At 71.2% G+C, this 55198-nt stretch carries 53 protein-coding genes and 2 pseudogenes (1 of these 55 cut by a window edge); 21 read left to right on the forward strand and 34 right to left on the reverse strand.

Annotated elements, in window-relative coordinates:
- The 3 genes and pseudogenes from ACWGO0_RS18905 to ACWGO0_RS18915 form a co-directional block, all read right to left on the reverse strand.
- Positions 1–173: pseudogene (locus tag ACWGO0_RS18905) on the reverse strand (ABC transporter permease); the annotation flags it as partial.
- Positions 170–1150 (reverse strand): ATP-binding cassette domain-containing protein, encoded by a 981-nt coding sequence (locus tag ACWGO0_RS18910; RefSeq protein WP_453535753.1) that lies wholly within the window; start codon positions 1148–1150, stop codon positions 170–172. The pseudogene ACWGO0_RS18905 and the gene ACWGO0_RS18910, both read right to left, overlap by 4 nt.
- 30 nt (positions 1151–1180) lie before the next feature.
- Positions 1181–1849, reverse strand: coding sequence for a DUF4097 family beta strand repeat-containing protein (locus ACWGO0_RS18915; RefSeq protein WP_453535756.1), 669 nt, complete (start codon positions 1847–1849; stop codon positions 1181–1183).
- A gap of 246 nt (positions 1850–2095) precedes the next feature.
- On the opposite strand from ACWGO0_RS18915, the gene ACWGO0_RS18920 reads away from it, so the two are divergent.
- A complete protein-coding gene (locus ACWGO0_RS18920) occupies positions 2096–2851 on the forward strand; it encodes a helix-turn-helix domain-containing protein (RefSeq protein ID WP_453536063.1) in 756 nt (251 codons plus the stop codon).
- A gap of 71 nt (positions 2852–2922) precedes the next feature.
- On the opposite strand, the gene ACWGO0_RS18925 is transcribed toward ACWGO0_RS18920, so the two are convergent.
- Positions 2923–5205: a heavy metal translocating P-type ATPase gene (locus tag ACWGO0_RS18925; protein WP_453535757.1), complete on the reverse strand. Its 2283-nt coding sequence runs from the start codon at positions 5203–5205 to the stop codon at positions 2923–2925.
- 221 nt (positions 5206–5426) lie between these two features.
- Between ACWGO0_RS18925 and ACWGO0_RS18930 the strand changes: the two genes are divergently transcribed.
- Positions 5427–6116, forward strand: coding sequence for a copper homeostasis protein CutC (locus ACWGO0_RS18930; protein WP_453535760.1), 690 nt, complete (start codon positions 5427–5429; stop codon positions 6114–6116).
- A gap of 92 nt (positions 6117–6208) precedes the next feature.
- Here the strand turns inward: ACWGO0_RS18930 and ACWGO0_RS18935 are convergent, their stop codons facing one another.
- The 3 genes from ACWGO0_RS18935 to ACWGO0_RS18945 form a co-directional block, all read right to left on the reverse strand.
- Entirely contained in the window at positions 6209–6601 is a 393-nt protein-coding gene (locus tag ACWGO0_RS18935; protein WP_453535763.1) for a type II toxin-antitoxin system VapC family toxin, read from the reverse strand.
- Positions 6598–6765 (reverse strand): hypothetical protein, encoded by a 168-nt coding sequence (locus tag ACWGO0_RS18940; protein WP_453535766.1) that lies wholly within the window; start codon positions 6763–6765, stop codon positions 6598–6600. The genes ACWGO0_RS18935 and ACWGO0_RS18940 overlap by 4 nt, the downstream gene beginning before the upstream one ends.
- Positions 6766–6971: 206 nt before the next feature.
- Positions 6972–9074 carry a HelD family protein gene (locus tag ACWGO0_RS18945; RefSeq protein WP_453535769.1) on the reverse strand — a complete coding sequence of 701 codons (2103 nt, stop codon included), beginning with the start codon at positions 9072–9074 and terminating at the stop codon, positions 6972–6974.
- 275 nt (positions 9075–9349) lie between these two features.
- Between ACWGO0_RS18945 and ACWGO0_RS18950 the strand changes: the two genes are divergently transcribed.
- On the forward strand, positions 9350–9538 hold the full coding sequence (locus ACWGO0_RS18950) for a hypothetical protein (RefSeq protein WP_453535772.1): 189 nt from the start codon (positions 9350–9352) through the stop codon (positions 9536–9538).
- Positions 9539–9570: 32 nt separating this feature from the next.
- Here ACWGO0_RS18950 and ACWGO0_RS18955 read toward each other — a convergent pair whose 3' ends face one another.
- The 3 genes from ACWGO0_RS18955 to ACWGO0_RS18965 all read right to left on the reverse strand — a co-directional run bounded on the left by ACWGO0_RS18955 (position 9571) and on the right by ACWGO0_RS18965 (position 14748).
- A complete protein-coding gene (locus ACWGO0_RS18955) occupies positions 9571–11214 on the reverse strand; it encodes a DNA repair helicase XPB (RefSeq protein ID WP_453535774.1) in 1644 nt (547 codons plus the stop codon).
- 145 nt (positions 11215–11359) lie between these two features.
- On the reverse strand, positions 11360–12136 hold the full coding sequence (locus ACWGO0_RS18960; protein WP_453535777.1) for a hypothetical protein: 777 nt from the start codon (positions 12134–12136) through the stop codon (positions 11360–11362).
- Between the two features lie 65 nt (positions 12137–12201).
- Complete coding sequence (locus tag ACWGO0_RS18965; RefSeq protein ID WP_453535780.1) at positions 12202–14748, reverse strand: helicase C-terminal domain-containing protein; 2547 nt, start codon at positions 14746–14748, stop codon at positions 12202–12204.
- Positions 14749–14811: 63 nt separating this feature from the next.
- Between ACWGO0_RS18965 and ACWGO0_RS18970 the strand changes: the two genes are divergently transcribed.
- Positions 14812–15885: a hypothetical protein gene (locus ACWGO0_RS18970; RefSeq protein ID WP_453535783.1), complete on the forward strand. Its 1074-nt coding sequence runs from the start codon at positions 14812–14814 to the stop codon at positions 15883–15885.
- 27 nt (positions 15886–15912) lie between these two features.
- Here ACWGO0_RS18970 and ACWGO0_RS18975 read toward each other — a convergent pair whose 3' ends face one another.
- The 3 genes from ACWGO0_RS18975 to ACWGO0_RS18985 are packed head-to-tail and all read right to left on the reverse strand — an operon-like array spanning position 15913 to position 18862.
- Positions 15913–16764, reverse strand: coding sequence for an ABC transporter ATP-binding protein (locus ACWGO0_RS18975; RefSeq protein WP_453535786.1), 852 nt, complete (start codon positions 16762–16764; stop codon positions 15913–15915).
- A complete protein-coding gene (locus ACWGO0_RS18980) occupies positions 16761–17855 on the reverse strand; it encodes a FecCD family ABC transporter permease (protein WP_453535789.1) in 1095 nt (364 codons plus the stop codon). The genes ACWGO0_RS18975 and ACWGO0_RS18980 overlap by 4 nt, the downstream gene beginning before the upstream one ends.
- Complete coding sequence (locus ACWGO0_RS18985; RefSeq protein ID WP_453535792.1) at positions 17852–18862, reverse strand: FecCD family ABC transporter permease; 1011 nt, start codon at positions 18860–18862, stop codon at positions 17852–17854. Before ACWGO0_RS18985 ends, ACWGO0_RS18980 begins: the two co-directional genes overlap by 4 nt.
- Before the next feature lie 131 nt (positions 18863–18993).
- Between ACWGO0_RS18985 and ACWGO0_RS18990 the strand changes: the two genes are divergently transcribed.
- Positions 18994–19659, forward strand: coding sequence for an HAD family hydrolase (locus ACWGO0_RS18990; protein WP_453535794.1), 666 nt, complete (start codon positions 18994–18996; stop codon positions 19657–19659).
- Here ACWGO0_RS18990 and ACWGO0_RS18995 read toward each other — a convergent pair.
- The gene (locus ACWGO0_RS18995; protein ID WP_453535797.1) at positions 19639–19872 is read right to left on the reverse strand and encodes a hypothetical protein; all 234 of its coding nucleotides are present in this window, start codon (positions 19870–19872) and stop codon (positions 19639–19641) included. The two genes, ACWGO0_RS18990 and ACWGO0_RS18995, sit on opposite strands and share 21 nt — an antisense overlap.
- A 166-nt stretch (positions 19873–20038) precedes the next feature.
- Between ACWGO0_RS18995 and ACWGO0_RS19000 the strand changes: the two genes are divergently transcribed.
- Complete coding sequence (locus ACWGO0_RS19000; protein ID WP_453535800.1) at positions 20039–20422, forward strand: cold-shock protein; 384 nt, start codon at positions 20039–20041, stop codon at positions 20420–20422.
- A 14-nt stretch (positions 20423–20436) separates the two neighbouring features.
- Here the strand turns inward: ACWGO0_RS19000 and ACWGO0_RS19005 are convergent, their stop codons facing one another.
- Genes ACWGO0_RS19005 through ACWGO0_RS19020 form a run of 4 tightly spaced genes read right to left on the reverse strand, consistent with a single transcriptional unit; the run spans position 20437 to position 23979 of the window.
- A complete protein-coding gene (locus ACWGO0_RS19005) occupies positions 20437–21315 on the reverse strand; it encodes a 1,4-dihydroxy-6-naphthoate synthase (RefSeq protein WP_453535803.1) in 879 nt (292 codons plus the stop codon).
- Positions 21293–22015 carry a futalosine hydrolase gene (locus ACWGO0_RS19010; RefSeq protein ID WP_453535806.1) on the reverse strand — a complete coding sequence of 241 codons (723 nt, stop codon included), beginning with the start codon at positions 22013–22015 and terminating at the stop codon, positions 21293–21295. The genes ACWGO0_RS19005 and ACWGO0_RS19010 overlap by 23 nt, the downstream gene beginning before the upstream one ends.
- A gap of 2 nt (positions 22016–22017) precedes the next feature.
- Positions 22018–22500: a DUF2771 domain-containing protein gene (locus ACWGO0_RS19015; protein WP_453535808.1), complete on the reverse strand. Its 483-nt coding sequence runs from the start codon at positions 22498–22500 to the stop codon at positions 22018–22020.
- Positions 22501–22527: 27 nt separating this feature from the next.
- Positions 22528–23979, reverse strand: coding sequence for an MFS transporter (locus ACWGO0_RS19020; protein WP_453535811.1), 1452 nt, complete (start codon positions 23977–23979; stop codon positions 22528–22530).
- A 444-nt stretch (positions 23980–24423) separates the two neighbouring features.
- Here ACWGO0_RS19020 and ACWGO0_RS19025 point away from each other — a divergent pair, with 444 nt between their 5' ends.
- From ACWGO0_RS19025 to ACWGO0_RS19035, 3 genes are all read left to right on the forward strand, one after another.
- Positions 24424–25368, forward strand: a complete 945-nt coding sequence (locus ACWGO0_RS19025) for a DUF3027 domain-containing protein (RefSeq protein WP_453535814.1) — start codon at positions 24424–24426, stop codon at positions 25366–25368.
- Between the two features lie 169 nt (positions 25369–25537).
- Entirely contained in the window at positions 25538–28750 is a 3213-nt protein-coding gene (locus tag ACWGO0_RS19030; RefSeq protein ID WP_453535817.1) for a sacsin N-terminal ATP-binding-like domain-containing protein, read from the forward strand.
- 150 nt (positions 28751–28900) lie between these two features.
- Positions 28901–29758, forward strand: coding sequence for a calcium-binding protein (locus ACWGO0_RS19035; RefSeq protein WP_453535820.1), 858 nt, complete (start codon positions 28901–28903; stop codon positions 29756–29758).
- An 11-nt stretch (positions 29759–29769) separates the two neighbouring features.
- Here the strand turns inward: ACWGO0_RS19035 and ACWGO0_RS19040 are convergent, their stop codons facing one another.
- Together ACWGO0_RS19040 and ACWGO0_RS19045 are read right to left on the reverse strand one after the other, a co-directional pair.
- Positions 29770–32205: an HAD-IC family P-type ATPase gene (locus ACWGO0_RS19040; protein WP_453535823.1), complete on the reverse strand. Its 2436-nt coding sequence runs from the start codon at positions 32203–32205 to the stop codon at positions 29770–29772.
- Between the two features lie 30 nt (positions 32206–32235).
- Positions 32236–32514, reverse strand: a complete 279-nt coding sequence (locus ACWGO0_RS19045; protein ID WP_453535826.1) for a DUF2530 domain-containing protein — start codon at positions 32512–32514, stop codon at positions 32236–32238.
- A gap of 187 nt (positions 32515–32701) precedes the next feature.
- Between ACWGO0_RS19045 and ACWGO0_RS19050 the strand changes: the two genes are divergently transcribed.
- Positions 32702–34114: an NCS2 family permease gene (locus tag ACWGO0_RS19050; RefSeq protein WP_453535829.1), complete on the forward strand. Its 1413-nt coding sequence runs from the start codon at positions 32702–32704 to the stop codon at positions 34112–34114.
- A 59-nt stretch (positions 34115–34173) separates the two neighbouring features.
- Here ACWGO0_RS19050 and ACWGO0_RS19055 read toward each other — a convergent pair whose 3' ends face one another.
- Positions 34174–34389, reverse strand: coding sequence for a hypothetical protein (locus tag ACWGO0_RS19055; protein ID WP_453535832.1), 216 nt, complete (start codon positions 34387–34389; stop codon positions 34174–34176).
- A gap of 134 nt (positions 34390–34523) precedes the next feature.
- On the opposite strand from ACWGO0_RS19055, the gene ACWGO0_RS19060 reads away from it, so the two are divergent.
- The 3 genes from ACWGO0_RS19060 (at position 34524) to thpR (ending at position 37004) form a co-directional block, all read left to right on the forward strand.
- A complete protein-coding gene (locus ACWGO0_RS19060; protein WP_328905129.1) occupies positions 34524–34964 on the forward strand; it encodes a MarR family winged helix-turn-helix transcriptional regulator in 441 nt (146 codons plus the stop codon).
- Between the two features lie 91 nt (positions 34965–35055).
- On the forward strand, positions 35056–36390 hold the full coding sequence (locus ACWGO0_RS19065) for an MFS transporter (RefSeq protein WP_453535837.1): 1335 nt from the start codon (positions 35056–35058) through the stop codon (positions 36388–36390).
- A 50-nt stretch (positions 36391–36440) separates the two neighbouring features.
- Positions 36441–37004 (forward strand): RNA 2',3'-cyclic phosphodiesterase, encoded by a 564-nt coding sequence (thpR, locus tag ACWGO0_RS19070; RefSeq protein ID WP_453535840.1) that lies wholly within the window; start codon positions 36441–36443, stop codon positions 37002–37004.
- Positions 37005–37146: 142 nt separating this feature from the next.
- Here the strand turns inward: thpR and ACWGO0_RS19075 are convergent, their stop codons facing one another.
- Genes ACWGO0_RS19075 through ACWGO0_RS19085 form a run of 3 tightly spaced genes read right to left on the reverse strand, consistent with a single transcriptional unit; the run spans position 37147 to position 39962 of the window.
- On the reverse strand, positions 37147–38142 hold the full coding sequence (locus ACWGO0_RS19075) for an aldo/keto reductase (protein WP_453535842.1): 996 nt from the start codon (positions 38140–38142) through the stop codon (positions 37147–37149).
- Between the two features lie 60 nt (positions 38143–38202).
- Complete coding sequence (gene pip / locus ACWGO0_RS19080) at positions 38203–39195, reverse strand: prolyl aminopeptidase (RefSeq protein ID WP_453535845.1); 993 nt, start codon at positions 39193–39195, stop codon at positions 38203–38205.
- Positions 39192–39962: an SDR family oxidoreductase gene (locus ACWGO0_RS19085; protein ID WP_453535848.1), complete on the reverse strand. Its 771-nt coding sequence runs from the start codon at positions 39960–39962 to the stop codon at positions 39192–39194. Before ACWGO0_RS19085 ends, pip begins: the two co-directional genes overlap by 4 nt.
- Positions 39963–40033: 71 nt before the next feature.
- Between ACWGO0_RS19085 and ACWGO0_RS19090 the strand changes: the two genes are divergently transcribed.
- Positions 40034–40522 (forward strand): hypothetical protein, encoded by a 489-nt coding sequence (locus ACWGO0_RS19090; RefSeq protein ID WP_453535851.1) that lies wholly within the window; start codon positions 40034–40036, stop codon positions 40520–40522.
- Between the two features lie 29 nt (positions 40523–40551).
- Here the strand turns inward: ACWGO0_RS19090 and ACWGO0_RS19095 are convergent, their stop codons facing one another.
- Positions 40552–40971 carry an SSI family serine proteinase inhibitor gene (locus ACWGO0_RS19095; RefSeq protein ID WP_453535854.1) on the reverse strand — a complete coding sequence of 140 codons (420 nt, stop codon included), beginning with the start codon at positions 40969–40971 and terminating at the stop codon, positions 40552–40554.
- Between the two features lie 69 nt (positions 40972–41040).
- Here ACWGO0_RS19095 and ACWGO0_RS19100 point away from each other — a divergent pair, with 69 nt between their 5' ends.
- Positions 41041–41397, forward strand: a complete 357-nt coding sequence (locus ACWGO0_RS19100) for a hypothetical protein (RefSeq protein WP_453535857.1) — start codon at positions 41041–41043, stop codon at positions 41395–41397.
- Positions 41398–41540: 143 nt separating this feature from the next.
- Positions 41541–42173, forward strand: coding sequence for a TetR/AcrR family transcriptional regulator (locus ACWGO0_RS19105; RefSeq protein ID WP_453535860.1), 633 nt, complete (start codon positions 41541–41543; stop codon positions 42171–42173).
- Positions 42174–42182: 9 nt separating this feature from the next.
- Here the strand turns inward: ACWGO0_RS19105 and ACWGO0_RS19110 are convergent, their stop codons facing one another.
- The 3 genes from ACWGO0_RS19110 to ACWGO0_RS19120 all read right to left on the reverse strand — a co-directional run bounded on the left by ACWGO0_RS19110 (position 42183) and on the right by ACWGO0_RS19120 (position 45623).
- Positions 42183–44357: a tetratricopeptide repeat protein gene (locus ACWGO0_RS19110; RefSeq protein WP_453535863.1), complete on the reverse strand. Its 2175-nt coding sequence runs from the start codon at positions 44355–44357 to the stop codon at positions 42183–42185.
- A 14-nt stretch (positions 44358–44371) separates the two neighbouring features.
- A complete protein-coding gene (locus tag ACWGO0_RS19115; RefSeq protein WP_453535866.1) occupies positions 44372–44827 on the reverse strand; it encodes a hypothetical protein in 456 nt (151 codons plus the stop codon).
- Positions 44828–44939: 112 nt separating this feature from the next.
- Positions 44940–45623 (reverse strand): GDSL-type esterase/lipase family protein, encoded by a 684-nt coding sequence (locus ACWGO0_RS19120; RefSeq protein WP_453535869.1) that lies wholly within the window; start codon positions 45621–45623, stop codon positions 44940–44942.
- A 58-nt stretch (positions 45624–45681) separates the two neighbouring features.
- On the opposite strand from ACWGO0_RS19120, the gene ACWGO0_RS19125 reads away from it, so the two are divergent.
- Positions 45682–46686, forward strand: coding sequence for a WD40 repeat domain-containing protein (locus ACWGO0_RS19125; protein WP_453535872.1), 1005 nt, complete (start codon positions 45682–45684; stop codon positions 46684–46686).
- Here ACWGO0_RS19125 and ACWGO0_RS19130 read toward each other — a convergent pair.
- Positions 46683–47471, reverse strand: coding sequence for a TetR/AcrR family transcriptional regulator (locus tag ACWGO0_RS19130; RefSeq protein WP_453535875.1), 789 nt, complete (start codon positions 47469–47471; stop codon positions 46683–46685). The two genes, ACWGO0_RS19125 and ACWGO0_RS19130, sit on opposite strands and share 4 nt — an antisense overlap.
- Before the next feature lie 102 nt (positions 47472–47573).
- On the opposite strand from ACWGO0_RS19130, the gene ACWGO0_RS19135 reads away from it, so the two are divergent.
- The 4 genes from ACWGO0_RS19135 to ACWGO0_RS19150 are packed head-to-tail and all read left to right on the forward strand — an operon-like array spanning position 47574 to position 50634.
- Positions 47574–48569 (forward strand): ATP-binding cassette domain-containing protein, encoded by a 996-nt coding sequence (locus tag ACWGO0_RS19135; protein WP_453535878.1) that lies wholly within the window; start codon positions 47574–47576, stop codon positions 48567–48569.
- The gene (locus ACWGO0_RS19140) at positions 48566–49402 is read left to right on the forward strand and encodes an ABC transporter permease (RefSeq protein ID WP_453535881.1); all 837 of its coding nucleotides are present in this window, start codon (positions 48566–48568) and stop codon (positions 49400–49402) included. Before ACWGO0_RS19135 ends, ACWGO0_RS19140 begins: the two co-directional genes overlap by 4 nt.
- A 39-nt stretch (positions 49403–49441) precedes the next feature.
- On the forward strand, positions 49442–49957 hold the full coding sequence (locus tag ACWGO0_RS19145; RefSeq protein ID WP_453535884.1) for a GNAT family N-acetyltransferase: 516 nt from the start codon (positions 49442–49444) through the stop codon (positions 49955–49957).
- Positions 49958–49968: 11 nt separating this feature from the next.
- The gene (locus ACWGO0_RS19150; RefSeq protein ID WP_453535887.1) at positions 49969–50634 is read left to right on the forward strand and encodes a class I SAM-dependent DNA methyltransferase; all 666 of its coding nucleotides are present in this window, start codon (positions 49969–49971) and stop codon (positions 50632–50634) included.
- Between the two features lie 19 nt (positions 50635–50653).
- On the opposite strand, the pseudogene ACWGO0_RS19155 reads toward ACWGO0_RS19150, so the two are convergent.
- The 5 genes and pseudogenes from ACWGO0_RS19155 to ACWGO0_RS19175 all read right to left on the reverse strand — a co-directional run.
- Positions 50654–50908: pseudogene (locus ACWGO0_RS19155) on the reverse strand (Uma2 family endonuclease); the annotation flags it as partial.
- Between the two features lie 72 nt (positions 50909–50980).
- The gene (gene serC / locus ACWGO0_RS19160) at positions 50981–52099 is read right to left on the reverse strand and encodes a phosphoserine transaminase (protein ID WP_453535890.1); all 1119 of its coding nucleotides are present in this window, start codon (positions 52097–52099) and stop codon (positions 50981–50983) included.
- A gap of 87 nt (positions 52100–52186) precedes the next feature.
- Positions 52187–53395, reverse strand: coding sequence for a cytochrome P450 family protein (locus tag ACWGO0_RS19165; protein ID WP_453535893.1), 1209 nt, complete (start codon positions 53393–53395; stop codon positions 52187–52189).
- Positions 53392–54639: a cytochrome P450 gene (locus ACWGO0_RS19170; protein WP_453535896.1), complete on the reverse strand. Its 1248-nt coding sequence runs from the start codon at positions 54637–54639 to the stop codon at positions 53392–53394. Before ACWGO0_RS19170 ends, ACWGO0_RS19165 begins: the two co-directional genes overlap by 4 nt.
- Positions 54636–55198: the 3' portion of a GTP-binding protein gene (locus tag ACWGO0_RS19175; RefSeq protein ID WP_453535899.1), read on the reverse strand. The gene runs 70 nt beyond the window's last position; the window shows 563 of its 633 coding nt (coding positions 71–633); its start codon lies off the right edge, out of view — the gene reads right to left on this strand; its stop codon occupies positions 54636–54638. Before ACWGO0_RS19175 ends, ACWGO0_RS19170 begins: the two co-directional genes overlap by 4 nt.

Raw genomic sequence — 55198 nt, forward strand, 5'->3', positions numbered from 1 at the left:
GCGCCGCCGATGCCCGCGCTCATGACGTCGCCGAAGATATAGACGAACAGCAGCAGCAGCATGATCGGTGTGAGCAGCAGGTTCAGGGTCAGGGAGGGGTAGCGGCGGGCGTGCAGCAGGTTGCGGCGCAGCATGGTGGAGGAGTCGCGGACGGCGAGGGAGAGGGTGCTCATCGGACGTTCTCCTTGGGCTCGTTGGGCTGGGCGGGCTGGGCGGGGATGTTCGTGCTGCTGGTGAGGGCGAAGAACACGTCGTCGAGGTCGGGGGTGTGCACGGTCAGCTCGTCCGCCTCGATGCCGGCCGAGTCCAGCCAGTCGAGGATCGAGCGCAGCTCGCGCTGGCTGCCGCCGCTGGGGATCTGCAGCGACAAAGCCTCGTCGTCGCGGGTGACTTCGCGCAGTGCGGTGGCGGCTGCCTGGTAGGCGTCCGGGTCGGAGAAGCGGAGGCGGATGTGTCCGCCGGGGATGAGCCGCTTCAGTTCTTCCGCGATGCCTTCGGCGGCGATCTTCCCGTCGTTGAGCACCGCGATACGGTCGGCGAGCTGGTCGGCCTCCTCCAGGTACTGGGTGGTGAGGAAGACGGTCACCCCGTCCGTGACGAGCTCCCGGATGATCTGCCACATGTTGTGGCGGGAGCGGGGGTCGAGGCCGGTGGTGGGTTCGTCGAGGAAGATGATCCGCGGGTTGCCGACCAGCGTCATCGCGATGTCCAGGCGGCGCTTCATGCCGCCGGAGTAGGTGGAGGCGGGCTTCTTCGCCGCCTCCGTCAGGTCGAAGCGCTCCAGGAGTTCGGCCGCTACCCGCCGGCCCTCCTGCTTGGGCAGGTGGTGCAGGTCCGCCATCAGGAGCATGTTCTCCTCGCCGGTGATCAGACCGTCCACGGCGGAGAACTGGCCGGTGACACCGATCGCGGCACGCACCTTCTGCGGGTCGGTGGCCAGGTTGTGGCCACCGACGTGGATCTCGCCGGAGGCGGGGTCCGCGGTGACGAGCGTGGAGAGGATCTTGACCGCGGTGGTCTTGCCCGCGCCGTTCGGGCCGAGCAGGGAGAAGATCGTTCCTTCGGGGACCGTCAGGTCGATGCCGTCGAGTACGACCTTGTCGCCGTACGACTTGTGCAGCCCGTTCGCCGCGATGGCCAGGTTGGTCATGAGGTGTGCTCCTTCAGAGGCTGTGAGCGGTCAGAGGCTGCGGGCGGTGATGTCGCCGTAGGAGGTGGTCGCGTGGATGTTCAGGGCGGCGTCGCCGTCGGAGTTCTTGAGCGCGTTGTTGATCCGGCCGTAGCCGGTACCGGCGTCCAGGGAGGCGGAGACTCCGCGGGCGGCGCCGACCGACACCTCGCCCTTCTCGGTGCGCAGGACGACCGTGCCGCCCACGGCCTCGGCGATGTTGATGTCGCCCTTCTGGATGCTGATCTCCGCGGGGCCGCCCAGGCGGCCGACCGAGATGTCACCGGCGAGGAGGGTGAGGCGGGCGCTCGCGGTCTCGTCGAGCTTGACCGAGCCCTGCGCGCCCTCGAAGGCGACGTCGCCGAGCCGTCCGACGCCCCGGAACTCTGCGGCGGCTGCCTTCGCCTCGATACGGGAACCTGCGGGCAGCTGGACCGTCACCTCGACGGATCCGGAGGCGCCGAGGATCCGGTTCTTCGCCGGTGCGGCCTCGATCCGCAGGACACCGTCGACGTATTCGACCGTGGTCTGCTCCGCCGCCTTCACGTCGCGGCTGTCGGCGGCGTTGGCGGGCAGGACCTCGACCGCGGTGTCGGCCCGGTCGGCGGCGATGAGCTGGATGCGGCCCGCGGGGATGTCGAGGACGGCGGTGACCGGGGTGGAGGTGGCGAACTTCTGCATGATGCTCTCCCTTGTCTTCGGTGCGGGCCGGCTTGTCGGCCCGCTGTTTCCGATGAAGGAAAAGCTACGTTGCGTTTATAGATCTGGCAACGGAGTCGTTGCTCAAAAGTCCCGTAATTGCAGGTCGCAGCAGCATAATCGTTGCAATGGTTTCTAGCCTAATGCAACGACGTTCACCCCGTTCGTTGCAATGAAATGAAGGTGAACGCTATGCTGGACGCATCGCAGACCATGAAGGAGGCCGTAATGCCGGGAGGCAGGCTCACTCAGCAGGAACGCCGGCAGATCGCCCTGGGGCTGGCCGACGGCCTCGCCTACGCGGAGATCGGCAGGAGCCTCGACCGCCCCACCTCGACGATCACGCGCGAGGTGATGCGCAACGGCGGCCCCACCGCCTACCGCGCCGAACTCGCCCACCGCGCCACCGAACACCGCGCCCACCGCAAGCAGGCCGCGCCCCGGGATACCCAGACGCCCCCGCAGCCCTACGGGCGCGACGCCGAGGCGGTGCGGGAGTTCGAGGAGTTGCTGACCGACGTCTTCGCGCAATCGGGCATGTCCAGGATGACGGCCCGGGTGATGGCCTCCCTCTGCACCAGCGACACGGGCAGCCTCACCGCGTCCGAACTCGTCCAGCGCCTCCAGGTCAGCCCGGCGTCCATCTCCAAAGCGATCACCTTCCTCGACAGTCAGGACCTCATCCGCCGGGAACGCGACGAACGCCGCCGCGAGCGCTACGTGGTCGACAACGACGTCTGGTACCAGTCGATGATGTCCAGCGCCCGGGCCTCCATCCAGATCGTCGAGACCGCACGGCAGGGCGTCAGCATCCTCGGTCCCGGTACTCCGGCCGGCGTCCGCCTGGAGAACATCGCGCGCTTCCTCGACTACGTCAGCGAGAGCACCGCCCGCGCCGCGGACCAGGCCCGCGAGATACTCCACATCAAGCCGGAAACGGAGCCGGAAGCGGAGTCCGCAACCCCGTCGGACAGCACTGCCTGAGCCACGGACGCATGCGTCGAACGCCGGTGGGGCTGCGTTCAGCCCCACCGGCGTTCGAGGTACGTAAAGCCCTACGCGCCGGCCTTGAACCCCCGCAGCCGCAGCGAGTTGCCGACGACGAAGACCGAGGAGAAGGCCATCGCGGCCCCCGCGATCATCGGGTTGAGCAGTCCGGCCGCGGCGAGCGGCAGTGCGCCCACGTTGTAGGCGAAGGCCCAGAACAGGTTCGTACGGATCGTGCCGAGCGTCCGGCGCGACAGCCGGATGGCGTCCGCGGCGGCCCGCAGGTCTCCGCGTACGAGGGTCAGGTCACCGGCCTCGATCGCGGCGTCCGTCCCCGTGCCCATGGCCAGGCCCAGGTCGGCCTGGGCGAGGGCGGCGGCGTCGTTGACCCCGTCGCCGACCATGGCGACCGAACGGCCCTGTGCCTGGAGGCGCTTGACGACGTCGACCTTGTCCTCCGGCATGACCTCCGCGTACACCTCGTCGATCCCGACCTCGGCCGCGACCGATTCCGCGACGGCCTTGTTGTCGCCGGTGAGCAGGATCGGGGTCAGCCCCAGGGCCCGCAGCCGGCGGATCGCCTCGGCGCTGGTGTCCTTCACCGCGTCGGCGACTTCGAGCACCGCCCGTGCCTCGCCGTCCCAGGCGACCGCGATCGCCGTACGGCCCGCGGCCTCCGCCTCGGCCTTCCTGCGGGCCAGTTCCGCCGGCAGGTGGATCTCCCACTCGGCGAGCAGCTGCTCACGGCCGACGAGGACGGCGTGGCCCTCGACGATGCCCTGGACGCCGAGGCCCGCGATGTTGGCGAAGTCCTCGGGAGTGGGGAGGGTGCCCACCTTCGCGGTGGCGCCCGCCGCGACGGCCTGGGCGATGGGGTGTTCGGATGAGTGCTCCAGGGCGCCCGCGATCCGCAGCACCTCGTGCTCGTCCGTACCGTCGGCGGTGTGGACGTCCAGCAGGGTCATCCGGCCCGTGGTCACCGTCCCCGTCTTGTCGAGGACGATCGTGTCGACGCGGCGGGTGGTCTCCAGGACCTCCGGTCCCTTGATCAGGATGCCGAGCTGGGCGCCCCGCCCCGTACCGACCATGAGGGCGGTGGGAGTGGCGAGGCCGAGGGCGCAGGGGCAGGCGATGATCAGTACGGCGACCGCTGCGGTGAACGCGGCCGTGAGGCCGGCGCCGTTGCCGAGCCAGAAGCCGAGCGTGCCGAGCGCGAGGGCGATCACGATGGGCACGAAGACCGCGGAGATCTTGTCGGCGAGGCGCTGGGCCGCGGCCTTGCCGTTCTGGGCGTCCTCGACGAGCTTGGCCATCCGGGCGAGCTGGGTGTCGGCGCCGACGCGGGTGGCTTCGACGACGAGCCGGCCGCCCGCGTTGAGGGTGGCCCCGGTGACGGAGTCGCCCGTACCGACCTCGACGGGGACGGACTCGCCGGTGAGCATCGAGGCGTCGACCGCCGATGAGCCCTCGACGACGGTGCCGTCGGTGGCGATCTTCTCGCCGGGGCGGACCAGGAAGCGGTCCCCGACCCGGAGGTCGGCGGTCGCGACGGTCACTTCGCCGCCGTCGCGCAGGACGGTGACCTCCTTGGCGCCGAGCTCCAGGAGCGCCTTGAGCGCGGCGCCCGCCTTGCGCTTGGAGCGGGCCTCGAAGTAGCGCCCGGCCAGGATGAACGCGGTGACTCCGGCGGCGGCTTCGAGGTAGATGTTCCCCGCGCCGTCGCTGCGGCCGATGGTCAGCTCGAAGGGGTGTGTCATGCCGACCATGCCGGCGGTGCCGAAGAAGAGTGCCCACACCGACCAGAGGAACGCGGCCGATGTGCCGACCGAGATGAGCGTGTCCATCGTCGCGGCGCCGTGCTTGGCGTTGGTCCAGGCCGCGCGGTGGAAGGGCCAGGCGGCGTAGGTGACGACCGGGGCGGTGAGGGTCAGCGAGAGCCACTGCCAGTAGTCGAACTGGAGCGCCGGGATCATCGCCATCGCGATGACGGGCACGGCGAGCGCGACGGCGGTCAGCAGCCGCTGCCGCAGGGGCCGCAGCTCGTCGTCCGCCGCCTCGTCGGCGGACGCGTCCCCTGCGCGAGCGGCTGCCGGGGGAGCGGGCTCCTGCGCGGTGTACCCGGTGGCTTCGACGGTGGCGATCAGGTCCTGTACGGAGATGTCCTCGCCGCGGTAGCTGACCTTGGCCTTCTCGGTGGCGTAGTTGACGGTGGCCTCGACCCCGTCCATCCGGTTCAGCTTCTTCTCGATCCGGGCCGCGCACGAGGCGCAGGTCATGCCACCGATGGCGAGCTCGACCTCGGCGGCGGTGCCGGCTGCGGTGGCTTCGGGTGTGGTGGTGTGCGCGGACACGGGGTTCCTCCCTGGCGTCAGATACCCCCCTGGGGTATCTCTTCCTCATATGTATACCCCCCACCCCTATGAAACGCAAGGGATGATCCACCTTGCGGCGGTGCCGTCTCGCGCATCTCCTCCCCCGCACGTTTACATGGGGAGCTGCGCCTTCCGTCGCGCGACCCGTAGGCTGGCCATTGGACTAGACCTATAGCTGTTATCTGGAGGAATGGGGACCCATGAGCAACCGTGCAGTCCTGGAGGTGATCGCTCTCGACGCAGAGGACGCGGTCGCTGCCCAGGCGGGTGGTGCGGACCGCCTCGAACTGGTCGCCGACATGGCCGCGGACGGCCTGACGCCGTCCCGCGAGACGTTCGCGGAGATCCGGGCCGCCGTGGACATTCCCCTGCGCGTCATGCTCAGGGTCGCGGACGGATTCGCCGCCGGTGACATCGGCGTACTGGTGGAGAAGGCGCACGAGATGCGGTCCGCGGGCGCCGAGGAGTTCGTGCTCGGCTTCCTCGACGAGGAGGGGCACCCCGACCTGGTCGCCGTGGAACGGCTCGTCGCCGAGCTGGACGGCTGCCGGTGGACCTTCCACCGGGCGATCGACCGGGCCCCCGACCGCGACGGCCTGCGCAAGGCCCTCGCCGACCTGCCCGGCCTGGACACCTACCTCACGGCGGGCGCGGCCACAGGCGTCGACGACGGCATCCCGACCCTGCTGGCGGAAGCGGCCCGCGCGGGCTCACCGGGCTACGAGCCCCAGCTGCTGGTGGGCGGCGGCCTCCGCCTCGACCACCTCCCGCGACTGCTCGCCGCCGGGATCGACGCCGTCCACATCGGCGGAGCGGCCCGCCCGCGCGGCTGGTCGTCACCGGTGGACGCGGCGGCGGTACGGGAGTGGCGGGCGGCCCTGGACGGGTGAGGGTTCGTTCGTCCTCCATCGCCGGACGGGCTTGATCCCGGCTCGTCCGGCGATGGGTTCGGCGATGCTCCAGCTCGCCCCGGGTTCTGCCGTCAGATCTTGATCACGCCGACGCCGGGGCCGCACAGCATCAGGAGATCCTCGGGGTCCGAGGTCAGGACGGTGACGGGTGCGGGCGAAGCCAGCGCGGTGGCGGCCACGATGGCATCGAGCGCGTACTTGTGGCCGTGCAGCCCTGCCGCGGCCAGAAGTCTGCTTGCGTGGCGGGCGATGGTTTCCGTGGGCGGGATGACGTTCACGCGCGAGACGGCGTAGTCGAACCGGGCCTGGTTGACCTTGGGGTCGCGTGCTTCGGCAAGCGTGACGGAGCTGGTGACCACGCGCATGTCCTCTGCCTCGGCGGCGGTCAGCCACTCGGTGAGTTCGGGGGAGTGTTGTACCAGCTTGGACAGTCCCTCGCAGTCCAGGACGAGAGTCCCGCTCACGCGGCGTCCGCCGAGCCGTCGGCGTGGCCGCGCAGGAGCGCTCGCTTCGCCTCGACCGCCGCTTGGTCGACTGGCCCGTGCTCGGCCTCCGCGGTCTCGATCAGCTCGCGCAGCCGGTCCCTCTCCAGCTGTCGCTGGATGAGAGCTTCGACGTACGCGGACATGCCACGCTTTCCGGTGCGCTCCCTGAGTGCCGTGATCGTGCCTTCGTGGAGGGAGACGGAAACCGGTCGGACCGGGCCTTCGCCAGGGGCAGGATGATTCGCCATGCCCCAGTTTAACAAGTCGATTGTTATTTGGTGCGCTCGGACGCAAAGGACCACTGCCCCGGGACCGAGTCTGACCCGCGTCCCGGGGCCACCTGCGGCCTCTACGTCGACGGCCCCGCCAGCGCCCCCGGCAACGGCGCCGCGTGCAGCACCACCAGCCCCGACACCGCTCGCGTCAGCGCCACGTACAGGCGGCGCAGACCGGTGCGTTCGTCGGGTTCGCCGTCGACCACGGCCGCCGGGTCGTCCAGAACCACGTAGTCGTACTCCAGGCCCTTCGCCAGCGAGGCCGGGACCAGGGTCAGCCGGGATGCGGCGGTCGTCTCCTCGCCGGGGGAGAGGTAGGTGTGGCCTGCCGCCGTGAGGGCCTGGGCCAGGTCCGGGACGCGGGCGTCGGCCGCGATCAGGCCGATCGAGCCCTCGTGGGTCAGCGACTCCTCGCAGGCCGCGAGCACCGCCGCGTCCAGCTCGGCCGGGTCCGCCACCGCCCGTACCGCCATCGAGCCCGGCGACTCACGCACCGACTCCACCGGGGCCAGGCCCGGCGAGATCGCGGGCAGCAGCCGCGAGGCGTACGCGATCACCTCGCGCGGTACGCGGAAGCCCGCCGTCAGCTCCTCGACCAGCGCGTCCGGCTTGCCCAGGTGGAAGAGCGCCTGCTCCCAGCTCGCCGTCGACCACGGCGTCGTCCCCTGCGCCAGGTCGCCGAGCACCGTCGCCGAACCCGTGGAGCAGCGGCGGCCCACCGCGCGGTACTGCATCGGCGACAGGTCCTGCGCCTCGTCGATGACGACATGGCCGAGCGAGTGCGTACGGGCGACGAGGTCGCTCGCCTCGTCGATCAGCACCGCGTCCGCGAGCGACCACTTGGCCGACTTCGCACTGCGAGGGGGCTTCGTCCACAGGATCGTCTTCTGCTCGTCCTCGCTGAGGATGCCGTCCGCGTGCGCGGCCAGGAACTCCGGGTCGGAGAGGAGCCGCAGCACCAGCTTCGCCGGGTCGACCGCGGGCCAGGCCGCCTTCACGGCCGCCTTCACCGCGGGCGTGCGGGCCACCGCGTTCTGCACCCGGTCGTCGGGGGCCTCGCCCGCCTCCTCCATCCGGGTCAGGACACAGTGCGCGATGCGCTGGGGCAGCGCCTCGTGGGCGGCGCCGTACCGGATGTCGCGGGCCAGCAGCTCCCTGACGATCTCCTCCAGTTCGTACACCGGTACCCGCCAGCGGCGTGAGCCGCGTACCACCATGACGGGTTCCGTCGGCAGCGTGACGTGCGAGCGGATCGCACGCCGCAGGATCTCCGCCATCCTTGCGTCGCCCTTGACCACGGCGGCGGCTGCCTCGTCCGTGCCGCGGACCTCGACCTGCTTCGTCACCAGGTCGTCGACCGTGGCCTGCTTCACCTCCAGCTCGCCGAGCGCCGGCAGCACCTGCTCGATGTAGTGGAGGAAGGAGCGGTTCGGCCCGATCACCAGCGTCCCGGTGCGGGCCAGGCGCTCGCGGTGCGCGTACAGCAGGTACGCGACACGGTGCAGGCCCACGGCCGTCTTGCCGGTGCCGGGGCCTCCCTGCACGCACACCGTCCCGCCGAGCCCGCTTCGTACGATCTCGTCCTGCTCGGGCTGGATCGTCGCCACGATGTCGCGCATCGGGCCGACGCGCGGGCGCTCGATCTCCGCCTGGAGGAGCTTGCTGGTCTGTGCCGCCTCGGTCGGATCGGTGAGGTGCTCGTCCTCGTACGCGGTCAGCTCGCCGCCCGTGTAACCGAAGCGGCGCCGCTGGCCGACGTCCTGCGGGTCCTTCCTGGACGCCCGGTAGAACGGCTGGGAGACCGGCGCGCGCCAGTCGATGACCATCGGGTCGCCGTCGGCGTCATGGACGTGGCGCCGCCCGATGTAGAACTGTTCGCCCTCGGCGCCCTCCGCCTGCTCCGCGCCGACCCGGTGCAGATAGTCGAGGCGGCCGAAGAACAGCGGGGTGTGGGAGAGGTCGGCGAGTGCCTTGATGCGGTCGTCCATCTGGGCCTGGAGGACGACGGCGTTGACCCAGTTCGCGGTGACATCACGGATGTCGAGGGCCTGCACGTCCTCGCGCATCGCGCGCAGCGCGGCGCGGGAAGCGGAGAGATGGGCGCGCTCGCGCGCCAGGGGGTCCAGGTGGTCGTGAGGCTCGGTGGTGGTGTCGCTCTCTGCTTCGTGCGCGGGCACGGTGTTGCCTCCGACTTTCAACGCAGGACGGCGGACCACGGCTCCCCGGTACGACAGTGCGACGGGAGACGACGTGATCCGCTCAGGGATGTACGCGTAGGTGTCGGCCGGTTTCCGTCCGGCCGGCGGCGCTCCCCCGGCTGCCGGCGGAGGCCGGTACCACGGTGCGGGAGGCGGGCAGACCGGCGATTGTATCCAGTGCCGCCCGCCGGGTCGACCGAATTGAACCCCGCAGGCCGACGCCCCGCCGGGGCCGGGCGGAGCACCATGGATACATGAGCACCGTCCAGCTGAACCCCCGCAGAACCGGCCCCGCGCACGGCGCGACCGCGGTCACCGGTCAGCACCCCGGTCACCGCGTCGGCGACGCGGTCCGCGCCGTCACCGTCTTCGTGCGCACCGCGTTCCGCGTGGCCGTCCTCGGCGAGTACGCGGAAGAGGCCCGCGTCCGCCGCCCCCGCTGACCCGAAAGAGCGACGAAGCGCGTCGAAGAGCCTCAGCTCCCCGCGAGCAGCTCGTCCGCGTCCATGATCCGGTACGCGTACCCCTGCTCGGCCAGGAACCGCTGGCGGTGCGCCGCGAAGTCCTGGTCGATCGTGTCGCGCGCCACCACCGAGTAGAACCGGGCCTCGTGCCCGTCGGCCTTCGGCCGCAGCACGCGTCCGAGCCGCTGCGCCTCCTCCTGGCGCGAGCCGAACGTCCCCGACACCTGGATGGCGACCGTCGCCTCCGGCAGGTCGATCGAGAAGTTCGCGACCTTCGACACGACGAGCACGTTGATCTCGCCCTGCCGGAACGCCTCGAAGAGGATCTCGCGCTGGGCATTGCTCGTCTCGCCCTTGATCACCGGGGCGTTCAGATGTTCACCGAGCTCGTCGAGCTGGTCGATGTACTGGCCGATCACCAGGGTCTGCTCGCCCTTGTGCTTGGCGACCAGCGCCTCCGTGACCTTCCGCTTCGTCGCCGTCGTGGCGCAGAACCGGTACTTCTCCTCGGCCTCCGCCGTCGCGTACGCCAGCCGCTCCGAGTCCGTCAGATTGACCCGTACCTCGACACAGTCGGCGGGCGCGATGTACCCCTGCGCCTCGATCTCCTTCCACGGCGCGTCGAACCGCTTGGGCCCGATGAGCGAGAAGACGTCCGACTCGCGCCCGTCCTCCCGGACGAGGGTCGCCGTGAGGCCGAGCCGCCGCCGGGCCTGGAGGTCGGCGGTGAACTTGAAGACGGGGGCGGGCAGCAGATGCACCTCGTCGTAGATCACCAGGCCCCAGTCCCGGGAGTCGAACAGCTCCAGGTGCGGGTAGATGCCCTTGCGGCGGGTCGTCAGCACCTGGTACGTGGCGATGGTGACCGGCCGGATCTCCTTGCGCGTACCGCTGTACTCGCCGATCTCGTCCTCGGTCAGCGAGGTGCGCTTCACCAGCTCGTGCTTCCACTGCCTGGCCGAGACCGTATTGGTGACCAGGATCAGCGTGGTCGCCTTGGCCTCCGCCATCGCTCCCGCCCCGACCAGCGTCTTTCCCGCACCACAGGGCAGGACGACGACACCGGAGCCGCCGTGCCAGAAGCCTTCGACGGCCTGCTTCTGGTACGGGCGCAGCGACCAGCCGTCCTCGGCGAGCTCGATGGGGTGGGCCTCCCCGTCGACGTAACCCGCGAGGTCCTCGGCGGGCCAGCCGAGCCTGAGCAGCGTCTGCTTGATCTGCCCGCGCTCGGAGGGGTGCACCGCGACGGTGTCCGGGTCGATGCGCTCGCCGACCAGGGGCGCGACCTTCTTCGACCGGAGGATCTCCTCCAGGACGGGGCGGTCGGTGGTGGTCAGGACCAGACCGTGCACCGGGTGCTTGGAGAGGGTGAGGCGGCCGTACCGCGCCATCGTCTCGGCGATGTCGACCAGGAGCGCGTGCGGCACGGGGTAGCGGGAGAACTCCACCAGTGCGTCGACGACCTGCTCGGCGTCGTGTCCTGCGGCGCGGGCGTTCCACAGGCCGAGGGGGGTCACCCGGTAGGTGTGGATGTGCTCGGGCGCACGCTCCAGCTCCGCGAAGGGGGCGATCACACGACGGCAGGCGTCCGCCAGCTCGTGGTCGACTTCGAGGAGCAGCGTCTTGTCGCTCTGGACGATGAGGGGTCCGGTCACGCGCTTCGGCCCTTTCTGCGGGGTGCGGCCACGGATGCGGCCAAACGTCCAGTGTGCCGCATGCGGGGCGATCGGTGTCGGGTGTGTGACGGAGGCGTCCGTACCCCGGCCTCGTCCCCGCCCGCTCAGGCCCGCTCAGGCCCGCTCAAACCCGTGAGACGTCCGGTTCGAGGGACACCGCGACGAGCCGGTCGCTCAGCCCGGCGGGGGGCTCCCCGGTCGTCACCGCGCGGTAGGCGCGGATCGCCGGGTCGGTGAAGGTGACGGTCAGTACCGGGCAGTCCGCCGCGTCGTTGGTGAGCTCCGGTGTGCACTGGCCGACGTCGGTGACGTCGTAGCCGGGGCACACGGCTCCGGCCGGCAGGTCCACGTCCAGGAGCAGGGTCTCGCCGGGATCGACGCGGAAGCTGCCGGACTTCGGGGGCCGGACGGCCTTCCCCTCCAGGCTCTCGTCCACGACGGTGGCCGAGAGCCCCCGTGCCGAGGCGCGGCGGCCCTCCCCATGAGGGCCGAACACGTCGAGGGTGACGCTGCCGGCGCGCAGAGGTGCGGCCAGCAGCAGTGGCAGTCGGTCGGTACCTATGGCGAGGTGGGCGGTGAAGCGCGGCTTGCCCGGCATCTTGGGACCCGGGCTGGTGAAGCCCCAGCCGCCGAACGCCAGCTGCGGATCGTCGCGGCGCTCGCCCTCACCCCGGGCCACGGGCCGGGGCCAGTCGTCCACCCCGCACTTCGAGAGCTGTGCCGTGGGGCCGCCCCTGCCGGGGAGAGCGGTGTCCTTCAGCGGCTCGGACGGGAGCTTGAGCCGGGAGGGCGCGGGCTGCTCGGAGGCCGCCGGACGGTACATCTGCCAGGCCGTCAGTACGAGGACGGCGAGTACGGGTACGGCGATGAGCAGCCAGGAACGCAGGGAGGGACGGAACATGTTTCTTTCTGCGCACGGGAAGCCGAGAACGTCACTGAGCCGAGAACGTCACTCGCGCCGCCGGGTCACGACTCCGAGTCGTCGGCCAGCTCCGCCACGCCCGTGATGCGGTGCAGCGGATACGTGCGGACCTCGTCGGCCGTGTGGTCGAAGGCCGTGACGAAGCCGCCCTCGACGCGCACCGGGGCGATCACACGCTGGCTGGCGGCGCCGTCCGCGTTGACGTAACCGATCCAGACCGCGGAGCCCGTCATGGCGGCGGCCTGGACCGTCGCCAGGGTCTCGGCGGATGTCGTACGGGGGAGGGAACCGGCCGACGGGACCTCGGCGCCGTCCTTGCGTACGACCGTGGCCGCCGTGTCCCCGGCGCGGATCGCACGGACCGCGGCGCCCAGCAGGATGCCGTCCGGGACGGGCGGGCCCTCGGGGACGGGGGCGGGGGCCGTGCGGGGCGGGGTGCGGCGGGCGCCCGCGCGGGTGATCAGGACGTCGCCCTCGGCGGATTCGGCGGCCGGTGCGAACCCCATCTCGCGCAGCCCCTCCAGGAGCGACGCCGGGTCGGTCTGGGCGGCCAGGACGGTCGGCGCGAGCCGGCGCAGCCGCAGGGTCGCGGAGCGCTTGTCGGCGAGGATCTCGTTGAGCACGGCCTCGTCGTCGCAGCGCACGTACGCGGACGCGGCGCCGATCCGGAGGTGACCGTGGCGGCGGGCCACGTCGTCGATGAGGTAACTGAGCGGCTGCGGAACGGGCGTACGGCTGTGCGCGGCGAGGAAGGCGTGCAGATCGGTGGCCGCCCGCCCGGCGTCCAGGGCGCGGCGCACGGAGCCGGGGGTGAAGCGGTAGACGGTCGCGCCGCCCTTCGACTCGATGTCCGCGAGCACGGAGAGCGTGTCGGCCAGGGGGCGGTTCAGCGGACCGGGGGCGACGGCCGTCAGGTCGGCCTGGAGCAGCACGTGGTCCAGCGGTTCGGGGACGAGCGGGGCGAGGCGGGCGGCGGCCTCGTCCGGGCCGTCCGCGAGCAGGGCGCGGGCCTGCGAGGAGAGGGCGCCCCGGCCGGTGATGCCGAGGAGTTCCGACTCGTTGACCGTCCACAGCGCGATCCTGGAGCGCAGGTCGGAGGTGTCGCCGGGGGCGGTGGCCGCGGTGGGGGCCGCCGGAGTTCCGTACCCCGTCCCGGCCGCCCTGGACGGGGTGCCGGACGAGGAGGCGGGAGCCCCCGCCCCGACTCTCGATCCGGTGCGCAACGGCCGCTCCCAGCGCAGCCGGGCGAGCAGACTCGCCGGGTCGGGCGCGGTGCCCGGGGGCAGCTCGGCGAGCAGGGCCAGCACCCGGTGGCGTACCTCGGGGGCTGCGGAACGGTCGAGTTCGGGGCCGAGTGCGGAGAGCGCCCGGCCCTTGGCGTCCTGGCCGCCGACCAGGCCCGCGGTGCGGGTGGCGGCGAGCCAGGCGGTGGCGAGGTGCACCCAGCGGTCCTGGGCGGGGAGTTCGAGCCAGTCGTCGTACGCGGGCGTCGCCGCGTACCGCTCGTCGTTCTCCCCGTCGGATGCCAGCAGCCCGGCCGCGTAGGCGAGTTCGACCCAGAAGGCGGCGACCGGCTCGGTCACGTCCATCGCGCCCGCGGCCCGCTTCAGCTCGCGCACGCTCAGGCCGCCCGCCCGGAGGATGGCGGGGCCGCCGCCGTTCCAGAACTTCAGCAGCTCCTCGATCGTGGACAACGCCATGAACGCCTGACCGGCGGCGGCCCTGTCCACAGCCTGTGGATCGCGCTCGGCGGCGGCCCCGACGGGCGGCGCCACCGGTTCCGGCACGCGGTGGGCGCGACCGGCGCGCAGATGGAGGGCCGCCTCGCGCGGCAGTACGACGGTCCGCGTCGACACCGGCAGCAGCAGCCCGCGGTCGCGGAGCCACTTCACGGGAGGGGTGGGGTTGGGTGTGACTTCCCCGTACGGCGGACCCCACACCAGGCGGTCCAGTACGGACAGGGCCTCGACCGGCGCGGTGTCCAGCAGGGCGGCCATCCTCGTCCGGTCGGTGAACAGCCCGGAGAGCGCGCCCACGGCGGAGACCGGGTCATGCGTGGCGGGCAGCCCGGCGGAGGTCAGGATCTCCTGGAGCCGGCCGGGGGACATGCCCGCCGTGGCCTCGGCGACGGTCGGGCCGAGCCCGGTGGGGGAGGGGTGCTGCGGGGACGGGGCGAGCAGTTCGCGTGCCGTACGCACCAGGCGCAGCCGCTCGTCCTCGCCCCAGACGAGGGCCTGTTCGCGCAGGTTGCTCAGGGCGGCGGGCAGCGCGGCGGCGATCGCGGCGCCCGCGTCGTCGCGATGGTCGCCGTCGTCCTGGCCGTCACCGGTCAGGAGGGAGAGCAGCGTGTCGTACGGCGCCGGGTCCGGCGCCACGGCCAGCGCCTCCGCGGTCTGCAGCGCGAAGCGGTCCAGATGCTCCAGCGCGCGGACGACGGAGGCCCGGGTGCCTGCCCGGGTGGCGAGTTGGGTGATGTCGTTCGGCACGGGGTTGAGCAGGTCGGGGCGGGCACGCAGAAGCCGTGCCAGCGATTCGTCGCCCCTGGCGCGCAGGGCTTCGGCGAGCGTGCGCGGTGGTGTGGTCGTCCCCATCCGTCCCACGGTAGCCCCTGGAACGCTACGGTCGGGGCAGGGCAGGTAGAGGGGAACGTTCGAGTGGGGATCGAGAGCGACCAGCTCGTGTACGACTATCTGAGCCGGGTCGGGGACCTGGCCCAGCAGCAACAGCTGTCCTCGGGCGCCCGGATGAGACTCGTTTCCACCCTGCGGGGCGAGATCGAGCGGCAGCGCGGGACGGCCGGAGCGGACTCTCCCGCGGTGGTGCGGCGCATCATCGGCAGGCTCGGCACACCGGACGAACTGGTGGCCGCGGCAGCGGAGTCGGCCGACGGGACGGTGACGCTGCCGTCGCCGCGTACGGCGGCCGTACCGGAGGCGAAGAGCCCACGCTCCGTGCCCCGCCCGCGGCGCGGGATGCTCCGCAAAGACACTTCCCGCAAGGGCGCGTCGGAGGAGGCCCGACCCGAAGACGGCAGGCCGGACACCGGCCCGGTGCCGGGCTGGCCGTCCGCACAGGCACCCCACATGGCGGGCCTGGACCAGGCACCGTCCGGGCCCGGCGCCGCCGCGGAGTGGTGGCGCATCGAACCGGGCCCGTTCAGCGAGGGGGTGACCGTGCCCGGCTTCGTCGGCGGCGTGGAGATCCCCGAGATGCTGAAGCCGCCGCCTGCGGCACAGCCCGAAGACACCGAGGCCGAGGAGGAGGAAGGGGAAGAAGGGGAGGAGGAGCCGGACGAACCGGAGCCCCGCTCCCGCAGGAGACTGCGCCTGCGCCGTCGGAGGAAAGCGGCCCCGGAAGCAGCCGAGGAGACCCCGCAACCCACCCGCGCCCGTCTCTCGCACCCCTTCCTGCTCCTGGCCGCAGCCCTCCTCGTCGCGGGCGCGTTCATGGGCTCGTGGCTGGCCCTGGCAGGCGGCTGGCTGCTCGCCTACAGCTCCCGCAAGCTGTCGAGGACCGAGGCGAAGTGGGCGGTCATGGGCCTGCCCGGAGTCGTCGCGGCCGGAGGACTCGTCTGGCTCTGGGGCCGCCTGGAAGGCCGGTGGGGCGCCCCGATCCCGGAAAGCGGAATGGGCGAAGCCCTGGCCTCCACCTGGCCGGTCGTGGTCCGCACGGCGGCGGTGGCCTCGGCCCTGTACCTGGTGTGGCGCTCCCGGCGGCTCACGGGCTGAACCACCGCCCCCCGGCCACCGCCCGGATCACCCAGCCGACGGAGTCCAGGGCGCACCCGGCACCACCAGCGGTGAGCCCGTCACCGGGTCCGGGACGATCACCGCTTCCAGGCCGAAGACCTCGCGGACCAGGTCTGCGGTGACGACCTCCGCAGGGTGGCCCTCGGCGACGATCCGGCCCTCCTTCATGGCTACCAGGTGGTCGGCGTAGCGGGCCGCCTGGTTGAGGTCGTGGAGGACCGTGACGACCGTACGGCCGCGGGTGCCGTCCGGGGCGGGGGCGGCGAGCTGGCGTACCAGGTCGAGGACTTCCACCTGGTGGGAGATGTCGAGGTACGTCGTCGGCTCGTCGAGCAGCAGCAGATCCGTGTCCTGTGCCAGGGCCATCGCGATCCACACGCGCTGGCGCTGGCCGCCGGAGAGCTCGTCCACCGAGCGGTCGGCGAGTTCGGAGACGTCCGTACGGGCCATGGCCTCCGTGACCGCCCGCTCGTCCTCGTCCGACCACTGCTGCCACCAGGACTGGTGCGGCTGGCGCCCGCGCGCGACCAGGTCCGAGACGGTGATCGCCTCCGGGGCCACCGGGGTCTGCGGGAGCAGGCCGATCGACTGGGCGATCTTCTTCGTGGGGATCTTCGAGAGTTCGGTGCCGTCGAGGAGCACCGCCCCGCCGCGCGGCTTCAGGAGCCGGCCGAGCGCCCGCAGGGTCGTCGACTTGCCGCAGGCGTTCGGGCCGACGATGACGGTGACCTGTCCGTCCGGGATCGCGAGGTCGAGCTCGTGGACGACGGTGCGGTCCTCGTACGCGAGGGTCAGTTCGCGCACCGTGAGCCGGCTGGTCGCGGTGGCGGAGCGGGTACCGGTGCCGGTTGTGGTCATGCGTTTCCTCCACGGCGGCCACTGTGGCCACGGACGATCAGCCAGATCAGGTACGGGGCGCCGACCGCCGCCGTCAGGACGCCCACCGGCATTTCGACGGGCGAGAAGAGCCTGCGGGCGAGGAGATCGGCGAACACGACGATCACCGCGCCGAGCAGCGCCGAGCAGAGCAGCGGAATCTGCGCGGTACGCGTCATCCGGCGGGCGATCTGCGGGGCGAGCAGCGCCACGAAGTCCACCGGGCCCGCCGTCCCCGTCGCCACGGACGCCAGGACCACACCGATCGCGACGAGCCCCAGCCGTACGCGGCCGAGCCGTACGCCCAGCGCCGTCGCGGTGTCGTCGTCCATCGACACGGTGCGCTGCGCGCGCGCCGCCCACAGCACGGCGGGCAGCAGGACCAGCAGCGTCCAGCCGATCGGCGCGGCCTCGTTCCAGCCGCGCCCGTTCAACGAGCCCGTCATCCAGATCTGCGCCTGCTGGGCGACCAAGTAGTCGCCCTTCGTCAGGAACAGGGTGGTGACCGAACGCAGCGCGATCGCGAAGCCGATCCCGATGAGGACGAAGCGGGTGGCGTGCAGCCCGCCGCGCCACGCGAAGGCGTAGACGAGGGCCGCGGCGGCGACTCCGCCGATGACGGACAGGTAGGGCAGGACGGCGTACGAGGTGATGCCGAACGTCATCGAACCGACCGTCAGCGCGCTCGCGCCCTGGCTGATGCCGATGATGTCGGGGCTGGCGAGCGGATTGCGGGCCACGGTCTGGATCAGCGCCCCGGCGATCCCGAAGCCCACGCCGACGAGCAGTCCCACGACCAGGCGCGGCAGCCGCAGCGTGCCCACGACGAGCTCGTCGGCCGAGGGCTGCCCGAGGATCACCTTCACGACCTCGCCGGGAGCGACGAAGCTCTCGCCGACGCAGAGGTACGCGACGGAGACCGCCGCCAGGAGGAGCGCGAGGGCCACCGCGACGACGCCGGAGCGCCGGTGGAGCAGGAAGCGTCCGCGGGTGCCTATGCGTACGAGGCCGTATCCGGCCGGGCGTACGGGCTCGCGTACCGAGGGCTTGGTGACCGATGTCGTGGCGCTCATGCGGGAACCGCCTTCCGGCGCACCAGGGCGACCAGGAACGGCACCCCGATCAGCGCGGTCATCACGCCCGCGGGGACCTCGCTCGGCGGGAACACGATCCGGCCGATCACGTCCGAGACGAGCAGCATCACGGGCCCGATCAGCGCGGCCATCGGCAGCACCCACCGGTGGTCGCTGCCGACGATCGCGCGGGCGATGTGCGGGACGGCGAGACCGATGAAGGCGATGGGCCCGGCCGCGGCGACCGCGGCGCCGGTCAGCACGGTGGCCCCGATGCCGCCGACGATCCGTACCGTCGCTACGTTCTGTCCGAGCCCCTTCGCCACGTCCTCGCCGAGGGCCAGCGCGTCCAGACCCCGCGACACCGACAGCACGAGCACCGCGCCGAAGAGGAGGAACGGCCAGATCTGACCGGCCACCTCGGCCTCGCGCCCGGCGATCGAACCGACCTGCCAGAAGCGGAACTCGTCCATCGCCGACGCGTTGGTCGTCAGTACGGCGCTGGTCACCGACACCAGCAGCGCGTTGATCGCGGCGCCGCCCAGCGCGAGCTTGACCGGCGTCGCCCCGCCCCGCCCGCTCGACGCGATGGCGTACACGGCGACGGACGCGGCCGCGGCCCCGGCGAACGCGAACCACACGTACCCGGTGAGGGTGTGGATCCCGGCGAACGCGATGGCCAGCACCACGCCCACAGACGCGCCCTGGCTGATGCCGAGGATGCCGGGGTCGGCGATCGGGTTACGGGTGATGCCCTGGAGCACCGTGCCCGCGAGGGCCAGTGCCGCGCCGACCATCAGGCCGATGACGGTGCGCGGCACCCGCATGTTCCGGATGACCTCGGCGGCGTCGGAGTGCCCGCCGTGCACGAGGGCGTCGTAGACCTCGGACGGCGGGATGGACCGTGCGCCCACGGCGAGGCTGAGCAGGATCGCCACCAACAGCGCCACGACGGCCGCCGCCGTCGCGGTTGCGCGTCTGGAGAGGCGTGGAGCGGCGGCTGACATCTGAACCAATCGGGGCGAGTGCGCGCAGTGCCTGGCGCGACGAGGCTGGTAAGGCTGGCCTAAGCCTAAGCGTCGCCCGTGCGGGCCGAACGGGTGAGGGGGCCGCGGGCGGGGTCGGCACAATGGCCACCATGGCTCCCCATCCCCAGACCACACCCCAGACCCCGCTGACGGTCGGCTTCGACCTCGATATGACGCTCATCGACTCCCGGCCGGGCATCAGGGCCAACTACGTGGCGCTGTCCTCGGAGACGGGCGTGCCCATCGACTCCGACCTGGTCGTCAGCCGGCTCGGGCCGCCGGTCGAGGACGAGCTGGCGAACTGGTTCCCGGCCGCCGATGTGGCCGTCATGGCGGACCGCTACCGCGAGACCTATCCCACACACGCGATCGCCCCGACCCCGGCGCTGGCGGGCGCACGGGAGGCCGTCGCCGCGGTGCGTGCGCTCGGCGGCCGGGCGATCGTCGTCACCGCCAAGCACGAACCGAGCGCGAAGCTGCACCTCGCCCACCTCGGCATCGAACCGGACGCGGTCATCGGCCGGCTCTGGGCGGAAGCCAAGGCACAGGCGCTCCTCGAACACGGCGCGCAGATCTACGTCGGCGACCACACCGGAGACGTACGGGGAGCGCGGGCGGCGAACTGCCTGTCGGTCGCCGTCACGACGGGCCCGTGCGACGCGGACGAGCTGCGGTCGGCGGGCGCGGACGTGGTCCTGCCCGACCTCACCGGTTTCCCGGCCTGGCTGTCGTCCTGGATGCCGTCCTGGGAGCCGTCAGGTGCCGGACGGGTCTGACCTGCTCAGCCACACACTCCGCACGACCCCCGCCCCGGCGATCAGGAAGCCCACGCCCATCAGCATGGAGACCGCGTAGGCGATCGTCGGGAACGGGTCGGTGCCCAGGAACAGCGGGGCCACGGTGACCAGAGTGGCCACTGCGCCGACGAAGAAAACGATCGCGCCGACCTGTACGAGCCGGTCACCGGCGCCAGAAGGAGTAGTACTCACCCGGCCAGGGTAGTTCCCAGCCCGGAGGAACCATCGGGCGACGTCTTGTCACCGGCCCCTGGCCCATTAGCCTTGGGCATGGCGGGTCATGGGACCCGCTGTACTGCTATCCGGAGCCGTTTCCCGGCTCTCCCGCGCACCGACGAGTACGAGGACGAGGACAGACGTGCCCACGGGTAAGGTCAAATGGTTCAATTCGGAAAAGGGCTTCGGCTTTCTTTCGCGCGACGACGGCGGTGACGTCTTCGTCCACTCGTCGGTACTTCCCGCCGGTGTCGAGGCACTCAAGCCCGGCCAACGGGTCGAGTTCGGCGTCGTCGCAGGTCAGCGTGGCGACCAGGCCCTCTCCGTTGCGATCCTCGACCCCACCCCGTCCGTCGCGGCGGCGCAGCGCCGCAAGCCGGACGAGCTGGCGTCGATCGTGCAGGATCTGACGACGCTGCTGGAGAACATCACGCCGTCGCTGGAGCGGGGCCGCTACCCCGACAAAGCCGCTGGCGCCCAGATCGCGGGCCTGCTGCGCGCGGTCGCCGACCAGCTCGACGTGTAGGCGGAAGCGGTTCCTCAGAGAGACGTCAGCGCGTCCCGGCCGAGCGGCGGCACCAGGCCCTCGGCCGCGGCGCGTGTGAGCAGCCCGCGGATCGCCGCGTAACCGTCCTCACCGAGGTCCGCCGTGAACTCGTTGACGTACAGACCGATGTGCTGGTCCGCCACGGACGGATCCATCTCCTGGGCGTGCTCCAGCACATACGGGCGGGACCGCTCCGGGTCGTCCCAGGCCATCCGTACCGACGTACGGACGGAATCGGCCAACTTTTCGAGCATGTCCTGACCCAGCGACCGCTTGGCGATGATCGCACCGAGCGGGATCGGCAGACCCGTCGTCTGCTCCCAGTGCTCACCCATGTCGGCGAGGCTGTGGAGACCGTAGTTCCGGTAGGTGAAACGGGCCTCGTGGATCACGAGCCCGGCATCGACCCTGCCGTCGCGCACCGCGGGCATGATCTCGTCGAACGGCATGACGACGATCTCGCCGACCCCGCCCGGCACGACCTCGGCCGCCCAGAGCCGGAACAGCAGATACGCCGTGGAGCGCTCGCTCGGCACGGCGACCGTGCGGCCCGTCAGATCGGTGCCCGGCTCCTTCGTCAGGACCAGCGGCCCGCAGCCCCGCCCGAGCGCACCGCCGCAGGGCAGCAGCGCGTACTCGTCCAGGACCCACGGCAGGACCGCGTAGGAGACCTTCAGTACGTCGAACTCACCGCGCTCGGCCATGCCGTTGGTGATGTCGATGTCCGCGAACGTGACATCGAGGGCGGGCGCCCCGGGGACCCTGCCGTGCGCCCAGGCGTCGAAGACGAACGTGTCGTTCGGGCACGGCGAGAAAGCGATCTGCAGCTTCGCGTCGGCGGTCACGGCGTCAGCCGCGGTGTCGGTCGTCATGCAGGGTCCAACCTTCCAGTACGGGGGAGATCTTCCCGAACGCCTCGGTGAGCGCGGCCAGGGCCTCACCGATGCGCCAGGCGGCCCGGTCGCGCGGACCGACCGCGTTCGAGACGGCCCGCAGCTCCAGCAGCGGCACACCGAACAGCCCGGCGGCCTCCGCGACACCGGCCCCCTCCATCGCCTCGGCGACGGCATCCGGGTGCGCGGCGAGCAGCGCCGCCGCGCGCGCCGCGCTGCCGGTCACGGTGGAGACGGTGAGCACCTCGCCGGAGACGGCACCGGTGGCCGCCGCAATGTCACGTACCAACCTGACAGGTGACAGATACCGGTCGCGGCCGAAGCCCAGACCGGCCACCGGCACGAACCCGTCGGGGGTCTCCGCCCCCAGGTCCGCGGCGACGATGCCGCTCGCCACGACGAGCGAGCCCACGGGGGCGGCGGGCGCGAAGCCGCCGCCGATACCGGCGGAGACGATCAGTTCGTACGGGGCGGGGGCGGCGGCCAGTGCGAAGGCGGCCGAGGCCGCGGCGGCGGCAGGGCCGGCCCCGCCCGCCAGGACGTCGAAGCCACCGGCCCGGTGGATCTCCGCACCCGGCACCCGGCGCACCTGCGGTTCGCCCCCGAACGCACGCGTGACCGCGTCCCTCTCCACGGGGACAGCGGTCACGACGAGCACACGCGCGATGGTGTCCCGCAAGGTCAGTCGGACTTCTTGAGCTGGAAGTGCCAGATGCCCGTGAGCCTCTTGCCCTTGGTCTCCACGATGCTGATCTGCGTCTTGTTGACGGCCTCGCCGGTCTGGCTGGAGAAGAAGGCGCTGCCCGGGATGGACCGGTAGGTCTTCTTGTAGGGCTCCTGCTCGGCCTGCTGGCCGTTGATGAAGAGCGTCCAGCCGTTCTCGGCGATCTCCGGGTCGACGCCGAAGCGGACCTTGTCGTCCATCGCGGCCTCGATGGTGTGCTCTGCCTTCTTGTCGTTCAGGCAGCCCTGGATCAGCGATTCCTTGATGGGATCGCCGTCGTTGTAGCAGGACGCCTCGGCGCCCACCGACTTGTCGCCGACCGTCACGGTCGCGAGCGGCGTCGGCTTGTCGCAGGCGGACAGGACGAGGAGTCCCGCGGACACGGCACCAAGAGCGACGCCGATTCGACGGCCCTTACCTGAGAAGAACGCAACGGTCATGGGCGGAAGGCTATCGGTCGCCCGGGCTCACGCCACGCGGGGGTGCGGCGTGCCGCGCCGCGCGGCGCTCAGCAGCCCCCGTACGGCGGTTGCCGCGCCCAGGCCGAGGATCCCCGCGGCGACCGACATGCCGAGTACTCCGTTGAGGGGGAGCGCCATGCCGATGCCGCCGCCGACGACCCAGGACATCTGGAGCAGGGTCTCGGACCGGGCGAAGGCAGACGTACGCACCTCTTCGGGCACGTCCCGCTGGATCATGGCGTCCAGCGACAGCTTCGACAGGGCCTGGGTGAAACCCGCGACCGCGCCGAGCGCGGCGACCATGACGGTGGAGAAGAAGACCGCGGTGAGCACGGCGACGCCGAGCGCGAGACCCAGCACGGTCGCGATGATCAGCTCGGGGCCGCGGGCTCTGAGCCAGGAGCCCACCGCCGTACCGCAGGCGTTGCCGGTACCGGCCGCGACACCGACGATGCCGAGCGACACGGCGGCGCTCTGGCCGGCCAGCGGGTGCTCGCGCAGCAGGAACGCCAGGAAGAAGATGAGGAAGCCGGAGAGGGCCCGGTGGGACGCGTTCGCCTGGAGGCCGTGCAGGACGGACGGTCCGACGGACCGCAGTCCCGGTGGCTTGTCCCGGACCCGTTTCCCGCCCTCGCCCTTCCGGCCGCCGTCGACCCTGCTGCTGCCGCTCCTGCCGCCGTTTCCGGCTGCCGGGCGGTCCCTCGTCGTGGTCTCGCCGTGGTGGTCGATCAGGCGGGCCCTGCGCTCGCCCTTCGCGGAGTCCACCTTGTGGGGCAGCGTGAAGGCCAGGAAGGTCCCGGCGAGGAAGATCGTGCAGGCGCCGTAGAGCGGCCAGGCGGAGCCGATGTTCTGAAGGCCCACCCCGATGGGCGCCGCCACACCGGTCGCCAGGAGACCGGCGAGGGTGACCCGGGAGTTGGCCTTCACCAGGGAGAAGCGGGGTGGCAGGAGCCGTGGCACGACGGCGCTGCGCACCACTCCGTACGCCTTCGACGAGACCAGGACGCCCAGCGCCGCCGGATACAGCTCCAGGCCGCCCGTGGCGACCGCCCCCGACATGGTGATCGCGAGCACCGCCCGGGCGAACATCGCGGCGGCCATCGCGGCGCGGCGGCCGTGCGGCAGCCGGTCGAGCAGCGGACCGATCACCGGGGCGAGGAGCGTGAACGGCAGCATCGTGATGGCGAGGTACAGGGCCACGCGGCCGCGGGCCTCGTCCGTCGGTACGGAGAAGAACACCGTGGAGGCGAGGGCGACGGTGATCATGACGTCGCCCGCGCCGTTCACGGCGTGCAGCTCGATCAGTTTCCCGAGGCCCGACTCACCCGCGCCGTGGGCGTGGGTCGCCTTGCGGATGCCCTTCGCGGTGCCCGTGAACGGCCGGTGCAGGGCGCGACCCATCGACCGGCCCGCGGTGCTGAGCGGGCCGGGACCGTCGTGCGACCTGGCGGCAGCCACCTCGTCATAGTGCCCCAACCCTCGCCGCCGTGAACCATGATCGGTGCGGACGCGCGGAGGACGACGCCCTGTCGGGTCATCGGAAGGCAATTCCGCGGGTCGAAATCGGACCGAAAACGACCCGGAAGCCGGTCCGGCCGCGGACACGCCCGGGGAGATGAGCCCGGACACGGCACCGGATACGGCCTTGTTTGGGACACGCAGGTGGGCGGAGAGCGGCGGAGAGGGTAGCGTGCGTAACGCGCCACCGGCGGTTGTTCTTGGCCGCGCGCCTCTCGGCGATCCCGCAGAATGGGTGACAGAAGGCGCGCCCGAGGCAGGCACAACGGGTGTGGACGTCGACGCGGCCCCCAGGTCCGCTCCGCCCGCAGCTGTCATGGCCGAAATCGGCAATCGTGTAGCAGCTGGCGCGCTCGAGACGGCGTATGGAGAGAAGCGAGACCTGTGAGTGCTGCGACGACGCGAAGCCGTACTGCCCGTACCCCCGCGCCCGACCGCCTGTGCGCCGAGGCGGTAGACCTCGCCCGTGCGGCGGCCGAAGAGGCTGCCGCGCCCGGAGTGGTCGGTGAACATGTGTCCCTGATCGCCGAGGGGGACAGGGTCGTCACGCACTTCTTCGAGTGCAAGGAGCCCGGTTACCGGGGCTGGCGCTGGGCGGTGACGGTCGCCAGGGCCTCCCGCGCCAAGAACATCACCCTCGACGAGACGGTGCTGCTGCCCGGCTCCGACGCCCTCCTCGCCCCCGAATGGGTGCCGTGGAGCGAGCGGCTGCGCCCCGGCGACATGGGCCCGGGGGACCTGCTGCCCACGGAGGCGGAGGACCTGCGCCTGGAGCCCGGGTACACCGGCGAGGACGAGCCCCCGCCGAACTCCGTCGAGTCCGAGGAGGCCGAGCTCTCCGAGGACCTGGCCGACCTCGTCGACACGGAGGACGCGGAGCTGACGACGCGGCCGGAGACGACGAGCCGCGGCTCGATCGGCGCGATCGCGGAAGAGCTGGGCATGCGGCGTGCCCGGGTGCTGTCCCGGTACGGGCTGCATGTGGCGGCCGACCGCTGGGAAGAGGCGTTCGGCGCGAAGACCCCGATGGCGCAGGCGGCACCGGCCGCGTGCGACACGTGCGCCTTCCTCGTCCCGCTCGCGGGCTCGCTGAAACAGGCGTTCGGGGTGTGCGCCAACGAGTTCGCCCCGGCGGACGGCCGGGTCGTCTCGCTGTCGTACGGGTGCGGTGGGCACTCGGAGGCGGCGGTCATGCCGAAGCCGCCGAAGCCGGCGCCGCACGCTCTGGACACGCTTCAGGTGGACGAGTACCCGCTGCGTCCCGCGCGGGACAGCGGTTCGGTGCCGCTGGACGCGGACGTGGCGCCGGAGGACCTGGGCCACTCGTAAACGCCCGGGCGGGCCGGGGCCTCCCGCACGGGGGCGACCGGCCTCGACTTCCGGTCACACCGGCTCGTGCTCCGCGTCGTCCGCGGCGGGCTCGCGGTACCTTCGGGCGCACACTGGCGTCATGGGTACACCGCGTACCCGCCGGAGAGAGCGGAGTCAGAGCGTGGGCATGAATGCGACCGAGGGCGCCGATCCGTTCGGAACGGCACGGCTGCGGCGCGGGGTGCTCGACGCCTGGGGCGCCGGCCCCGCCCGGTTCCGGGAGGACGCCAACGCCGAGGAGGATCTCGCGCTCGGTGGCTACCGGGACCGCCTCGTCGTCGAGCTGGCCCAGAACGCCGCCGACGCCGCCGCCCGCGCGGGAGTACCCGGCCGGCTCCGGCTGACCCTGCACCCCGCCGCCACCGGCTCCGACGCGCAGGACACGCCCGCCGTCCTCGCCGCCGCCAACACCGGCGCCCCGCTCGACGCGACCGGAGTCGAGTCGCTGAGTACCCTGCGCGCGTCCGCGAAGCGGGAAGGGCACGAATCCGCCGTCGGCCGGTTCGGCGTCGGATTCGCCGCCGTACTCGCCGTCAGCGACGAGCCCGCCGTCATCGGCCGCCACGGCGGCGTCCGCTGGTCCCTCGCCGAGGCACGCGAACTCGCCCGCCAGGCATCCGTCGGCAGCCCCGGCCTCGGCGACGAACTCCGCCGCCGCGACGGCCACGTACCGCTGCTCCGCCTCCCGCTGCCCACCGAGGGCACCGCACCCGAGGGCTACGACACCGTCGTCGTCCTCCCGCTGCGCGACGGCGGCGCCGAGGACCTCGTCGACCGGCTGCTCGCCGCCGTCGACGACGCCCTGCTCCTCACACTCTCCGGCCTCGACGAGATCGTCATCGAAACCCCGGAGGGCGTAAGGGAGTTGCGCCGCTCCCAGCACGGCGCCTACACCCACGTCGACGACTCGTCGCACGGCGTCAACCGCTGGCGCACCGTCTCCGCCCACGGCCCCGTCGAGCCCGCGCTGCTCGCCGACCGGCCCGTCGAGGAACGGCTGCGACCGCACTGGTCGGTCACCTGGGCCGTCCCCGTGGACGCGGAAGGGGCGCCGCAGACCCCCCGTACCGCCGCCGTCGTCCACGCCCCGACGCCCACCGACGAACCCCTCGGCATCCCCGCACTCCTCATCGCCTCGCTGCCGCTCGACACGGCCCGCCGCCACCCCGCCCCCGGCCCGCTCACCGACTTCCTGGTGCAGCGCGCGGCCGACGCGTACGCGGAACTGCTCGCCGAGTGGCAGCCCGTGTCCACGGCCACGATCGCACTCGTCCCCGGACCGCTCGGCAAGGGCGAACTGGACGGCGCACTGCGCGGAGCGATCCTGGAGCGGCTGCCCCGCATCGCGTTCCTGGAGCCCGCCGCACCCCACGACCCGTCCGTCGAACCCGACCAGTGGGACAGCTGGGAGGCCCCCGGCGAAGGCGGCCCCGGCCGGACCACCACCGCACTGCGGCCCATCGAGGCCGAGGTCGTGGAAGGCGTCGGAGCCGAGACCGTGCAGGTACTCGCCGAGGTACTGCCCTGCCTGCTGCCCGCAGGACTCGAACGCCGCACCGAACTGCGCAGCCTCGGCGTCGCCCGGGTCCCCCTGACCGAGGCCATCGACCGTCTCGCCGGACTCGAACGGGACCCGTCCTGGTGGCGGCGGCTCTACGACAGCCTGGCCGGGATCGATCCCGACCGGCTCTCCGGGCTGCCCGTCCCGCTGGCCGGGGACCCCGGGGCCTCCGCCCAGGAGAAGCCCCGCACCACCATCGGTCCCCGCCAGGTACTCCTGCCGCTCCCGGACGCCCTCACCGGGCCCGTCCTGGCCCGGCTTGCGCGCCTCGGCCTGAAGGTCGCCCACCCGGACGCCGCCCATCCGCTCCTGGAGAAGCTGGGCGCCCTGCCCGCGACACCGCGCGCCGTCCTGACGACCCCGCAGGTGCGGGCCGCCGTCGCCGGTTCGCTGGACGCGGGCGAGGTGTGGGACGAGGACGCGCTGGACGGCGACGAACTCGCCGAGACCGTCCTCACACTCGTACGCGACGCGGAACTCGCACCCGGCGACGAACCCTGGCTGGGGGCGCTCGCCCTCCCCGACGAGGACGGCGAGCCCGCGCCCGCCGGTGAACTCGTGCTGCCGGGCAGCCCGTTCGCCCAGATCATGCGGGAGGGCGAACTCGCCCTGTGCGAAGAGGAACTGGCCGACCGCTGGGGCGAACAGCCGCTCACCGCCTGCGGGGTACTGGCCACGTTCGCCCTCGTACGGACCACCGACGTGGTCCTCGACCCGGACGAACTGGAGCCGCGCGACAGCGACTTCGCCGAACCGGACGACGCCGGGCTCCTCGACGCCGTCGACGTGTGGTGCGAGGACGTGCTCGACCAGCTGCCGGACACCCCCGTGCCGCCGGTCGCCACCGAACTCGTCGCCGTCCGCGACCTGGACCTCGTCGACGACGACGCCTGGCCGCAGGCCCTCGCCATGCTCGCCAGGCCCCCGCTGCGCGACGCGCTGACCCAGCCGGTGCGGGTGCTGCTCCCGGACGGCACGACCCAGTCGGTGCGCCCGTACACCGCCTGGTGGCTGCGCGACCACCCGGTGCTCGAAGGGCGCCGTCCGGCGGGCCTGCGGGCCGAGGGCGGCGACCCGCGCCTTGCCGGGCTCTACGACTCCGTCGACGCGACCGGTTTCGACGACGCCCAGGTGCTGCGCGCACTCGGCGTACGGACATCCGTCGCCGCGCTCCTCGACGAACCGGGCGGAGCGGCCGAGCTGTTGGGCCGGCTGGCGGACGAGGGCCGTCCGGTGGGCCCCGTACAACTGCACGCGCTCTACACGGCCCTCGCCGATCTCGACCCGGACCAGGTGACGCTGCCGGAGGAACTGCGGGCCGTCGTCGACGACGAGGTACGGGTCGTCGACGCGGCGGACGCGGTGATCGCCGACGCGCCCGACATGCTGCCCCTCACCGGCGGGCTGCCGCTGCTGCCGGTGGCCCCGGCACGCGCGGCCGAGCTCGCGGAGCTGCTCCAGGTGCGGAGGCTCGGCGAGACGGTGGAGGCCGAGGTGACGAGCGAGGGCGAGGAGCACCGCGTACCGGATTCGGTACGGATTCTGCTCGGCGCCGGGACGCCGGACGCGTACATCGAGCACGGGGAGCTGCGCGCGGGCGGCGTCGAGCTGGACTGGCGCCGCACTCCGGACGGGGTGGTGCACGCCGCCACGCTGGAGGGGGTCGCGGCGGGTCTCGCCTGGGCGGCGGGGCAGTGGCCGCGCCGCTTCGAGGTGGCGGCGCTGCTGGAGGATCCGTCGCGTACGGAGGAGCTGGCGCGGGACCGGTGGTTCGACTGAGGCGTGTGTTCTTCACGCCACGTACATCAGTCGTACAACCTTTCGGTGCGCTGACCCGTCTGGTCTATCGAGTCACCAGACTCATAGACCACACGGGCCCCGCTGGGTGAGCCACATACCGCGGGGGCCCCTTTCTCCACTGGGGAACATATGCGTATTCGTGCCACCGTTGCCGCTGTCTCCGGCGCCTTGGCTCTGTCGGCCCTCGTCGTTCCGGCCGCGCAGGCCGATGACGGCCGTACGTGGTCCAACGACCACAACTTCTCCACCTCGAAGCCGAGTGGCACCGAGCGTTTCGCCGGTTCGACCGCTGCCGCCGCAGCGGAGCTTCCGGTCCTCACCAAGGCTGTCGTGAACGGCGGCAAGCCCGTCGTCGTGGGTACCTCGTCGAAGCAGACGTACAGCGTGGCCATCACGGCGTCCCACCCCACCGGCGTGTCCGACGTCTTCGGTTACGTCTGGACCGGCTCCACCCTCGACGACCCGCAGGGCATGGGCATCACGCAGAACGAGGATGCCTCCTCCTGCACGGCGGTCAGCGCGACCACCTCGACCTGCAAGTTCACCGTCACGTTCGACCCGGCCCTGCTGTGGAACTCGGACTCGGGCACCTTGAAGGTCGGCGGCGCCGCGCTCGCCAACGACGGAGAGGTCGGGGAGAAGGAGTACATCGGCAAGTCCTACCTCCAGCGCTTCTCGAAGCTCACCGTCAACGCCGGCCCCGAGCCCGTCGCGAAGGGCAAGGCCCTCACGGTCACCGGCAAGCTCACGCGCGCCAACTGGGACACCGGCACGTACATGGGCTACACCAACCAGCCCGTGAAGCTCCAGTTCCGCAAGGCGGGCACCTCCACCTACACCACCGTCAAGACGGTCACGTCGAGCTCCACCGGCGCGCTGAAGACCTCGGTCACGGCGTCGGCGGACGGCTACTGGCGCTACTCGTTCGCGGGCACGACCACCACCCCGGCCGTCACGACCGCCGGTGACGGCGTCGACGTGCGCTAGTCGGCAACCGCTCAAGCGGGGAAGCGGCGGCTGACCAGTCGCCAGGCGAATTCCAGGGCAGCCGCCGCCACCGCCGCGATCCCCACCGCCGCCCACGGCATGGGCGCACCCACCAGCTTCAGGGCGAAGAAGTCCTGGAGCCACGGCACGACCAGCACGATCAGGAACCCCAGCCCCATCGCCGCGACCAGGCAGACCCGCCACAGGGTGTACGGGCGGGCGATGATCGCCAGGACCCACATCGAGACGAGGAACAGCGTGAGTGTCGCCGCGCTCGTCTCGGCGCTCAGGGCGCCCGTCCCCGCGTAGTAGTGCCGCGCCACCAGGTACGTGGTGAAGGTGGCCGCCGCCGCGATGACGCCGGACGGGATCGCGTACCGCATCACCCGGCGTACGAAGTGCGGCTGGGCCCGCTCCTTGTTCGGGGCCAGGGCCAGGAAGAACGCGGGCACACCGATCGTGAGCGTCGACAGCAGCGTCAGGTGCCTGGGCAGGAACGGGTACTCCACCTGGAAGCAGACGACGAGCACCGCCAGCAGCACCGAGTAGACCGTCTTCGTCAGGAACAGCGTGGCGACCCGGGTGATGTTGCCGATGACCCGGCGGCCCTCGGCCACGACGGACGGCAGCGTCGCGAAGCTGTTGTTCAGCAGCACGATCTGGGCCACGGCGCGTGTCGCCTCCGAGCCCGAGCCCATCGCGACCCCGATGTCGGCGTCCTTCAGCGCGAGTACGTCGTTGACCCCGTCGCCCGTCATCGCGACCGTGTGGCCGCGTGACTGGAGAGCCGCGACCATGTCCCGCTTCTGCTGCGGGCTGACCCGGCCGAAGACCGCGTTCTGTTCCATGGCCGTGGCCATCTCGTCGGGGTCGGTGGGCAGCCGGCGGGCGTCCATGGTGTGCTCCGCACCCGGCAGACCGAGCTTCTGGGCGACCGCGCCGACCGAGACGGCGTTGTCACCGGAGATGACCTTCACGGAGACGTTCTGGTCGGCGAAGTAGGCCAGGGTGTCCTGGGCGTCGGGCCGCAGCCGCTGCTCCAGCACGACGAGCGCGGTCGGTACGGCCCCGTCGGCGACGTCCGGGGCGTCCAGCTCGCCCTCCGCCCGCGCGAGGAGCAGCACCCGCAGCCCCTGCTCGTTGAGGTGGTCGATCTCGGCGAGCGTCGGGTCCCCGTCGGGCAGCAGCACGTCGGGGGCGCCGAGCAGCCAGGTCGAGATCCGCCCGCCGTCCCCCTCGAAGTCCCCCTCGAAGTCCTCGTCGAACGCGGCGCCGCTGTACTTGCGTGCCGAGGAGAACGGCAGCGTCCCGGTGCACCGCCAGCCGCCGCCCTCCGGGTAGGCGTCGATGATGGCCTGGAGGCTGGCGTTGGGCCGGGGATCGGACGAGCCGAGGGCGCCCAGCACCCGCTGTACGTACGCCTCGTCCGTACCGTTGAGCGGCCGGGTCTCCGTGACGTCCATGCCGCCCTCGGTGAGCGTGCCGGTCTTGTCCAGGCAGACCACGTCGACGCGGGCGAGGCCCTCGATGGCGGGGAGCTCCTGCACGAGGCACTGCTTGCGGCCGAGGCGTACGACCCCGATCGCGAAGGCGACGGAGGTGAGAAGGACGAGGCCCTCGGGGATCATCGGGACGATGCCGCCGACGGTGCGGGCCACCGAGTCCTTGAAGTTGTTGTCCTTGACGACGAGCTGGCTGATGATCAGGCCGATCGAGGTCGGCACCATCATCCAGGTCACGTACTTGAGGATCGTGGAGATGCCGCTGCGCAGCTCGGAGCGTACGAGGGTGAAGCGGGACGCCTCCTCGGCGAGCTGCGCCGCGTACGCCTCGCGCCCGACCTTGGTGGCGGTGAACGCGCCGCCGCCCGCGACGACGAAGCTCCCCGACATCACCTCGTTGCCGGGCTGCTTGAGCACGGGGTCGTTCTCGCCGGTGAGCAGCGACTCGTCGATCTCCAGGCTGTCGGCCTCGGTGACGGTGCCGTCCACGACGACCTTGTCGCCCGGGCCCAGCTCGATGACGTCACCGAGGACGATCGCGGAGGTGGGGAGCTCGGCCGCGACCCCGTCGCGCCGCACGGTGGGTTTCGCCTCGCCGATGACCGCGAGTCCGTCGAGGGTCTTCTTCGCGCGCCACTCCTGGACGATGCCGATCCCGGTGTTGGCGATGATCACGAAGCCGAAGAGGCTGTCCTGGATCGGAGCGACGAAGAACATGATCACCCAGAGGACGCCGATGATCAGGTTGAAGCGGGTGAGGACGTTCGCGCGGACGATCTCGGTGACGGAGCGCGAGGAGCGCACCGGTACGTCGTTGACCTCGCCCCGCGCGATCCGTTCGGCGACCTCCGCCGTCGTCAGCCCGCCGGAGCGCCGGGCCGATCGCGGTGGCTGCATCGGGTGTACGGGGTCGAGTTCGGAGCCGGCGTCGATCCGCTGCGTCATGGTTCCGACCGTAAGGGCGGAACGCCGGGTTCACCCCCCGGAGGTGTCGCCCGCCTCGTCCTCGTCGGCCGCTGCCCGCTTGAGCGCCTTCTCCCGGCCCCGTACGTACCAGATGCCGATCAGCCCGAGTCCGGCGCCGGCCAGCGGGGTCCACACCCACCAGGTGTGCCCGTGGTCGTCGAACCAGCCGTAGAAGGGGAGCTGGACGAGGAAGAGGACGAACCAGAGGACCGTGCCGCCCGTGACGGTGGCGACGACGGGGCCCTCAAGGGGTTCGGGCGCCTCGTGCTTCAGTGTCCACTTCTGCATGACCTCAGTGTATGGGCCCCGTACATAAGCGCTGTCGGGCCGGTCGGCCCAAGGGTCTACGCGCGGAGATAGCAATCTCCGGCTTATGTATTCATACTGAATCTGTTTGGGGCTGGCTTGAATTATTCGTCTGAAAGTCCAAAGCTGGCCACTTTTCTCCCTTCCTACGTACGTACTGAGGTCATACATGTCCCCCTCGGGCAGCGTCAGCCTGGACCGATTCTTCAAGATCTCCGAGCGGGGGTCGTCGGTCGCCCGCGAGGTCCGTGGCGGATTCGCCACCTTCTTCGCGATGGCGTACATCATCGTGCTGAACCCGATCATTCTCGGCAGCGCGAAGGACATGTACGGGAATCAGCTCGACAACGGCCAGCTGGTCACCGCCACCGTGCTGACCGCCGCGTTCTCCACGCTCCTGATGGGTGTCATCGGCAACGTGCCGATCGCGCTGGCCGCCGGTCTCGGTGTCAACACCGTCGTCGCCCTCCAGCTCGCCCCCCGGATGAGCTGGCCGGACGCCATGGGCATGGTCGTCCTCGCGGGCATCGTCGTGATGCTCCTGGTCGCGACCGGGCTGCGGGAACGCGTGATGAACGCCGTACCGAAGTCGCTCCGCAAGGGCATCGCGATCGGTATCGGCCTCTTCATCATGCTGATCGGTCTGGTCGACTCGGGCTTCGTCTCCCGTATCCCGGACCTCGCCCACACCACCGTGCCGCTCCAGCTCGGCAACGACGGCCACCTCAACGGCTGGCCGGTCCTGGTCTTCGTCCTCGGTTCGCTGCTGACCCTCGCGCTCATCGTGCGCAAGGTGCCGGGCGCGATCCTGATCTCCATCGTCGCCATGACGCTCGTCGCGCTGGCCATCGACGCGATCGCGGACCTGCCGGGCCAGGCCTGGGGGCTGACCGTGCCCGAGTGGCCGGGCAACCCGGTCGCCTCGCCCGACTTCGGGCTGATCGGCCAGGTCAGTCTGTTCGGCGGCTTCGAGAAGGTCGGCTACCTCACCGGCGTCCTCTTCGTCTTCACCGTGCTGCTGTCCTGCTTCTTCGACGCGATGGGCACCATCCTCGGTGTCGGCGACGAGGCGAAGCTGATGGACAAGGACGGCAACTTCCCCGGCATCAACAAGGTGCTGTTCGTCGACGGCATCGCCGTCGCCGCGGGCGGTGCGAGCTCCTCCTCGGCGTCCACCTGCTTCGTGGAGTCCACGGCGGGCGTCGGCGAGGGCGCCCGCACCGGCCTTGCGAGCGTCGTGACCGGTCTGCTGTTCTCGGTGGCGCTGTTCCTGACGCCGCTGGCGACGATGGTCCCGTCGCAGGCGGCCACCCCCGCGCTGCTGGCGGTCGGCTTCCTGATCATGGCGGGCTCGGTACGGGACATCGACTGGAGCGACTACACGCTCGCGATCCCGGCGTTCCTCGCCATGATGATGATGCCGTTCACGTACTCGATCACCAACGGCATCGGTATCGGCTTCATCGCGTTCTGTGTGCTGCGGCTGGCGGCAGGACGGGGCCGCGAGGTCCCGGTCGCCATGTATGTGGTGTCGGCGGTCTTCGTCTTCTACTACGCGATGCCGGCGCTCGGCCTCACGTAACCGGCAGGCTCACGCAACCCGCACGTCTCGCTTCACCCCTACGGGGCGGCTCTCCGCTGCTACGTGACCCGGTCGGCCGGGTCCACGTGGCGGAGATCCGCCCCGTAGAACTTTTCCGTCTCGTCGACGGCCGCTTTGAAGCGTTCGTCGAAATCGTCGCGGACGAGCGTCCGGACCACATAGTCCTGGACGCTCATTCCCCGTCTGGCGGCGTGCTGCTTGAGCCGGTCGAGCAGCTCACCGTCTATCCGCAGGCTGAGCACTGTCGATCCCATGGGAAGCAGGGTTACGGCCCCGAGGGCCCCCTCGCGTCACTTTCCGGATCCGGCTCACTCGTTTGGGTGATCACAATCTTGTTTGCGTACGGCCAAGTGGTCTTTAGTGTAGCTAATGAGTTAAGCTAACGAACATGCCTGACCTGATCCACGACGGCGACAGTGCCGCTGCCGTGAGCTCCCTTCGCTCCGCCGTGATGCTGCTGAGCCGACGTCTTAAGCACCAGCGCGTCGACGAGTCGCTGAGCCCCACCGAGATGTCGGTGCTCGGCACTCTCGCCCGCTGCGGTTCCGCCACACCCGGTGAGCTGGCACGCAAGGAGCACGTACAGCCCCCGTCGATGACCCGCATCGTCGCGCTGCTGGAAGCCAAGGGACTGGTCCGGCTCGAACCGCACCCCGACGACCGTCGGCAGAAGATGGTCAGCCAGACCGAGCAGGCGGAAGCCATGCTCGAAGAGAGCCGCTCCAAGCGGAACGTCTGGCTCGCCAACCTCGCCGAGGGCCTGGACGAGGACGAGTGGGCGACGCTGCGGGCCGCAGCGCCCGTGCTGGAGAAGCTCGCCCACATGTGACCGACGGGCGCCACCGGACCGACCACCGGAGCGCCCGCTGCCACGTCCCCGTCACCCAGCACGCCGTATACGTCCGAGGAGGCGAACCCTTTTGAGTACGGGATCCGGAGCAGACTCCGCCCCCGCACCGACTTCCACCCACGAGAGCAAGCCCGGCGGGACCTTCTCGTCGCTGAAGATCCGCAACTACCGCCTGTTCGCCACGGGCGCCGTGATCTCCAACACCGGTACCTGGATGTCCCGCATCACGCAGGACTGGCTCGTCCTGAGCCTCACCGGGTCCGCCACCGCCGTCGGTATCACGACGGCGCTGCAGTTCCTCCCGATGCTTCTCTTCGGTCTGTACGGCGGTGTCATCGCCGACCGCCTCCCGAAGAAGCAGATCCTGCTCGTCAGCCAGGCGATGCTCGGCCTGTGCGGTATCGCGCTGGCCGTCCTCACGCTCTCCGGAGCCGTCGAGGTCTGGCACGTCTATCTGATCGCCTTCCTGCTCGGCATGGTCACCGTGGTCGACAACCCGGCCCGCCAGTCGTTCGTCTCCGAGATGGTCGGCCCCGCGCAGCTGCGCAACGCGGTCAGTCTGAACTCCGCGAACTTCCAGTCCGCCCGGCTCATCGGCCCCGCCGTCGCGGGTGTCCTGATCACGACGGTCGGCAGCGGCTGGGCCTTCATGTTCAACAGCCTGTCGTTCCTCGCCCCGCTCATCGGCCTGCTGATGATGCGTACGAGCGAGATGCACGCCTCCGTGACCGTGCCGCGCGCCAAGGGCCAGCTGAGGGAGGGCCTGCGCTATGTCTCGGGCCGCCCGGACCTGATCTGGCCGATCGTCCTGGTCGGCTTCGTCGGCACGTTCGGCTTCAACTTCCCGATCTTCCTGACGGCCTTCGCGGACGAGATCTTCCACGGCGGCGCCGGGATGTACTCCTTCTTCAACATCCTCATGGCGGCCGGCTCACTCGCCGGAGCCCTGTTCGCCGCCCGCCGCCGCTCCTCGCGGCTGCGGATGCTGGTGGCCGCGGGCACCGCGTTCGGTCTCCTGGAGATCACCGCGTCCCTGTCCCCGTCCGTCTGGCTCTTCTCGATCCTGCTGGTCCCGATCGGCATGCTCGGCCTGACGACCAACATCATCGCGAACACCAGCGTCCAGATGGCCTCGGACCCGGAGATGCGGGGCCGCGTGATGAGCCTCTACATGATGGTGTTCGCCGGGGGTACGCCGGTGGGCGCCCCGATCGTCGGCTGGATCAGCGACGCGTACGGGGTCCGGATGGGCATGGCGGCCGGCGGTGTGTTCTCGCTGCTCGCCGCGCTGGGCGTCGGCTTCGCGCTGGCCCGCGTCGGCGGCCTGCGCCTGAAGGTCGACCTGCGCCCCGGCCACCCGCACGTGCGGTTCGTACCGCGCGAGCAGCTGGCCACGGCCGCGTGACCCTCGTGACCGTTCAGGTGCGGACGGGCCACAGCTGCCAGACTCCGCGCATGAGACTGTTCGCCGCCGTTCTGCCGCCCGCCGATGCCGTCGAGGAGCTACAGGGGGCCATGGTGCCGCTCCACGCCATCCCCGGCGCCGTCAACCTCCGCTGGACCCAGAACGAGGGCTGGCACTACACCCTCGCCTTCCTCGGCGAGGTGGACGAGGAACTGCTGCCCGAGCTGTACCTGCGGATGGAACGCGCCGCCCACCGCACCGACCCCTTCCCGCTGCGTATCCACGGCGCGGGCCGGTTCGACGGGCACGCGCTGTGGGCCGGTGCCGCGGGCGGGCTCGACACCATGAGACTGCTCTCCGAACGGGCCGGCGCGGCGGCCCGCAGGTCAGGGGTGCCCATGGACGGGCATCACCGCTACACCCCGCACCTGACACTCGCCCGCAGCCGGGTCCCGGCCGACCTGACCCCGTACACCGCCGCCCTCGAAGGCTTCGAGGGGATGCGCTGGGAGGCGGACGAGCTGAGTCTCGTACGCAGCGGACTGCCCGTCGACGGGGTGCCGGGGGAGCAGCCGCGCTACGAGGTCGTGCGGGCCTGGCCGCTGGGACGCTGAGCGGTGCGGTTACGCTCGACGGGTGGACCCGAAGACCAGAAACCGCATCATGGCCGCCGTGCTCGTGCTCATGTTCCTCGTCGTCGCCGTGGCGGCGGCCGTCGGAGGATGAGGACGACGACGGCCGCCTGACCGAGCCCCGTTACCAGGCGAAGTTCTCCGGGGACGGACCCGGGCCCGGGAAGATCTCCTCCAGCGAGGCCAGCACCTCGTCCGGAAGCTCCAGCTCGACCGCGCGCAGCGCCGAGTCGAGCTGTTCCTGTGTGCGCGGACCACTGATCGGCCCGGTCACGCCCGGCCGGGTCAGCAGCCAGGCCAGACCCACCTCGCCGGGCTCAAGACCGTGCTTGTCGAGCAGGTCCTCGTACGCCTGGACCTGCGCCCGCACCTTCGGGTCGGCGAGCGCTTCCGCCGACCGGCCCGAGGTGGACCGGGCGCCGCCGCCCTCGCGCTCCTTGCGGATCGCGCCGCCCAGCAGACCGCCGTGCAGCGGCGACCACGGGATGACGCCGAGGCCGTACTCCTGCGAGGCCGGAATGACCTCCATCTCGGCCTCGCGCCGCATCAGGTTGTAGATGCACTGCTCGCTGACCAGACCGTACGAACCGAGCCGCTTCGCCGTCTCGTTCGTCTGGGCGATCTTCCACCCGGGGAAGTTGGACGAGCCCGCGTACAGGATCTTGCCCTGCTGGATCAGTACGTCGATGGCCTGCCAGATCTCCTCGACCGGGGTCGACCGGTCGATGTGGTGGAACTGGTACAGGTCGATGTGGTCCGTCTGGAGCCGCTTGAGGCTGGCGTCGACGGACCGGCGGATGTTGAGCGCGGAGAGCTTGTCGTGGTTCGGCCAGGCGTCCCCGTCGGCGGCCATGTTGCCGTAGACCTTGGTGGCGAGGACGACCTTGTCGCGGCGGTCGCCGCCCTCGGCGAACCAGGTGCCGAGGATCTCCTCGGTACGCCCCTTGTTCTCGCCCCACCCATACACATTGGCGGTGTCGAAGAAGTTGACCCCTGCCTCCAGGGCGGAGTCCATGATCGCGTGACTGTCCGACTCGTTGGTCTGCGGTCCGAAGTTCATCGTCCCGAGGACGAGTCGGCTGACCTTGAGTCCCGTGCGTCCGAGCTGCGTGTACTTCATGACGACCAAGCCAACGCCTTCGAGCGCGCTCGAAGCAAGAGGGTTCCACGCAAGAGGGTTCTACGCTCCTTGAGCGAACCGGTCCAGCGCCGCCAGCACGGCCCGGCCGGTCGCCGCCCCGCCCAGATGCCCCGCGTCCTCGATCACGGTCAACTCGGCGTCCGGCCACGCCTTGGCCAGCTCCCAGGCGGTGGTCAGCGGACCCGCCAGGTCGAAGCGGCCGTGGATCAGGACGCCGGGGATGCCCGCGAGCCGCCCCGCGTCCCGGATCAGCTGCCCCTCCTCCAGCCAGGCGCCGTGCGAGAAGTAGTGCGAGCAGATCCGGACGAGCGCCGTCTGCGCGTGACCGGGCCGGCCGCTGTACGGGGCAGGCCCCGTGTACGCCTCCTGGGAGAGCACCGCGTCCTCCCAGGCACACCAGTCGGCCGTCGCCCGCGCGCGTACCTCCGGATCGGGGCTCTCCATCCTGCGCGCGTACGCGGCGACGAGATCACCGGGCCCGGCCGCCTCCGGAACACCCGCCCGGAACAGCTCCCACGCCTCCGGGAAGATCGCCCCTGAGCCCCGGTACAGCCAGTCGATCTCGCTGCGCCGGGTCGTCGTCACCGCCGGGATCACGATCTCCGAGACGCGCTCGGGGTGCTGCTCGGCATACGCCAGGATCAGCGTGGAGCCCCAGGAACCCCCGTACAACAGCCATGTGCCGACGCCGAGGTGGGTGCGCAGGCGTTCCATGTCGGCGATCAGGTGGGCCGTCGTGTTGTGCCGCATGTCGGCGGCGGGGTCGCTCGCGTGCGGGGTGGAGCGTCCGCAGTTGCGCTGGTCGAAGAGGACGACCCGGTACCGCTCGGGATCGAAGTACCGCCTCGCCCGGGCGGTACACCCCGACCCCGGGCCGCCGTGGACGACGAGCGCGGGCTTTCCGGCCGGGTTGCCGCAGACCTCCCAGTACACGAGGTTGCCGTCGCCGACGTCGAGCATGCCGTGGTCGTACGGCTCGATGGGCGGGTACTTCTCGTCGGGCTCGCGGTCCGCGGGGCTTCCCGCTGTCACGACGCGGAGCCGCCGTTGCTCTTCAGCAACTGACCGTTGATCCACTGTCCCTGGGGGGAGCACAGGAAATCCACGAGGTGCGCGGTGTCCTGCGGAGTGCCGAGGCGGCCGAGCGGGGTGGACGTGAGGCAGGCTTCCCGGATCTCGTCGGACATCCAGCCGGTGTCCACAGGGCCGGGGTTGATGACGTTGGCGGTGACCCCGAGATGGGCGAGTTCGTGGGCGGCGGCCAGGGTGATCCGGTCCAGCGCTCCCTTGCTCGCCCCGTAGGGGAGGTTGCCGACGGTGTGGTCACTGGTGAGCGCGACGATGCGGCCGGTCCCGGCGGCGGCGCGGTAGCGGAGACCGTACTCGCGGATCAGCAGCCAGGTGGCGCGGGCGTTGACGGCGAAGTGCCGGTCGAAGCTCGCGACTGTGGTGTCCAGCAGCCCCGAGTCGACGGACTCCGCGTGGCTGAGGACGAGCGCGGTGACGGGGCCGAGGCCGCGTTCCGCCTCGTCGAAGATCCTGGACGGGGCGTCCGGGTCGGAGAGATCCGCCTCGATCGCGACGGACCGGGCACCGGCGGCGCGCAGCGCGTCGGCCACGGCGTCCGGGGCGCCTTCCTCGATGCCCCACGTCATGCGCTTGTCGTAGGGCGTCCAGTAGGTGAAGGCGATGTCCCAGCCGGAGGCGGCCAGCCGCCGGGCGATACCCGCCCCGATGCCGACGGTACGTCCCACGCCGGTGATCAGGGCGATGGGGCGAGGGTGTTCGGTGGTAGTCACGGCTAGAGATCATCCGGGAGGGCGTGGGCCGCGGCAACCTCATTGCGGCCCCCGGGCGTAACCTGGACGCCGTGAACGCGACCCCCCACGTACTGGCCGTACTCGACGACGTACTCGCTTCCGTCGCTCCGGGAGACCGGGGTTCCCTCTGGCAACTGACCGAAAAGCGCCGTGAATTGGACGCGAATCTGGTGCACCTGCCGGCGGACGTGGAGGTGGCCGAACACCAGGAGAACACCCTGGACGTCCTCCTGGTCGTCCTCGCGGGCTCCGGCCGCCTCATGACGGGCCCGGACACCCTGCCCCTCACCCCGACCACGGTCACCTGGCTGCCCCGCACCTCCCGCCGCGCCCTGGCGGCGGGCCCGGCGGGCCTCTCCTACCTGACGGTCCACCGCCGCCGCCCCGGCCTGTCGATCACGGCTCAACCCGGGGTCTCGACCGAGGGCGGCGAGGGTCCCTGTCTGCTGGACCGGGTCTGTGTGTCGTGCGGCCGGGTGGCCGAGGGGACGGCACCGAACTTCTGTGGCGAGTGCGGGGAGCGGTTGGCGGGGCGGTGATGAGGTGAGGGGCATTCGTTCCGTCGCGGTCAGAAGCGGAACAAGGGCCCGGTCGCGGCATCCATCTCGCAGGCGTTGGGGTAGGTCTTGCGCCAGGACACGGGACGGCTCTGATAGGTGCCGACCGCCTCGGCGGTGACAGGGTCGTACTCCTTCGTGCACACGTGGGGATCGCCGGGCAGCGCATCGAAGTCCCCACCCGCCGCGTACAGATCGGCGCACGCCGCCACCGGGTCGGGGTGACCGGGATCGCCGGCGGCAGGACAGGTGAGGACGGCGGAACGGGACCAGGTCCTCTCGGACCCGCTGACGGACAGGGTCAGTTCGGAGGGGGCGGGTGCGGGCTCGGATGCGGCGTGGGCGGTGCCGGCCAGTCCGATGCCGAGGAGAACGGCCGCGCCGCGGCGGTGATCTTGTTCATGGTCGGCTAACGACCTGACCGTGAGCACGTCACGTGGAAACTCCGCAACATCCGAGGGAACGAATCCCGTGGACGCCTCCTCGTCACGGAGGGGTTCGTGGCCGCCCCTTACGACCACGTGGGTGCTCTGCTGGCCGACCTGGAGGGCGACTTCGGGCGGATCGCACCCGACATGCGGGGCCTGCGGGTCGTGCGGCGGGACGGTGTGCGCGTCGAGGCGGTGGCCCGCAGCAAGTACGGGATGCGGGCCCGGCTGTGCGGGGAGCAGCGGCCGGGCTGGTGCTGGCTGCAGAGCCGGTTCCTGCTGCTCGGCGTCGCCGCGTCGCCGGAAGGCGACGGCACCCGCGTGGCGTTCACCGGCGGGGTACGGGTGCCGGGGCGCGCCGCGCTGGTGCCCCTGGGGGTGCGGCGGGAGGGCGAGCGCAGCGTGCGGCGGCTGAGGGGCCTGCTGTGAACGAGGACGTCCAGTGGGTCGCGTAGGCCGTTGGTGTGGCGGAATCGTGGACTCGTGCCCCGGGCGAGGAGAATGGGGCGGCATCGGCGGCAGAGGTGCGGGAGGCCCCTCGGCCGCGCCCCTGACCAGGAGGAGGACCGGTGATGGACACCAGGGTGAGGCAGTGGACCGGAGCGTCGGGGGACCGGGTCAGGACGCGGGTACGCGAGCAACTGCTCGATGCGGGGCTTGAGTTGTTCGGGGTGTATGGGTACGCCCATGCGACCGTGGATGCCCTGTGCGAGGAGGCCGGTGTGCCGGAGGGCGTGTTCCGGGAGGAGTACGACTCGCTGGAGGGGGTGCTGATCGCCCTGCACAACCGGGTGACGACGAACGGGATGCGCGCGGCGGAGAACGTACAACTGGCCGAGGACATCGACGAGTGCGGGCCGCAGGAGCGGGTGCGCAGGCTCTTCGACGCCTATGTGGACGCCGTGACGCGGGACCCGCGCGAGGCGCGCGTGACGTTCGTCGAGGTGCTGGGCGTGAGTCCGGCCGTGGACGAGCACTGCCGGCGGTGGCGGGAGGCGTGGGTCGAGTTCTACGCCGCTGCGACGGAGCGGGCCGTGGGGCGGGGCGAGGCGGTGAACACGGACCACCGGGCCGATGTGATCGTGATGGTCAACACGATCCACGAACTCATGGCCCACCACGCCCGCCGCCCGCGCCGGGCGAGGCCGGCGGATGTGTCCGGGGAGCTGACGTACCTTGCGCTGACTTTGCTGACGACGGAGTAGGGCGGGGAGTTAGGTGAGGTCCGGGGGCGGGGGCGGGTCGGTGGCCTTCTCGCGGGACGCGGCGGCCTCATCGGGGGCGCCTGCCTGTTCGTAGGCGGCGGCCGAGCGGAGCCAGGTCTCGCGGATCTGCTCGGGGGCGGCGTCGGCTGCGGTGAGGGTGGCGGCCACTTCGGCCAGGGCCTGGCCGGTGAGGAAGTGGTCGTTCGCGGCGGTCAGGAGTTCCGCAGCCCGGTTGCCTGCGGCGAGTGCCTCGTCGAGGTGGCGGGCACCACGCAGTGCGGTGCCGAGGTTGTTCCAGGCCTTGCCTTCGCTGTGGTGGTCGCCGGTTGTTTGGTAGATGGTGCGGGCGGTCTCGTGTGCGGTCATGGCTTCCTCGTAGCGGTGCACGCTTTGGAGGGCAACGCCGAGGTTGTTCCAGGTCTGGCCTTCGGCGTGGTGGTAGCCGGTGGTCCGGTGGAGGGTGCGGGCGGTCTCGTACGCAGTGATGGCTTCCGCATGGCGGCCCAGGAGGTGCAGCGCGGTGCCGAGGTTGTTCCAAGCCTTGCCTTCGCTGTGTTGGGCGCCGGTTGTTTGGTAGATGGTGCGGGCGGTCTCGTGTGCGGTCATGGCTTCCTCGTAGCGGTCCACGTTTTGGAGCGCAAGGCCGAGGTTGTTCCAGGCGTCGCCTTCGGCGCGGTGGTTGCCGATTTCGCGCTGGGCTTCGAGAGCCACACTGCTGAGAGAGATGAGCTCGTTGAAGTGTCGCCGCCAGGTCAAATAGTGGATGAGCCGGTTCGGCAGGAGCACAGCTGTGGGGGCGTGGCCGATGGCATGAGCCGTGTGGACGGCTGCGACGAGGTTGGAGCGCTCCTTGTCCAGCCAGGCCAGCGCGTCGGGCCGGTCGGTGAACAGCCCGGAGACAGGGCCCGAACCAGGGGGCCGTAGGTGGGTATCGGCCGCATCCGTCACGTGCAGGTAGTACGCCATGAGCCGGTCTTGCGCCTGGTCGTAGCGGCGTTTCGTAGGGCGGCCCCGGTCCGTGTGGATGCGCGCCTGTTCCGTCGCGTACTCGCGTACCAGGTCGTGCATCTGCCAGCGTCCGCGCACCGCGCCGCGGTCCAGGAGGTGGGCCTGGGTGAGCCGGGTGAGGAGGCGGTCCACCTCCGCCGTGGGGCGGTCGGCCAGGGCCGTGGCGGCGGCGGTGGAGATGTCGGGGCCCGGGTTGAGGCTGATGAGGCGGAAGAGGTCGGCCTCCTGCGGGGTCAGGCGGTCGGCCGACTGGTCGAAGGCGGCCCGGAGGTTGCGTTCGCCGTCGTCCAGGCCCGACAGCCGGCTGCCCGCTGTGGTGAGCGCCTGGACGCGCTCGGCGAGCGGCTGACCCGGGTCGCCCGCCAGCAGGGCGCCGGTGATTTGCAGGGCCAGGGGGAGATAGCCGCAGGCCAGGGCCAGTTCGTCGGCGGCCGTGGGGGACTCGTCGACCCGGTCGTCATCCGGGTCCGCCACCTGGAGGACCTTCCGCAGGACGTCGACCGCCGCCTCCGGCTGGAGCGTGTTGAGGTTCTTCAGGCGGGCGCCGATGCCCGGGAGGGTGTGGCGGGACGTGATCAGGGCGGCGTGCGGACGGGCGGGCAGCAGGGTGCGTACCTGCTCGGCCGTCGAGGCGTTGTCCGCGATCAGCAGGATGCGCTCGTTCTTGCGGGCCAGCACGTCGAGTTGGGAGCGGTAGAGCGCTTCCCGTTCGGTGAGGGTCGGCGGGATGTGTTCCGCGATGACCCCGAGGGAACGCAGCAGGGCGTCGAGGGCTTCCTCGGGCCGTACGGGGGCGGGGTCGTAACCGCGCAGGTTGATGCGCTGCACCCCGGTGAACCAGCCGCGCCCCACGGCGGCATGCGCGACCGCGTGGGCCAGGGTCGTCTTGCCGACACCGGCGAGACCGGCGACCGCACCGGCCACCGGACCCGCACCACCTGCGGGGTCGAGGACGGTCAGCAGGTCGTCGATCTCGTGGTCGCGGCCGGTGAACTCCTCCGGCAGCGGGGGAAGGGAGGCGAGCGCGGTGGGTACGGGTGCGTACTGCTGCACGTACGTGTTGTTCTGCGTCCCGTCACCCTGGACCGGGCCGTTGAACGCGCCCTGCCTGAAGTCGTTGGCGCGCCCGGGACCGCGCCCGCCGGTCCTGCGCTTGCCGGACTTCTTGGCCCCCATGTGCCGCACCCGCCCTAGCGGTTGAACGTGTTGTGCTGCGTGCCGCTGCCCTGCACCGGCCCCTCGAACTTCGCGCCCCGGAAGTCGTTGTGTACCGCGCCCGGCGCGACCGCCTCCGGGTCGATGGCCCGGACCACCGCCTCCAGCTCCTCCGCCGCCTCCGGGTCCGCGGTCAGCGAGGCCTGGAACATCGCCTCCCACACCCGTACCGCACGGGCGAACGCCTCGTCCGCCGCGACCTGGGCGCGCAGCGCCTGCGCGAGCTCGTCGGCGCGGGCCGGGTCGGTGGGCCGGTCCTCCAGCGCCGCGAGCGCGGTCTCGGTGGTGTCGGGCTCCGGGGGCGCGGTGTCCGGCGCGGGGTCGCGGCGGCGGCGGACCAGACCGGTCAGGCCCACCCATGCCTGGCGGCCGATCTCGCCGCCCGCGCCGCCGGCCAGCGCGGCCAGTACACCCAGTGAAATCGGGTCCATCGAACCCACCCCCGCAACAGATCGACCACAATCGGTGAAGCACCACCGTACGGTCGGCCGACGGGAGGCCGCAGGTGAATTGCGCAGCCTGGAGGGCCTGTTACGGGGTCTGTTACCCGGCCGCGTACGGGCCGCCGACGCCCCACGCCTGGTGCATCGCGTCCGCGAAAGCGGCGGCCAGTTTGTGTTCGCCGCTCGGGCCGGGGTGCGTGCCGTCGTACGTGTCGGTGTGGATGTCGTACGCCGTCGGGCGCGAGGCCAGCAGGACGGGGGACGTCGGCTGGTCGAGGTCGGCCACCGCCTTGGCGAGGAGCACGTTGAAGCGGTCGCACTCGGCGGCGAAGGGCGCGTCGGACTCGGCCCGGATGTTCGGTATGACGGGCAGGAGCACGGCCTTGATGTGCGGGTTGGCGGTACGGGCCGCCGCGATGAACGCCCTCGCGTTCGCCGCGGTCTGCTCGCTGTCCGTGTAGAAGCCGAGGTCGATCAGGCCCAGCGAGACGAGCAGGACGTCGGCGCGGGTCGCGGTGACCGCGTCCGCGATCGCGGGGGCCATGTGGAGCCAGCCCTCGCCCCAGCCGGCCAGGTGCCGGCGGGCGGCGGCGGGGAAGGCGGGGTCGCCGTACGCGTACGAGACGGGGGCGTTCGCCCCGGCGTCGTACAGCTCCGTGCGCGGGCCGACGATCGCGTATCCGCCGGGCAGCTTCGCTTCGAGGTGCTGCCACATCCGGTAGCGCCAGGTGAAGTCGCCGGAGCTCCCGATGGTCATGGAGTCGCCGACGAAGAGAAAACGCATGGCGCAATCATTGCCGATCAACGCTCCGGCCTGCGACGTGACGATGGACACTTGTGCCATGCCTGCGTATCTGACTGCTTCCGGTGCCGCCCTCCTGCTCGTCCTGGCGGGGGCGGCTCCGGCCGTGGCCGACGACGACGGAGCCGATCGGAACTTCACGATCGAGGATCCCCGGATCACGGAGTCCAGCGGCCTCGCCGCCAGCCGTCTCCACCCCGGCGTCTACTGGACGCACAACGACAGCGAGGACGGCCCGTACATCTACGCCGTCGACTCCCGGACCGGGAAGACCGTCGCGACGGTCACCATGCAGGGGGTGGGGGAGCCCCGCGATGTGGAAGGGGTCTCGATCGGGCCGGACGGGAATCTGTACGTCGGTGACATCGGCGACAACCTGGACGGGTCCTGGGACCACGTCTGGATCTACCGTTTCCCCGAACCGAAGCAGCTGCGCAATGTCACAGTGCGCGCGACACAGTTCGATGTGACATACGCGGACGGGGCGCGCAACGCCGAGGCGCTGATGGTGCACCCGAAGACGGGGCGGGTCTACATCGCCTCGAAGAACGAGGACGGCGGCGGGCTGTACGAGGGTCCTGCCCGGCTCTCCACCGGCGGGAACAACGTGTTCCGGCGGGTGGGCGAGGTGCCGTGGGTGACGGACGGGGCGTTCTCCCCCGACGGTGAGGAACTGGTGCTGCGGTCCTACTTCAGTGCGCGCGCGTACGCGTTCGAGGGCGGCAGGCTCGGCGACGACCACGCGGTGAGCGCGCCGTTCCAGGGGCAGGCCGAGTCGGTGACGTACACGGCGGACGGTTCGGCGCTGATGTTCGGCTCGGAGGGTGGGGGCAGCGGTGTGGTTCGGGTGGATGTGGAGGGCGGAGGAGATGACGGGGGTGGCAGTGCGCCGCCCTCGCGGGAGGGGGGCGCTTCGCCGTCCGCCGGTGCGGAGAAGGGGGACGGTGGCGACGAGGTGAAGGGCAGCACCCTCGTCGGCGCGCTGGTGCTCGCCGCGGTGGGCGGGCTGGTGTTCATGAACCGGCGGCGCAAGGACAGGGCCTAGGACTTGTCCGGGGCGCGCTGCTCCACCAGCACCTCGAAGCCGTCGATGAGCCGGGCGAGACCGAACTCGAAGTGGTCGAACTCGGAGCTGAAGGTGTCCTCGGACAGCTGGGCCATCATCGGGTAGTCGCCGCTCAGCATGGCCCGCTCCAGGTAGGGGCGCTGCCCCTCCCAGAAGTCCTCGTCGTTCAGACCGGTCCGCTGCGCGGCTTCCACGGCGTCCCTCTGCGTGCGGGCCAGGCCCTCGACGAAGCTGTTGACCGTGATGATCACGCCGATCAGTTCGGCGTCCTTGAGGCCCATGCCCTTGAGACCGGTCAGTGCCAGTTCCAGGCCGCGCAGGGAGCTGGGGCCCAGCACGGTGCGCGCCTGGTTGATCCGGAGCAGCCAGGGGTGGGCGCGGAAGCCCGCCAGGTAGGTGCGGGCCATGAGCTCGACGGCCGCCCGCCAGTCCGCCGGTACGTCGGCCTTTCCGCCGACGAGCGGTTCGCCGAGTACGCGGTCGAGCATCAGGTCGAGGAGTTCGGCCTTGCCGGGGACGTACCGGTAGAGCGACATCGTGCCGGTGCCGAGCTCGGTGGAGAGCCGGCGCATCGAGACGGCGGTCAGGCCCTCCGCGTCTGCGACGGCGATGGCGGTGGAGACGATCCGGTCGAGTGTGAGGCCCGGCTTGGGGCCGCGGGTGGGGCGGTCGCCGGTGCCCCAGAGGAGCTCCAGGCTGCGCGCGATGTCACCGCTTCCGGTGGTCGTGCCGTCTGCTGCCGCTGCCGAACCGCTTTTCGTCATGGGCTCAGCGTAATCCTCTGGACAGAAATTGAGTACGGTGTACTCTCATTTGGGTACAGCGTACTCGGTTCGGTGTTGTGAGATTGCGAAGGGGGTCCTGCGATGGGTGCGTCCGGATATGCGGTGCTGGCCGAAGGCGTCGTGAAGCGGTACGCGGTGAAGGGCGGGGACGAGAAGCGGGCGCTCGACGGGTTCGACCTGGCCGTCCGGCCCGGCACCGTGCACGGGCTGCTCGGGCCCAACGGTGCCGGGAAGACCACCGCGGTCAGGGTGCTCGCCACGCTGCTGCGGTTCGACGGCGGGCGGGTGGAGGTCGCGGGTCTTGACGTGCGGCGCCGACCCCGTCTCGTACGGAGCAGGATCGGGCTCACCGGGCAGTACGCCGCCGTTGACGAGGTCCTCACCGGCAGGCAGAACCTGGAGATGTTCGGGCGCCTGTTCCACCTCGGCGGAGCCGGGGCGCGGCGGCGGGCGGCGGAGCTGCTGGAGCGGTTCGACCTTCAGGACGCGGCCGGGAACGGCGTCAAGACCTACAGCGGAGGCATGCGGCGGCGGCTCGACCTCGCGGCCTCCATGATCCTCGCGCCGGACGTCCTGTTCCTGGACGAGCCGACGACCGGGCTCGACCCGCGCAGCCGCGGCGAGGTGTGGGACGCGGTGCGGGCGCTGGTGGCGGCCGGCACGACGGTGCTGCTCACCACGCAGTATCTGGACGAGGCGGACAGGCTCGCCTCGCACATCACGGTCATCGACCGCGGACGGGCCATCGCCGACGACACCCCGGACGGGCTGAAGAACCGGGTCGGCGGGGACCGGATCGAGGTCGTCGCCGCCGATGCCGTGGACCTGCCGGCGGTGGTGAAGGCCGTCGACCGGGTGGCCGGGGGCGGCCTCGTGGTGACGGAGGACGCGGACCGCCGCGTCCACGCCCAGGTCGCCGACCGAGTGGCCGCCCTGACCGAGGTGGCGCGGACCCTCCAGGACGAGGGGATCGCGGTCGAGGACATCGGGCTGCGCAGGCCGAGCCTCGACGACGTGTTCCTGCGCCTGACGGGGCGCGGTGCGGAGAAGGACGACGTACAGGAGGCTGCCGCATGACCACGCTTGAACTGCCCGCGCACGAACTCACCGGCCCCCGGCGGAGCCGGGCGTACTGGGCGCTCGCCGACTGCTGGAACGTCACCCGGCGCAGCCTCACCCACTACCAGCGCCAACCCGTGGCCATCATCTGGCAGTTGGGCTTCCCCATCCTCTCCGTGCTGTTGTACGGGTATGTCTTCGGCAGTGCGATGAAGGTGCCCGGAGGCGGCGACTACCGCTCGTTCCTGATGCCCGGCATGTTCGCCACGACCATGACGATGGGCTTCATGAACACCGCGATGGCCGTCGTGACCGACGCGGGCAAGGGCGTCATCGACCGGTTCCGCTCCATGCCCATGGTCCCGTCCGCGGTCGCTTCGGGGCGCGGGGTCGCCGACCTGGTGGTGGCCTGCGCCGAGCTGACGATCCTCGCCGCCACCGCGCTGGCCATCGGCTGGCGTGCGGGCGGCAGCCCGATGGAGGCCGTGGGAGCCTTCGGGCTGCTTCTGCTGCTGCGGTTCAGCCTGATCTGGGTGGGCGTGTGGCTGGGGCTTCTGGTCCCCAACGCTGAGGCGGCGGGCGGTCTGTACGCGATCGCCTTCCCCATCACGATGATCTCCAGCGCTCTGGTGGCGCCCTCGCTGATGCCGGGCTGGCTGGGCACCGTCGCCGCCTGGAACCCGGTCTCGTCGACGGTCACGGCGGCCCGTCAGCTGTTCGGCAACCCGGTGGCGAGCGGGGGCACCTGGGTCGAGGAGCACGCGCTGCTGATGGCGATGGTGTGGCCGCTGGTGATCACGCTGGTGTTCCTGCCGCTGGCGGTCCGCAGGTTCCAGCGCCTGAGCCGCTGAGGGGCGGGGGAAGGGGTGCGGCGTAAGGTCGGCGGCGATATGACGACGCCCGAAGATCCCGCGCCCTTCTCCACCGCCCGCCTGGACGCGCTGCCGCTGCGGACCGGGTACGCGGACGAGATGGCTGCCGTACTCGCCGACCCGGCCCTGCACGCGTACACGGGAGGCGCCCCGGAGGACGCGGATGCCCTGCGCGCCCGCTACGCACGCCAGACCGCCGGTTCGCCGGACCCCGCCGAGCGCTGGTGGAACTGGGTGCTCCGGGTGCGTACCGACGGCTGCCTGGCCGGCTACGTACAGGCGACGGTGCGTGACGGGCAGGCGGAGATCGCCTGGGTGGTGGGGACCGGGTGGCAGGGCCTGGGGTACGCGAAGGAAGCGGCGAAGGGCCTGGTCGCGCACCTGCTGGACGCGGGAGAGGTCCGTACGGTCATCGCGCACATCCACCCGGACCACGCCGCGTCCGCGGCTGTCGCCGCGGCGGCCGGGCTCGTACGCACCGGCGTGCGGGAGGACGGCGAGATCCGGTGGCGGGCGGACGCGCCGGGCGCCTAGGGTCCCTCACCATGACCGAAGCCGACTTCCTGAGCGCCACCCGCACGTCGTACGACGCCTTCGCCGACGAATACGCCGCCACCTTCCAGGACGAACTGGCGGCCAAGCCCCTCGACCGGGCGGTACTGACGAGCTTCGCCGAACTCGTACGGGACGGAGGCCGTGGGCCCCTGGCCGATGTGGGCTGCGGGACGGGCCGGGTGACGAAGTATCTGCACGAGCTGGGCGTGGACGTGTTCGGCATCGACCTGTCCCCGGGGATGCTGGCCGTGGCCCGGCGCCACTGTCCGGGCCTGCGGTTCGAGGAGGGGTCGATGCTCGGCCTCGACCTGCCGGACGGGGCGCTGGGCGGGCTGTTGGCCTGGTACTCCACGATCCACGTTCCCGATGAACAACTGCCGGGTGTGTTCGCCGAGTTCTTCCGGGTGCTCGCCCCGGGTGGTCACCTCCTGCTGGGGTTCCAGGCGGGAGACGGGGTGAAGCACCGGACGGAGGCGTTCGGGCACGACATCGACCTCGACTTCCGGCGTCGCCAACCGGAGTGGGTGGCCGGTCTGTTGGCCGAGGCAGGGCTCACGATGAAGGCGCGGGTGGTGCGCGAGATGGACGACGAGAGCGACTTTCCCGAGCTGACCCCGCAGGCGTTCCTGATGGCCCGCAGGCCGGGGGGTGTCTGACGGGCGGGCGAGGGTGGGGTCAGCTCCGGCGCTGTCCGGCCTTGACCAGATCCGCGACGTCGAGCGTCACGTCGGCGCCGATGGACGCGGGGAGCGGAGCCTCCTGGCCGGGGGCGTACACCTCGTGTCGGTCATATCCACCGGCCTGGGGCTCGGTCAGGACGTGGACCCGGCTGTGCTTACGGTCGACGATCACGTAGACCGGAATCTTGGCTTCGGCGTATGCGGCGACCTTGTTGCGCAGGTCGTTCTTGTAATTGCCGGAGGTCACCTCCCCCCGGTCGAGTGAAGCAGAAACGGCCCTGCTCACGTTTCGTGTGCAGGGCCGTCCTCGTACGCGTAACCGCTACAGCTTCTCGATCACGTAGTCGATGCAGGCCGTCAGTGCCTGGACGTCCGACGGGTCGATCGCCGGGAACATCGCCACGCGCAGCTGGTTGCGGCCCAGCTTGCGGTACGGCTCCGTGTCGACGATTCCGTTGGCGCGCAGCACCTTCGCGACCGCCGATGCGTCGATCTCGTCCGCGAAGTCGATCGTGCCGATGACCTGCGAGCGCTTCGCCGGGTCGGTGACGAACGGGGTCGCGTGCTTGGACTCCTCGGCCCAGCCGTACAGGTTCTGCGCCGACTGCGCGGTGCGGCCGGTGGTGAAGTCCAGGCCGCCCTGGGTGTTCATCCACTTCAGCTGCTCGTTCAGGAGGAACAGCGTCGCCAGGGCCGGGGTGTTGTACGTCTGGTTCTTGAGGGAGTTGTCGATCGCCGTCGGAAGCGAGAAGAACTCCGGGACGTGGCGGCCCGACGCGTGGATGCGCGCCGCGCGGTCCAGGGCTGCCGGGGAGAACGCCGCGATCCACAGGCCGCCGTCGGAGGCGAAGGACTTCTGCGGGGCGAAGTAGTAGACGTCCGTCTCGGTGATGTCGACCGGCAGGCCGCCCGCGCCCGAGGTGGCGTCCACCAGGACCAGCGCGCCCTCGTCGGCACCCGCGACGCGCTTGATGGGCGCGGCGACACCCGTCGAGGTCTCGTTGTGGGTGAAGGCGTACACGTCGACGCCCGCCTCGGCCTTCGGGTCCGGGTGGGTGCCCGGGTCGGAGGCGATGACGGTCGGGTCGGCCAGCCACGGGGCAAGCTTGGCGGCCTTGGCGAACTTCGACGAGAACTCGCCGAAGTTCAGGTGCTGGGACTTGGAGTCGATCAGACCGTGCGTCGCGACGTCCCAGAAGGCGGTGGAGCCGCCGTTGCCCAGGATGACCTCGTATCCCTCGGGGAGGGAGAAGAGGCTGTGCACACCGTCACGTACCTCGCCGACCAGGTTCTTGACCGGAGCCTGGCGGTGGGACGTACCGAGGAGGGAGGTGCCGGTGGCGGCCAGCGCGTCGAGCGCCTCCGTCCGCACCTTGGAGGGACCGGCGCCGAAGCGTCCGTCGGCGGGCTTGATGTCAGCGGGGATCTGGATGTCGGCCACGAGCCGGAGCGTAGTCGGTCCGGTGGACGGTCGAGGACCGTGTCCGTCGGATGAGACGCGTGCTCCAGCTCGTGGACGACGCCCGTGTCAGCCCAGGTCGACCGGGAGTTCGAACAGGTCGTTCTGGGTGACGATCGGCTTGTTACGGAGTTCGGAGGCGGGGACGGCGAGGTCCAGCTCCGGGAAGCGCTCGTAGAGCGCCGGGAGGGCGACACCTGCTTCGAGGCGGGAGAGTGCCGCGCCGGGGCAGACGTGCGGGCCGTGGCCGAACGCGATGTGGCGGTTCGGGGAGCGGGTTACGTCGAAGTCGCCCGCCGTCGGGCCGTACTGCTCCTCGTCGCGGCCGAGCGCGCCGAAGGAGACGATCAGGGCTTCACCCTTCGGGAGGACCCGGTCGCCGACCGGGACGTCCTCGGTCGCGAAGCGGATCAGGACGTGCGAGGTGGGTGTGTTCCAGCGCAGCGTCTCCTCGATCACGTTCTCCCACGCGACCTCGCCGTTCAGCACGCGCTTGCGCTGCTCCGGGTGGGTCTGGAGCGCCTCCACGACGTTGACGATCAGGCTGATCGTCGTTTCGTGACCGGCCGCGATGATGAGCTGGAGGGTGTTGACGATCTCCTCGTCGCTCAGGTGGTCGCCGTCCTCGGATGCCGCGATCAGGGCGCTCGTCAGGTCGTCGCCCGGGGTCGCCCGCTTCTCGTCCACGATCTTCGTGAAGAGCGCGCCGAGGTCCGCCATCATCTGCGGGACCTCCTCCGGCGGCGTCTGCGTCGAGAAGAACTTCTCGAACAGCTCCTTGAGGCGGGGGTGGTCGGCGGCGTCCACGCCCATCAGTTCACTGATGACGTTCATGGGAAGCGGGTAGGCGAACTCCGCCTTCAGGTCGACCGTCTCGCCCTTGGGCAGCGCGGAGAGGCGGTCCAGGCTCGCGTTCGTCAGCGCCTCGATGCCCGCCCGCAGCCGCTCCACCCGCTTCACCGTCAGCGCCTGCGCGACCAGCGTGCGCAGCCTGCGGTGATCGGCGCCGTCCACCGTCAGCATGGAACGGCCCGGGTTGGCGAGCCCGATCAGCGGCCAGTCCATGGGTATCTCGCCGCGCTGCCAGGCGCCCCAGACGTTGATGTCCTTCACGACGCGGCTGTCGGTGAGCAGCGCACGCGCCTCGGCGTGGCGGGTGACGGCGTAGCAGTGCACCCCGCCCGGCAGCTCGACCTCGGCCAGCGGTCCCGCGGCACGCAGTGCGGCGCTCTCCGCGTCAAGGTCGGCGACGAAGGGGTCGAGGACGATCCGGGTCATTTCTGGCCTCCAGAGGCGGTTCCGAGCGCGGGCGTGGGAGTGAAGAGGACCGGCAGGGCGGTGAGGCCGCGCAGCCATGGGGAAGGGCGCCGCGTCAGCTCCGCCTCCGGGACCGCGAGGTCGACGTCCGGCAGCCGGTCGAGCAGCACCTCGATGCCGGTACGGGCGATGACCTCGGCGGTCTCCTGCGCGGGGAACGGGCAGCGGTGCTCGCCGTGGCCGAACGACAGGAACGCGCTGTTCCCGCCGGTGAGCGAGGAGCCGTCGGTACGCACCTGGGGATCGCCGTTGGCCGCGGCGATCCCCAGGAGCAGCAGATCGCCCGCCTTGATGTGCCGGCCGCCGAGGCGGGTCTCGCGGGCGGCCCAGCGGCCGGCCACGTTCTGGGTGGGGCTGTCCTCCCAGAGGACCTCGTTCATCGCCTCGCCGACGCTGTGCCGGCCGCCGGCGAGCGAGGCCGCGAACCGGTCGTCGGTCAGCATCAGCCGCAGCGAGTTGCCCATCCAGTCGGCGGTCGGCTGGTGGCCCGCCGCCATCATGACCATCAGGTCCTGGGTGACCTCCTCGTCCGAGAAGCCGTCGGTGTTGGCGAGCATCCGCGTCACGACGTCCTCCCCCGGCTCGGCGTGCTTGTCGGCCAGCAGCTGGATCATGGACGAGGCGAGATGCAGCTGCCCGGCGAGCGCCCGCTCGCGGCCGTCGATCATGTCGTTGATCGAGCCGACGAGCGCCTCTCCGGTCTCGTTGGAGAAGCCGTAGATCTTCGCCAGTACGAGGGCGGGGAGCAGCATCGCGTACTCGGCGATGATCTCCGTACGGCCGGTGGAGCAGAACCGGTCGATGAGGGCGTCCGCGAACTCCTCCGCGTACCGCTTGAGTGCGAACGGGTCCACGCCCTCCAGCGCGTCGCTGATCATCGCCGCGCGCAGGCTGTGCCGCTCGCCGACGGTGTAGAGGATGGAGGGCTGCTTGCGGCCGATCATCGGCAGCAGGGGCCAGTCGTCCGGGATGCGGTCCCACTGGTTCCACAGGTCGGAGTCCCGGCTGAACAGCACCGGGTCACTGGTGACCTGGTGCAGCTCGCGGTAGCCGAGGATCAGCCAGGCGGGCACGTCGCCGTCGAGCACGACCGGGGCGACGGCGCCGTGGTCGCGGCGCATGTCCCGGTACAGCTGCACGGGGTCGGTCTGGAACCGCGGGCCCGACAGCGGTACGGAGCCGTGGGTCACGGGGCACTGGTTCACGAGGTGGGCTCCGGGGTGCTGGAGGCCAGGGCCGCGTCCCGGTTGCGGGCGGCGGCCAGCTGCTGGAGGTGCTCGACCAGGGTGATCAGCACGTACTTGCTGGACGACCGGTCCCGGGCGTCGCACTCGACGAGCGGTACGTCCGGGGAGAGGTCGAGCGCTTCCCGTATCTGCTGCTCGCTGTGGAACGGACCGCCGAAGTCGTTGCACGCGACGATGAACGGCGTCCCGTGGTGCTCCAGCCGGTCGATCGCGTACCAGGAGTCGGAGAGCCGCCGGGTGTCGACGAGGACGACGGCGCCGAGCGTGCCGGAGAACAGCCGGTCCCAGAGGAACCAGAAGCGCTCCTGTCCCGGCGCGCCGAAGAGATACAGCACCGAGCGCGCGTCGAGTGTGATCCGGCCGAAGTCGAAGGCGACCGTGGTGGACGTCTTCGACTGCACGCCGTCGAGGTGGTCGACGGCCTCGCCCGCGCGGGTCATGGTCTCTTCCGTGTTGAGCGGACGGATCTCGCTCACGGAACGGACCATGGTGGTCTTGCCGACCCCGAAGCCACCGA

The organism is Streptomyces sp. NPDC055749 (assembly GCF_053617235.1).

Excerpts from the sequence above, each read along its gene's own strand:
- ACWGO0_RS18910 (WP_453535753.1), bottom strand. The coding sequence starts at position 1,150 with ATGACCAACCTGGCCATCGCGGCGAACGGGCTGCACAAGTCGTACGGC.
- ACWGO0_RS18915 (WP_453535756.1), bottom strand. The coding sequence starts at position 1,849 with ATGCAGAAGTTCGCCACCTCCACCCCGGTCACCGCCGTCCTCGACATC.
- ACWGO0_RS18920 (WP_453536063.1), top strand. The coding sequence starts at position 2,096 with ATGCCGGGAGGCAGGCTCACTCAGCAGGAACGCCGGCAGATCGCCCTG.
- ACWGO0_RS18930 (WP_453535760.1), top strand. The coding sequence starts at position 5,427 with ATGAGCAACCGTGCAGTCCTGGAGGTGATCGCTCTCGACGCAGAGGAC.
- ACWGO0_RS18940 (WP_453535766.1), bottom strand. The coding sequence starts at position 6,765 with ATGTCCGCGTACGTCGAAGCTCTCATCCAGCGACAGCTGGAGAGGGAC.
- ACWGO0_RS18950 (WP_453535772.1), top strand. The coding sequence starts at position 9,350 with ATGAGCACCGTCCAGCTGAACCCCCGCAGAACCGGCCCCGCGCACGGC.
- ACWGO0_RS18960 (WP_453535777.1), bottom strand. The coding sequence starts at position 12,136 with ATGTTCCGTCCCTCCCTGCGTTCCTGGCTGCTCATCGCCGTACCCGTA.
- ACWGO0_RS18965 (WP_453535780.1), bottom strand. The coding sequence starts at position 14,748 with ATGGGGACGACCACACCACCGCGCACGCTCGCCGAAGCCCTGCGCGCC.
- ACWGO0_RS18975 (WP_453535786.1), bottom strand. The coding sequence starts at position 16,764 with ATGACCACAACCGGCACCGGTACCCGCTCCGCCACCGCGACCAGCCGG.
- ACWGO0_RS18980 (WP_453535789.1), bottom strand. The coding sequence starts at position 17,855 with ATGAGCGCCACGACATCGGTCACCAAGCCCTCGGTACGCGAGCCCGTA.
- ACWGO0_RS18985 (WP_453535792.1), bottom strand. The coding sequence starts at position 18,862 with ATGTCAGCCGCCGCTCCACGCCTCTCCAGACGCGCAACCGCGACGGCG.
- ACWGO0_RS18990 (WP_453535794.1), top strand. The coding sequence starts at position 18,994 with ATGGCTCCCCATCCCCAGACCACACCCCAGACCCCGCTGACGGTCGGC.
- ACWGO0_RS19005 (WP_453535803.1), bottom strand. The coding sequence starts at position 21,315 with ATGACGACCGACACCGCGGCTGACGCCGTGACCGCCGACGCGAAGCTG.
- ACWGO0_RS19015 (WP_453535808.1), bottom strand. The coding sequence starts at position 22,500 with ATGACCGTTGCGTTCTTCTCAGGTAAGGGCCGTCGAATCGGCGTCGCT.
- ACWGO0_RS19030 (WP_453535817.1), top strand. The coding sequence starts at position 25,538 with ATGAATGCGACCGAGGGCGCCGATCCGTTCGGAACGGCACGGCTGCGG.
- ACWGO0_RS19035 (WP_453535820.1), top strand. The coding sequence starts at position 28,901 with ATGCGTATTCGTGCCACCGTTGCCGCTGTCTCCGGCGCCTTGGCTCTG.
- ACWGO0_RS19040 (WP_453535823.1), bottom strand. The coding sequence starts at position 32,205 with ATGACGCAGCGGATCGACGCCGGCTCCGAACTCGACCCCGTACACCCG.
- ACWGO0_RS19045 (WP_453535826.1), bottom strand. The coding sequence starts at position 32,514 with ATGCAGAAGTGGACACTGAAGCACGAGGCGCCCGAACCCCTTGAGGGC.
- ACWGO0_RS19050 (WP_453535829.1), top strand. The coding sequence starts at position 32,702 with ATGTCCCCCTCGGGCAGCGTCAGCCTGGACCGATTCTTCAAGATCTCC.
- ACWGO0_RS19055 (WP_453535832.1), bottom strand. The coding sequence starts at position 34,389 with ATGGGATCGACAGTGCTCAGCCTGCGGATAGACGGTGAGCTGCTCGAC.
- ACWGO0_RS19060 (WP_328905129.1), top strand. The coding sequence starts at position 34,524 with ATGCCTGACCTGATCCACGACGGCGACAGTGCCGCTGCCGTGAGCTCC.
- thpR (WP_453535840.1), top strand. The coding sequence starts at position 36,441 with ATGAGACTGTTCGCCGCCGTTCTGCCGCCCGCCGATGCCGTCGAGGAG.
- ACWGO0_RS19075 (WP_453535842.1), bottom strand. The coding sequence starts at position 38,142 with ATGAAGTACACGCAGCTCGGACGCACGGGACTCAAGGTCAGCCGACTC.
- ACWGO0_RS19105 (WP_453535860.1), top strand. The coding sequence starts at position 41,541 with ATGGACACCAGGGTGAGGCAGTGGACCGGAGCGTCGGGGGACCGGGTC.
- ACWGO0_RS19110 (WP_453535863.1), bottom strand. The coding sequence starts at position 44,357 with ATGGGGGCCAAGAAGTCCGGCAAGCGCAGGACCGGCGGGCGCGGTCCC.
- ACWGO0_RS19115 (WP_453535866.1), bottom strand. The coding sequence starts at position 44,827 with ATGGACCCGATTTCACTGGGTGTACTGGCCGCGCTGGCCGGCGGCGCG.
- ACWGO0_RS19120 (WP_453535869.1), bottom strand. The coding sequence starts at position 45,623 with ATGCGTTTTCTCTTCGTCGGCGACTCCATGACCATCGGGAGCTCCGGC.
- ACWGO0_RS19125 (WP_453535872.1), top strand. The coding sequence starts at position 45,682 with ATGCCTGCGTATCTGACTGCTTCCGGTGCCGCCCTCCTGCTCGTCCTG.
- ACWGO0_RS19130 (WP_453535875.1), bottom strand. The coding sequence starts at position 47,471 with ATGACGAAAAGCGGTTCGGCAGCGGCAGCAGACGGCACGACCACCGGA.
- ACWGO0_RS19135 (WP_453535878.1), top strand. The coding sequence starts at position 47,574 with ATGGGTGCGTCCGGATATGCGGTGCTGGCCGAAGGCGTCGTGAAGCGG.
- ACWGO0_RS19140 (WP_453535881.1), top strand. The coding sequence starts at position 48,566 with ATGACCACGCTTGAACTGCCCGCGCACGAACTCACCGGCCCCCGGCGG.
- ACWGO0_RS19145 (WP_453535884.1), top strand. The coding sequence starts at position 49,442 with ATGACGACGCCCGAAGATCCCGCGCCCTTCTCCACCGCCCGCCTGGAC.
- ACWGO0_RS19150 (WP_453535887.1), top strand. The coding sequence starts at position 49,969 with ATGACCGAAGCCGACTTCCTGAGCGCCACCCGCACGTCGTACGACGCC.
- ACWGO0_RS19165 (WP_453535893.1), bottom strand. The coding sequence starts at position 53,395 with ATGACCCGGATCGTCCTCGACCCCTTCGTCGCCGACCTTGACGCGGAG.